55 protein-coding genes and 1 pseudogene (1 of these 56 only partly in view) are annotated in these 55,404 nt (G+C 72.6%); 17 read left to right on the forward strand and 39 right to left on the reverse strand.

What is annotated here, in order from left to right; genetic code table 11:
- Window positions 1–137: 137 nt before the first annotated feature.
- A complete protein-coding gene (locus tag AB0472_RS36495) occupies window positions 138–1,049 on the reverse strand; it encodes a class I SAM-dependent methyltransferase (RefSeq protein WP_366363109.1) in 912 nt (303 codons plus the stop codon).
- An 87-nt stretch (window positions 1,050–1,136) separates the two neighbouring features.
- On the opposite strand from AB0472_RS36495, the gene AB0472_RS36500 reads away from it, so the two are divergent.
- Window positions 1,137–1,949, forward strand: a complete 813-nt coding sequence (locus tag AB0472_RS36500; RefSeq protein WP_366363110.1) for a phytanoyl-CoA dioxygenase family protein — start codon at window positions 1,137–1,139, stop codon at window positions 1,947–1,949.
- 120 nt (window positions 1,950–2,069) lie between these two features.
- On the opposite strand, the gene AB0472_RS36505 is transcribed toward AB0472_RS36500, so the two are convergent.
- Window positions 2,070–3,803 carry a glycoside hydrolase family 6 protein gene (locus AB0472_RS36505; protein ID WP_366363112.1) on the reverse strand — a complete coding sequence of 578 codons (1,734 nt, stop codon included), beginning with the start codon at window positions 3,801–3,803 and terminating at the stop codon, window positions 2,070–2,072.
- Between the two features lie 67 nt (window positions 3,804–3,870).
- On the reverse strand, window positions 3,871–5,346 hold the full coding sequence (locus tag AB0472_RS36510; RefSeq protein ID WP_366363114.1) for a cellulose binding domain-containing protein: 1,476 nt from the start codon (window positions 5,344–5,346) through the stop codon (window positions 3,871–3,873).
- A 261-nt stretch (window positions 5,347–5,607) separates the two neighbouring features.
- On the opposite strand from AB0472_RS36510, the gene AB0472_RS36515 reads away from it, so the two are divergent.
- The 3 genes from AB0472_RS36515 to AB0472_RS36525 all read left to right on the forward strand — a co-directional run bounded on the left by AB0472_RS36515 (window position 5,608) and on the right by AB0472_RS36525 (window position 10,146).
- Window positions 5,608–8,544 carry a glycoside hydrolase family 48 protein gene (locus AB0472_RS36515; protein ID WP_366363116.1) on the forward strand — a complete coding sequence of 979 codons (2,937 nt, stop codon included), beginning with the start codon at window positions 5,608–5,610 and terminating at the stop codon, window positions 8,542–8,544.
- A gap of 295 nt (window positions 8,545–8,839) precedes the next feature.
- Window positions 8,840–9,535: an HIT domain-containing protein gene (locus AB0472_RS36520; protein ID WP_366363118.1), complete on the forward strand. Its 696-nt coding sequence runs from the start codon at window positions 8,840–8,842 to the stop codon at window positions 9,533–9,535.
- A complete protein-coding gene (locus AB0472_RS36525; protein WP_366363120.1) occupies window positions 9,532–10,146 on the forward strand; it encodes a hypothetical protein in 615 nt (204 codons plus the stop codon). Before AB0472_RS36520 ends, AB0472_RS36525 begins: the two co-directional genes overlap by 4 nt.
- A 102-nt stretch (window positions 10,147–10,248) precedes the next feature.
- On the opposite strand, the gene AB0472_RS36530 is transcribed toward AB0472_RS36525, so the two are convergent.
- Window positions 10,249–10,554, reverse strand: a complete 306-nt coding sequence (locus AB0472_RS36530; protein ID WP_366363122.1) for a 4a-hydroxytetrahydrobiopterin dehydratase — start codon at window positions 10,552–10,554, stop codon at window positions 10,249–10,251.
- A 136-nt stretch (window positions 10,555–10,690) separates the two neighbouring features.
- Between AB0472_RS36530 and AB0472_RS36535 the strand changes: the two genes are divergently transcribed.
- The 5 genes and pseudogenes from AB0472_RS36535 to narJ all read left to right on the forward strand — a co-directional run bounded on the left by AB0472_RS36535 (window position 10,691) and on the right by narJ (window position 14,363).
- Window positions 10,691–11,542, forward strand: coding sequence for a helix-turn-helix transcriptional regulator (locus tag AB0472_RS36535; protein ID WP_366363123.1), 852 nt, complete (start codon window positions 10,691–10,693; stop codon window positions 11,540–11,542).
- An 86-nt stretch (window positions 11,543–11,628) separates the two neighbouring features.
- Window positions 11,629–12,489 carry a helix-turn-helix transcriptional regulator gene (locus tag AB0472_RS36540; protein ID WP_366363125.1) on the forward strand — a complete coding sequence of 287 codons (861 nt, stop codon included), beginning with the start codon at window positions 11,629–11,631 and terminating at the stop codon, window positions 12,487–12,489.
- A gap of 42 nt (window positions 12,490–12,531) precedes the next feature.
- Window positions 12,532–13,347 (forward strand): SAM-dependent methyltransferase, encoded by an 816-nt coding sequence (locus AB0472_RS36545; protein WP_366363127.1) that lies wholly within the window; start codon window positions 12,532–12,534, stop codon window positions 13,345–13,347.
- Between the two features lie 78 nt (window positions 13,348–13,425).
- Window positions 13,426–13,659: pseudogene (locus AB0472_RS36550) on the forward strand (hypothetical protein); the annotation flags it as partial.
- 209 nt (window positions 13,660–13,868) lie between these two features.
- Entirely contained in the window at window positions 13,869–14,363 is a 495-nt protein-coding gene (gene narJ / locus AB0472_RS36555; protein ID WP_366363129.1) for a nitrate reductase molybdenum cofactor assembly chaperone, read from the forward strand.
- Window positions 14,364–14,538: 175 nt separating this feature from the next.
- Here the strand turns inward: narJ and dnaK are convergent, their stop codons facing one another.
- The 6 genes from dnaK to AB0472_RS36585 all read right to left on the reverse strand — a co-directional run bounded on the left by dnaK (window position 14,539) and on the right by AB0472_RS36585 (window position 22,845).
- Window positions 14,539–16,398, reverse strand: a complete 1,860-nt coding sequence (gene dnaK, locus AB0472_RS36560; RefSeq protein ID WP_366363131.1) for a molecular chaperone DnaK — start codon at window positions 16,396–16,398, stop codon at window positions 14,539–14,541.
- A 141-nt stretch (window positions 16,399–16,539) separates the two neighbouring features.
- A complete protein-coding gene (locus AB0472_RS36565; protein ID WP_366363133.1) occupies window positions 16,540–16,965 on the reverse strand; it encodes an OsmC family protein in 426 nt (141 codons plus the stop codon).
- Window positions 16,966–17,032: 67 nt separating this feature from the next.
- Window positions 17,033–18,832: a hypothetical protein gene (locus tag AB0472_RS36570; RefSeq protein WP_366363135.1), complete on the reverse strand. Its 1,800-nt coding sequence runs from the start codon at window positions 18,830–18,832 to the stop codon at window positions 17,033–17,035.
- A complete protein-coding gene (locus AB0472_RS36575; RefSeq protein WP_366363137.1) occupies window positions 18,829–19,890 on the reverse strand; it encodes a MoxR family ATPase in 1,062 nt (353 codons plus the stop codon). Before AB0472_RS36575 ends, AB0472_RS36570 begins: the two co-directional genes overlap by 4 nt.
- Window positions 19,891–20,075: 185 nt before the next feature.
- Window positions 20,076–22,091 carry a phage holin family protein gene (locus AB0472_RS36580; protein ID WP_366363238.1) on the reverse strand — a complete coding sequence of 672 codons (2,016 nt, stop codon included), beginning with the start codon at window positions 22,089–22,091 and terminating at the stop codon, window positions 20,076–20,078.
- A gap of 322 nt (window positions 22,092–22,413) precedes the next feature.
- Complete coding sequence (locus AB0472_RS36585) at window positions 22,414–22,845, reverse strand: hypothetical protein (protein ID WP_366363138.1); 432 nt, start codon at window positions 22,843–22,845, stop codon at window positions 22,414–22,416.
- Window positions 22,846–22,928: 83 nt separating this feature from the next.
- On the opposite strand from AB0472_RS36585, the gene AB0472_RS36590 reads away from it, so the two are divergent.
- Both AB0472_RS36590 and AB0472_RS36595 read left to right on the forward strand, forming a co-directional pair.
- A complete protein-coding gene (locus tag AB0472_RS36590) occupies window positions 22,929–23,702 on the forward strand; it encodes an MBL fold metallo-hydrolase (RefSeq protein ID WP_366363140.1) in 774 nt (257 codons plus the stop codon).
- Window positions 23,703–23,716: 14 nt separating this feature from the next.
- Complete coding sequence (locus tag AB0472_RS36595; RefSeq protein WP_366363240.1) at window positions 23,717–24,343, forward strand: VTT domain-containing protein; 627 nt, start codon at window positions 23,717–23,719, stop codon at window positions 24,341–24,343.
- 79 nt (window positions 24,344–24,422) lie between these two features.
- Here the strand turns inward: AB0472_RS36595 and AB0472_RS36600 are convergent, their stop codons facing one another.
- The 3 genes from AB0472_RS36600 to AB0472_RS36610 form a co-directional block, all read right to left on the reverse strand.
- Window positions 24,423–25,505: an MBL fold metallo-hydrolase gene (locus tag AB0472_RS36600; protein ID WP_366363142.1), complete on the reverse strand. Its 1,083-nt coding sequence runs from the start codon at window positions 25,503–25,505 to the stop codon at window positions 24,423–24,425.
- Window positions 25,502–26,806, reverse strand: coding sequence for an aminotransferase class I/II-fold pyridoxal phosphate-dependent enzyme (locus tag AB0472_RS36605; protein WP_366363144.1), 1,305 nt, complete (start codon window positions 26,804–26,806; stop codon window positions 25,502–25,504). The genes AB0472_RS36600 and AB0472_RS36605 overlap by 4 nt, the downstream gene beginning before the upstream one ends.
- A 98-nt stretch (window positions 26,807–26,904) precedes the next feature.
- On the reverse strand, window positions 26,905–27,906 hold the full coding sequence (locus AB0472_RS36610; protein ID WP_366363146.1) for a hypothetical protein: 1,002 nt from the start codon (window positions 27,904–27,906) through the stop codon (window positions 26,905–26,907).
- A gap of 237 nt (window positions 27,907–28,143) precedes the next feature.
- Here AB0472_RS36610 and AB0472_RS36615 point away from each other — a divergent pair, with 237 nt between their 5' ends.
- A complete protein-coding gene (locus tag AB0472_RS36615; protein WP_366363148.1) occupies window positions 28,144–28,539 on the forward strand; it encodes a hypothetical protein in 396 nt (131 codons plus the stop codon).
- An 82-nt stretch (window positions 28,540–28,621) separates the two neighbouring features.
- Entirely contained in the window at window positions 28,622–29,155 is a 534-nt protein-coding gene (locus tag AB0472_RS36620; RefSeq protein ID WP_366363150.1) for a type 1 glutamine amidotransferase domain-containing protein, read from the forward strand.
- A 36-nt stretch (window positions 29,156–29,191) separates the two neighbouring features.
- On the opposite strand, the gene AB0472_RS36625 is transcribed toward AB0472_RS36620, so the two are convergent.
- The 3 genes from AB0472_RS36625 to AB0472_RS36635 form a co-directional block, all read right to left on the reverse strand.
- Window positions 29,192–29,449 carry a DUF6158 family protein gene (locus tag AB0472_RS36625; protein WP_366363152.1) on the reverse strand — a complete coding sequence of 86 codons (258 nt, stop codon included), beginning with the start codon at window positions 29,447–29,449 and terminating at the stop codon, window positions 29,192–29,194.
- A 108-nt stretch (window positions 29,450–29,557) separates the two neighbouring features.
- Window positions 29,558–31,177: an ATP-binding cassette domain-containing protein gene (locus AB0472_RS36630; protein ID WP_366363154.1), complete on the reverse strand. Its 1,620-nt coding sequence runs from the start codon at window positions 31,175–31,177 to the stop codon at window positions 29,558–29,560.
- A 214-nt stretch (window positions 31,178–31,391) separates the two neighbouring features.
- Window positions 31,392–32,039: a histidine phosphatase family protein gene (locus AB0472_RS36635; protein ID WP_366363156.1), complete on the reverse strand. Its 648-nt coding sequence runs from the start codon at window positions 32,037–32,039 to the stop codon at window positions 31,392–31,394.
- A gap of 79 nt (window positions 32,040–32,118) precedes the next feature.
- Here AB0472_RS36635 and AB0472_RS36640 point away from each other — a divergent pair, with 79 nt between their 5' ends.
- The 3 genes from AB0472_RS36640 (at window position 32,119) to AB0472_RS36650 (ending at window position 34,784) form a co-directional block, all read left to right on the forward strand.
- On the forward strand, window positions 32,119–33,606 hold the full coding sequence (locus AB0472_RS36640; RefSeq protein ID WP_366363158.1) for a phosphatase PAP2 family protein: 1,488 nt from the start codon (window positions 32,119–32,121) through the stop codon (window positions 33,604–33,606).
- A gap of 143 nt (window positions 33,607–33,749) precedes the next feature.
- Complete coding sequence (locus AB0472_RS36645; protein WP_366363161.1) at window positions 33,750–34,565, forward strand: class I SAM-dependent methyltransferase; 816 nt, start codon at window positions 33,750–33,752, stop codon at window positions 34,563–34,565.
- A gap of 48 nt (window positions 34,566–34,613) precedes the next feature.
- A complete protein-coding gene (locus AB0472_RS36650; RefSeq protein WP_366363162.1) occupies window positions 34,614–34,784 on the forward strand; it encodes a hydrophobic protein in 171 nt (56 codons plus the stop codon).
- Between the two features lie 24 nt (window positions 34,785–34,808).
- Here the strand turns inward: AB0472_RS36650 and AB0472_RS36655 are convergent, their stop codons facing one another.
- The 14 genes from AB0472_RS36655 to AB0472_RS36720 form a co-directional block, all read right to left on the reverse strand.
- On the reverse strand, window positions 34,809–35,093 hold the full coding sequence (locus AB0472_RS36655) for a gas vesicle protein K (RefSeq protein ID WP_366363164.1): 285 nt from the start codon (window positions 35,091–35,093) through the stop codon (window positions 34,809–34,811).
- Window positions 35,090–35,278 carry a gas vesicle protein gene (locus AB0472_RS36660; RefSeq protein WP_366363166.1) on the reverse strand — a complete coding sequence of 63 codons (189 nt, stop codon included), beginning with the start codon at window positions 35,276–35,278 and terminating at the stop codon, window positions 35,090–35,092. Before AB0472_RS36660 ends, AB0472_RS36655 begins: the two co-directional genes overlap by 4 nt.
- Window positions 35,275–36,051, reverse strand: coding sequence for a GvpL/GvpF family gas vesicle protein (locus tag AB0472_RS36665; protein WP_366363168.1), 777 nt, complete (start codon window positions 36,049–36,051; stop codon window positions 35,275–35,277). Before AB0472_RS36665 ends, AB0472_RS36660 begins: the two co-directional genes overlap by 4 nt.
- Window positions 36,048–36,392 carry a gas vesicle protein gene (locus AB0472_RS36670; RefSeq protein ID WP_351959904.1) on the reverse strand — a complete coding sequence of 115 codons (345 nt, stop codon included), beginning with the start codon at window positions 36,390–36,392 and terminating at the stop codon, window positions 36,048–36,050. Before AB0472_RS36670 ends, AB0472_RS36665 begins: the two co-directional genes overlap by 4 nt.
- The gene (locus AB0472_RS36675) at window positions 36,389–37,504 is read right to left on the reverse strand and encodes an SRPBCC family protein (protein WP_366363170.1); all 1,116 of its coding nucleotides are present in this window, start codon (window positions 37,502–37,504) and stop codon (window positions 36,389–36,391) included. The genes AB0472_RS36670 and AB0472_RS36675 overlap by 4 nt, the downstream gene beginning before the upstream one ends.
- Complete coding sequence (locus AB0472_RS36680) at window positions 37,501–38,139, reverse strand: DNA primase (RefSeq protein ID WP_366363172.1); 639 nt, start codon at window positions 38,137–38,139, stop codon at window positions 37,501–37,503. The genes AB0472_RS36675 and AB0472_RS36680 overlap by 4 nt, the downstream gene beginning before the upstream one ends.
- Window positions 38,136–38,399 carry a gas vesicle protein GvpG gene (locus AB0472_RS36685; RefSeq protein WP_366363174.1) on the reverse strand — a complete coding sequence of 88 codons (264 nt, stop codon included), beginning with the start codon at window positions 38,397–38,399 and terminating at the stop codon, window positions 38,136–38,138. Before AB0472_RS36685 ends, AB0472_RS36680 begins: the two co-directional genes overlap by 4 nt.
- A gap of 35 nt (window positions 38,400–38,434) precedes the next feature.
- Complete coding sequence (locus AB0472_RS36690; RefSeq protein ID WP_366363176.1) at window positions 38,435–39,199, reverse strand: GvpL/GvpF family gas vesicle protein; 765 nt, start codon at window positions 39,197–39,199, stop codon at window positions 38,435–38,437.
- Window positions 39,196–39,636: a gas vesicle structural protein GvpA gene (locus tag AB0472_RS36695; RefSeq protein WP_366363178.1), complete on the reverse strand. Its 441-nt coding sequence runs from the start codon at window positions 39,634–39,636 to the stop codon at window positions 39,196–39,198. Before AB0472_RS36695 ends, AB0472_RS36690 begins: the two co-directional genes overlap by 4 nt.
- 52 nt (window positions 39,637–39,688) lie before the next feature.
- Complete coding sequence (locus AB0472_RS36700) at window positions 39,689–40,045, reverse strand: gas vesicle protein (RefSeq protein WP_366363179.1); 357 nt, start codon at window positions 40,043–40,045, stop codon at window positions 39,689–39,691.
- Between the two features lie 71 nt (window positions 40,046–40,116).
- Window positions 40,117–41,076 (reverse strand): ATP-dependent DNA ligase, encoded by a 960-nt coding sequence (locus AB0472_RS36705; RefSeq protein ID WP_366363181.1) that lies wholly within the window; start codon window positions 41,074–41,076, stop codon window positions 40,117–40,119.
- A complete protein-coding gene (locus tag AB0472_RS36710; RefSeq protein ID WP_366363182.1) occupies window positions 41,073–42,920 on the reverse strand; it encodes a transketolase in 1,848 nt (615 codons plus the stop codon). The genes AB0472_RS36705 and AB0472_RS36710 overlap by 4 nt, the downstream gene beginning before the upstream one ends.
- Window positions 42,917–44,260 (reverse strand): NAD(P)/FAD-dependent oxidoreductase, encoded by a 1,344-nt coding sequence (locus AB0472_RS36715; RefSeq protein ID WP_366363184.1) that lies wholly within the window; start codon window positions 44,258–44,260, stop codon window positions 42,917–42,919. Before AB0472_RS36715 ends, AB0472_RS36710 begins: the two co-directional genes overlap by 4 nt.
- Before the next feature lie 192 nt (window positions 44,261–44,452).
- Complete coding sequence (locus tag AB0472_RS36720) at window positions 44,453–44,896, reverse strand: phage holin family protein (RefSeq protein WP_366363186.1); 444 nt, start codon at window positions 44,894–44,896, stop codon at window positions 44,453–44,455.
- Between the two features lie 88 nt (window positions 44,897–44,984).
- Here AB0472_RS36720 and AB0472_RS36725 point away from each other — a divergent pair, with 88 nt between their 5' ends.
- Window positions 44,985–45,335 (forward strand): VOC family protein, encoded by a 351-nt coding sequence (locus AB0472_RS36725; protein ID WP_366363188.1) that lies wholly within the window; start codon window positions 44,985–44,987, stop codon window positions 45,333–45,335.
- Window positions 45,336–45,346: 11 nt separating this feature from the next.
- Here the strand turns inward: AB0472_RS36725 and AB0472_RS36730 are convergent, their stop codons facing one another.
- From AB0472_RS36730 to AB0472_RS36770, 9 genes are all read right to left on the reverse strand, one after another.
- On the reverse strand, window positions 45,347–47,284 hold the full coding sequence (locus AB0472_RS36730) for a DUF5107 domain-containing protein (RefSeq protein ID WP_366363190.1): 1,938 nt from the start codon (window positions 47,282–47,284) through the stop codon (window positions 45,347–45,349).
- A 57-nt stretch (window positions 47,285–47,341) separates the two neighbouring features.
- Entirely contained in the window at window positions 47,342–47,905 is a 564-nt protein-coding gene (locus tag AB0472_RS36735) for a GNAT family protein (RefSeq protein WP_366363192.1), read from the reverse strand.
- Window positions 47,906–47,924: 19 nt separating this feature from the next.
- Window positions 47,925–48,119, reverse strand: a complete 195-nt coding sequence (locus AB0472_RS36740; protein ID WP_366363193.1) for a hypothetical protein — start codon at window positions 48,117–48,119, stop codon at window positions 47,925–47,927.
- 112 nt (window positions 48,120–48,231) lie between these two features.
- Entirely contained in the window at window positions 48,232–49,155 is a 924-nt protein-coding gene (locus tag AB0472_RS36745; RefSeq protein WP_366363242.1) for an LD-carboxypeptidase, read from the reverse strand.
- A gap of 14 nt (window positions 49,156–49,169) precedes the next feature.
- Complete coding sequence (locus AB0472_RS36750) at window positions 49,170–51,104, reverse strand: prolyl oligopeptidase family serine peptidase (RefSeq protein WP_366363195.1); 1,935 nt, start codon at window positions 51,102–51,104, stop codon at window positions 49,170–49,172.
- A gap of 16 nt (window positions 51,105–51,120) precedes the next feature.
- Entirely contained in the window at window positions 51,121–52,425 is a 1,305-nt protein-coding gene (locus AB0472_RS36755) for a M20/M25/M40 family metallo-hydrolase (RefSeq protein ID WP_366363197.1), read from the reverse strand.
- A complete protein-coding gene (locus tag AB0472_RS36760) occupies window positions 52,418–53,251 on the reverse strand; it encodes a M55 family metallopeptidase (RefSeq protein WP_366363199.1) in 834 nt (277 codons plus the stop codon). The genes AB0472_RS36755 and AB0472_RS36760 overlap by 8 nt, the downstream gene beginning before the upstream one ends.
- Before the next feature lie 77 nt (window positions 53,252–53,328).
- Window positions 53,329–54,054, reverse strand: coding sequence for a class I SAM-dependent methyltransferase (locus AB0472_RS36765; RefSeq protein ID WP_366363200.1), 726 nt, complete (start codon window positions 54,052–54,054; stop codon window positions 53,329–53,331).
- A 152-nt stretch (window positions 54,055–54,206) separates the two neighbouring features.
- A protein-coding gene (locus AB0472_RS36770) for a SpoIIE family protein phosphatase (protein WP_366363202.1) crosses the window boundary here: on the reverse strand, window positions 54,207–55,404 show its 3' portion. 1,250 nt of this gene lie beyond the right edge of the window; only the last 1,198 of its 2,448 coding nucleotides appear in the window; its start codon lies off the right edge, out of view — the gene reads right to left on this strand; its stop codon occupies window positions 54,207–54,209.

The following is a 55,404-nucleotide window of genomic DNA, read 5'->3' on the forward strand; positions in this document are numbered from 1 at the left end:
CTCGACGGCGTCGGCGTACCGGGCCTCGGAGCCGTGCCGGGTCGGGGTTGGTCGAACTGCCCGCGTCCGGGCGGCCGCGGAGCGCGCCTTCCTCCGCGACCGCAGCGGCCCCCGAACCCGGCCGGGCCGCCCGGGTCTCAGACGGGCCGTACCGCCGTGTGCACCGTGCGGGCGCCGAGGACGAACAGGTCGGGCCTGCGCTGCAGGCCGGCCGGGTCGGCCGGGTCGAGGAGGCGGTCCAGGGTGGCGCGGTCCTCGGTGTGGAGGTCGTCGGTGAGGGTGTCGCGGAAGCGGGAGAAGATCTCGACGGCGTAGGCGCGGGCCCGGTCGGAGGCGGGCGCCGGCAGGTCGATCAGGAAGCTGCGGGTACGCGCGTACTTGAGGCCGACGGAGGAGAGCAGGGTCGGCCAGTCCTCGGTCTCGGCGACGGAGCCGGGCAGTTCGGCGCGCATCTGCGCGAACCACTCCTCCTGCAGCGCGTCCAGGCGGGCCTGGAGCCCGGGGCGGCCGATGCCGATGTCGCGGGGCAGGAAGCGGCTGGGCAGGCCGCCTTCGAGAACGGCCAGCGTGCCGCCCGGTGCCAGCCGCCCGGCGAAGGCGGCGAGCGCGGCCCGCTGGTCGCCGAGGTGGTGCAGGCTGTGCCCGGCCCACAGCAGGTCGGCCGGGTAGTCCAGCTCCTCCAGCGCACCCGGGAGTTCACCGGCGAGCACGCCGAAGCGGTCGGCCACGCCCAGCCGCTCGGCGCGGGCACGGGCCCGGTCGAGCAGCGGCTCGCTGCCGTCCACGGCCAGCACCCGCGCGCCCGGGAACACCTCGGCGAACAGACACGACACCACCCCCGGCCCGCTGCCGACGTCGACGATCAGCCCCGGCTCGGTGACCTCCTTGCCGAGCCAGCTCAGCGCGCTCTCGTACAGGGGCGCGAAGAGCTCCGCCTGCGACTCCAGGTGATCGACCATCCCGGCCCAGTCGATGTCGGTGCCGGAGTGGGCGTGGTCGTGGGAACGGGCGTGCTTGTGGGTGTCCGTGGGGTGGTGGTCGTGCGCCATGGGGTCAGCCTCTCGTCCGGGTGCCGCCAGGGTGCGACGGCGCACCGCCCGGAGGCCAGTCCTGTTGCCGGTGCGGCAAAAAACCGGATGCGGACGGCAAGGCGCACGGTCCAGGATGGCCGGGTGGACGACGAGCTGGTGGACCGCTTCCTGACCGAGGGTTTCGTGAAGATCGAGGGCGCGTTCCCGCCGCGCGTCGCCGAGGACTGCGCCCGGCTGCTGTGGCGCGAGACGGGGTACGACCCGCAGGCGCCCGACAGCTGGCAGGACCCCGTGGTGTGGGTGGGGGGCATGGCCCAGGGCCCGTTCGCGGCGGCCGCCAACTCCGTGGCACTGCACCGGGCGTTCGATCTGCTGGTGGGCGAGGCCCGCTGGCTCCCCCGGTACTCGCTGGGGAGCTTTCCCCTCCGGTTCCCGCACCCGGAGGAGCCCGACGACGCGGGCTGGCACATAGAGGGCAGCTACCTCCCGGACGGCGTCGAGACCCGCTGGTACCACACGAACCTGCGCTCCCGCGACCGTGCGCTGCTGATGCTGTTCCTCTTCTCCGAGGTGACCGAGCAGGACGCGCCCACCCGGATCCGCCTCGGCTCGCATTTCGACATCCCGCCGGTCCTGGAGCCGTACGGCGAGGCGGGCGTCTCGATGCTGGACATCGCCCCCGAGGTCGTCGAGGCCTCCGCGCACCGTCCCATCGCGTACGCCACCGGCCACCCCGGTGACGTCTACCTCTGCCACCCCTTCCTGGTCCACGCGGCCCAGCCGCACCACGGCACCCGCCCCCGCTTCATGGCCCAGCCGCCGTTGCTGCCGGCCGTCCCCTACGAGCTGGACCGCCCCGACGGCGACTACTCGGCGGTGGAGCACGCGATCCGCCTCGGCCTCTCCCCCGCCGGCTGACCCCGGCGACCCCCAGCGCCCCGAAGGAGCGCTGGGGGTCCCCCGGTCGAAGGCCGGGGGGAGGAACTGCGCGGCCGGCCACACCCGGCCCCGCCGTGTCGATCGCGGCTCAGCCGATCGTCACGACAACGGCGGGTACGCGTTCGCCATCAGCTGCTGGAACTGGGCGGAGAACCAGTGCCCCGACAGCGGCGCGTTCGGCAGTGCGCCGGACATGCTGTTGCCGTTGCGCGCATTGCCCGTGTACGTCGGGTCGCACATCCGGTCGAAGCCCTTGCCCTCGTCGTTCGCGATGGCGGTGCTGGAGCCGTCGGACTCACCCGGAGGCTTCATCCAGACGTAGGCGTCGATCCCGGTGGCCGGGGCGGCCTGCGGGCGCTCGCCGAGGCCGGCTCCCGCCTGGTTGCACCAGTTGCCGATGTGGATCCGGCGGTCGTAGCGGCCGCCGTCGACGTACGCGTCCACGCTGGTCGTCGGGCCGGGGCCGGCCGGCCGTGCGCTGCCGCCCCAGCCGTTGCGGGAGGTGTCGATCAGCATGCCGATGCCGGAGTTGAAGCCGACCGAGACCAGTTCCGTGCGGAAGGCCTGGGCGAAGGACAGCTCGTCGACGTAGCGGTTCCAGTCGACCCACTTGGACTGGCGGACGGAGGTGCCGTTCACCGTGTCGTCGACGGTGAAGTTGTTCTCCTTCAGGGCGCTGTAGTTGGCCGTGTTGGTGATGAAGCCCTGCACGTCGTCGACGGTCGCGCCCTCGCTGGTGGCCGCCTGCTTGAAGATGCCGGCCGAGGGGGCGAAGTTGTCGTCCCAGCCGAGCCAGCCGTGGTGGCCGGCGTCGAGGTAGTTGTAGACGTTGGGGATCGCGCCGAGCTTGGCGAGGGCGTAGCCGACGCCCTTCACGTAGTTGCCGTTGGCCAGCATGGTGTCGCAGTTGGCGGTGGCGGTGGCCCGGCTGCCGGTGTTGGTGACCAGGTTGGGCAGCGAGTCGATCTCGATGGTGGTGACGATCCGCAGCGAGGCGTACTTGGAGTCGGAGAGGATCGCCGCGATCGGGTCGATGAACTGCGTCTTGTACTTGTCGATCTCCGTCGGGCCGAGCTCGCCGTTCGACGCGAGGGCCGAGCAGTCACGTCCGGGCAGGTCGTAGACGACCAGCTGGACGACTTCCTCGCCGCTGCCCTTCTGCGCGAGGGCCGCGTCCAGATGGTCACGCAGACCCATGCCGCCATTGACGCCGTTGATCGCGGCGATGCGGTCGAGCCAGACCCCCGTCGGCTGGTTGGAGACCCGGGTGCCGCCCGGTTCCGCGGCGGCCTTCGCGGACCACTCGGGGTTCACGTACACCTTGGCGCCGGAGTACGGGTTGTCGACGCGGGTACCGGAGCCGCCGCCGTTGCCGCCCCCGCCGCCTCCGCCACCACCGCTGCCGGTGCCGTCGTCGACGTTGCAGGTGACGCCGTCGAGGGTGAAGGCGGCCGGGATCGCGTTGCTGCCGGTGTACGTCCCGTTGAAGCCGAAGCTGACCGAACCGCCGGTCGCCAGCGTGCCGTTGTAGGTCTCGTTGTTGGCGGTGACGGCGGTACCGCTCTGGGTGAGGCTGGTGTTCCAGGCGCTGCTCACCTGCTGGTTTCCGGCGTATGACCACTTCACCGACCAACTCGAGCGCGCAGCGGCGTTGTTGGTGACCGTGACCGCGGCGGTGAAGCCGGATCCCCAGTCGTTCTGGATCTTGTAGTCGACGGTGCAGGGAATCGCGGAGATCGCCGCCTGGGCGGCGGGGGTCACGGCGACCGCCGGACCCGATACCCCGGCGACGAGCGCCAGGGCGGCGAAGACCGCTGTTCTGGTACGACTCATGAGTGCGGGTTCCTTCTTCTCGGGCGCACGTGCTTCTTGGCAGCACGTGCTTCTTCGATGGGCGCGGTTACGGGTTGACGGCCCGCAGGTGGTCGCGCAGTCCGGCGCCGTACGCCGTGGGCGTACCGCTGTAGTCGGAGATCAGGGACGGGCCGGCGGAGCAGTCCCAGGTGTTCCAGGTCCAGCCCAGGTAGGACAGGCCGCGGTCGTCGAACCACTTCATGACCTGGTCGACGAACGCGTGCGAGCAGGTGTTCTCGCCGATCTCCCCGGCGACCAGCGGCACCCGGGCCGCGACCGGGGCGAGCGTGGAGTTCCAGCAGCTCTCACCGGCACAGGTGTTGAAGTTGTAGCCGTGGTAGGCGGCGACGAGGTTGCCGGCCGGGTCGGTGGGCTCGTACGTCAGCCACTGGCCGAGGTCGTTCGAGTACGCGAGGCCGCCGACCATGATCACGTTCCGGGCCCCGGCGCCCCGGACGCTGTCCACCAGGTCCTGCATCCCGGCGACCTCGTAGCCGATGCCCGGGCAGGTGCCGCCGTCGCGCCAGCACTGCCAGGCCTGGGTGGCCGTCGAGGTCGCCCGGTCCGGGTAGGGCTCGTTGAACAGGTCGAAGACGACCGCCTGGTCGTCCTTGAAGGTGCCGGCCACCGAGGACCAGAAGGACGGGCTGTACTGGGCGTCCGGCATCGGCTTCTGGCAGGTGGCGTGCACGTCGGAGCAGCCGGCCGAGTTCCCGGTGTACTGCCCGTAGGTCCAGTGGAGGTCGAGGACCGGGGTCAGGCCGTACGACTCGACCCGGGTCACCAGTTCCTTCACCGCCTCGATGTAGTGGACGCCCGCGTACTCGGGCTTGACATTGGAAAGGCCCAGCCAGCACTCCTCGTTGAGGGGGATGCGGACGGCATTGGCCTTCCAGTCGGCGATCGCCCTGATCGCCGCGTCGTCCACCGGTCCGTCCCAGATGCCGTAGCCCTGCACGCACATGAACTCGCCGCCGGAGCGGTTCACGCCGAGCAGGCGGCGGGCCGTGCCGTTCGCGTCCACGAGTCTGGTGCCGGAGACGTGCAGGGCCGGTGCCGTCCCGCCGGCGGGCGGCCCGGTCGGCGTGGGGGTGGGCGTGGGCTGTGAATCGACGTTGCACGTGGTGCCGTTGAGCCGGAACGCCGTCGGGACCGGGTTGCTCCCCGACCAGGTCCCGAGGAACCCGGCGCCGACGCTCGCGCCGGTCGCGAGGGAGCCGTTCCAGCTCTCGTTGGCGGCGGTGACCGTCGTACCGGACTGGGACCACTTGGCGTTCCAGCCCTGGGTGACCTCCTGACCGTCCGCGAGGTCGAAGACCAGGCTCCAACTGCTCAGGGCGGCCATGTTGTTGGTGACGGTCACGGAGCCCTGGAACCCGGTGTCCCACTGGCTGGTGACCGCGTACTCCACCGTGCAGGCGGGCGTCGCGCCGGACGCCGACACCACCGGCACCAGCGCGGCGCCGACTACGGCGGCCGCACCGGTGACGGCTAAAAGAACCGAACGCGGGGGGTGTCGCATGAGCGACTCCTTGCAGCTCGGGCGCGTCGTGACGGACGCGTCGACCGAATGGAACCGCTCCCACTGGTGCGAAGGAAGGTAGCGCCAAGTGCGAGCAAAGAACAGAGGAGTTGCTCGGCTTTTCCTCAATGACCTCGGTCGAATCTTTTCGACTCTTCAACGGCCTTGACCGCGCCATGCCATGTCTTCACTATGGGAGCGCTCCCACTGGTTCAAGCCTTGACTTCTCCTCGAGCCGCAAGCGCAAGGAGGAACCAGCACATGCGACCCGGACATGCCTTACACCCCGGGCGGAGGGGCAGAGCCGAGCGACGGTTGTGGACGGCCGTCGTCGCGGCCCTCGCCCTGCCGCTGTCCATGCTCGCGACCGGTGCGACCCCCGCTCGGGCTGCGACCGTCCAGTGCAGCGTGGACTACAGGACGAACGACTGGGGCACCGGCTTCACCGCCGACCTCACCCTCACCAACCGCGGGACCGACGCGATCAACGGCTGGACGCTGACCTACGCGTACACCGGCGACCAGAAGCTGGTCAGCGGCTGGAACGGCACCTGGTCCCAGTCCGGCACCTCGGTCACCGTGCAGAACGCGTCGTACAACGGCACGATCGCGGCCGGCGCGGCCGTGTCGACGGGCGCCCAGTTCTCGTACACGGGCAGCAACGCGGCCCCGGCGGGCTTCGCGGTCAACGGCACGACCTGCGCCGGCGCCCACCAGCCGCCCATCACCGTGTTGACCAGCCCGAGCGCGGGCGCGGTCTACACCCAGGGCGACGCGGTGCCGCTGGCGGCGACCGCGGCGGCGGCCGACGGCGCGACGATCGGCAAGGTGGAGTTCTACGACGACACCACGCTGCTGGGCGCCGACACGTCGGCGCCGTACACGCTGTCGACCTCCAGTCTGACCGTGGGCAGTCATTCACTGGTGGCGAAGGCGTACGACAGCCTGGGCGCGACCGCGTCCTCGACGCCGGTCGGCATCACGGTCGCCGCGGGCCCCGCGGTGGTGGCCTCGCCGGCTCAGCTGGGCATCCAGCAGGGCGCGACGGGCAGCTTCGGGGTGAGTCTGTCGAAGCAGCCCAGCGCCAACGTCACGGTGTCCGTGGCCCGCACGGCCGGCAACACCGGCCTCTCGGTGAGCGCCGGTTCCTCGCTGACGTTCACGCCGGCCAACTGGAGCACCGCGCAGAACGTGACGGTGGCCGCGGACTCCGCGGGCACCGGCACCGCGACCTTCACGGCGTCGGCGACCGGCTACACCGCCGCCACGGTCACCGTGACCGAACTGGCCGCGTCAAGCGCGTACGACGCGCGGTTCCTGGACCTGTACGGCAGGATCACCAACCCGGCGAACGGCTACTTCTCCCCCGAGGGCATCCCCTACCACTCGGTCGAGACGCTGATCGTGGAGGCCCCGGACCAGGGCCACGAGACCACGTCGGAGGCGTACAGCTATCTTCTCTGGCTGCAGGCCATGTACGGCAAGGTGACGGGTGACTGGTCCAAGTTCAACGGCGCGTGGGCCCTCATGGAGAAGTACATGATCCCGACCCACGCCGACCAACCGACCGGTTCCTTCTACAACGCGTCCAAACCGGCCACCTACGCACCGGAGTTGGACACCCCGAACGAGTACCCGGCGAGGCTGGACACCTCGGTGCCGGTGGGCTCGGACCCGATCGCGGGTGAGCTGAAGTCCGCGTACGGCACGGACGACGTGTACGGCATGCACTGGCTGGAGGACGTCGACAACGTCTACGGCTACGGCGACACCCCCGGCGGCGGCTGCGAGGCGGGTCCGGGCGCGGACGGGCCGTCGTACATCAACACCTTCCAGCGCGGACCGCAGGAGTCGGTGTGGGAGACGGTTCCGCAGCCGACCTGCGACGCCTTCAAGTACGGTGGGACGAACGGCTACTTGGACCTCTTCACCGGCGACTCGTCCTACGCCAGGCAGTGGAAGTACACGGACGCCCCGGATGCCGACGCGCGCGCGGTGCAGGCCGCGTACTGGGCCGACGTGTGGGCGAAGGAGCAGGGCAAGGGCAGCGACGTCTCCGCCACCGTGGGCAAGGCGGCGAAGATGGGCGACTACCTGCGCTACGCGATGTACGACAAGTACTTCAAGAAGATCGGCAACTGCGTGGGCCCGACGACCTGCCCGGCCGGCACCGGCAAGGACGCCTCGGACTACCTGCTCTCCTGGTACTACGCGTGGGGCGGGGCCACCGACAGCAGCGCCGGATGGGCCTGGCGGATCGGCTCCAGCCATGTGCACGGCGGCTACCAGAACCCGCTGGCCGCCTACGCGCTCAGCTCGTACGCCGACCTGAAGCCCAAGTCGGCGACGGGGGCGTCGGACTGGGGCACGTCCCTCACCCGGCAGCTGGAGTTCTACCGCTGGCTGCAGTCGTCCGAGGGTGCCATCGCGGGCGGCGCCACCAACAGCTGGCAGGGGCGGTACGCGAGCCCGCCGTCCGGTACGTCGACGTTCTACGGCATGTACTACGACTGGGAGCCGGTGTACCACGACCCGCCGTCCAACCAGTGGTTCGGCTTCCAGGCCTGGTCGATGGAGCGGGTCGCCGAGTATTACCAGCAGACCGGCAACGCCACGGCGAAGACGATCCTCGACAAGTGGGTGGCGTGGGCGCTGTCCAGGACCACGATCAACCCGGACGGCACGTATCTCATCCCGTCGACGCTCCAGTGGTCGGGCCAGCCCGACACCTGGAACGCGTCGAGTCCCGGGGCGAACAGCGGACTTCACGTCACGGTCTCCGACTACACGAACGACGTGGGCGTCGCCGCCGCGTACGCGAAGACGCTGACGTACTACGCCGCCAGGTCCGGTGACGCGACGGCGAAGTCGACGGCCAAGGCGCTGCTCGACGGCATGTGGGCCAACTACCAGGACAGCCTGGGGATCGCGGTGCCGGAGACGCGGGCCGACTACAACCGCTTCGACGACAGCGTGTACGTGCCGAGCGGGTGGAGCGGGAAGATGCCGAACGGCGACGCGATCAACTCGTCGTCGACGTTCGCCTCGCTGCGGTCCTTCTACCGGAACGACCCGGCGTGGTCGAAAATCCAGAGCTATCTGGCGGGCGGGGCCGCGCCTGTCTTCACGTATCACCGGTTCTGGGCCCAGGCGGACATCGCGCTCGCCATGGGGTCGTACGCGGAGCTGCTGGAGTAGTCCGGCCGGGGGTACCCCCAGCGCCCCTTACGGGGCGCCGTGCCCGACGCACGCTTCGACAGAACCGCCTGTCGGGCCGTCCTCACCCGCACCGGGGACGGCCCGGCAACGGTCTGCCAGGCGGCGGTGGCAACCCGTGATACGCGATCACCAGTCGATCAACCTCCCTCTGAAGACGCGAGGGCAGGTACGGCAGAACCCACCGCGTCACAGACCCCAAACCGCCCTTGGCCTCCGTGATCACTGCCGAGCCGCGGTTTCCCGCACACCTTCGGCGGGTAGGGCAGGAGCTGACATGCAGGGGGATTCCGCCAGAGTCGCCGGGGGGGCCATGGATTGCCCGTTCTGTCATGAATTCAATGACGTAGACGACAGCGAATTCCGCAGTCTGTTTCCGGCTGACGAGCTCTTGAATCGCACGGTCGCCCAGGATGACCTCTTCACGGTTGTGGCGGGTATCGGCGCCATAAACCCGGGGTACGTCCTTCTCCTGCCTCGCCGTCACACGCGCTGCTTCGCCAATCTGACGGACGACGAGGCCGCCGGCGCAGATATGTGGTTTCGAAAAATTCGGGACACGCTGTCGAAAGTGTACACGGATCCATTTATCTTCGAGCACGGTAGCCGCTCCATCAGAGCCAAGTCCGGTTCATGCATCGATCATGCGCACCTGCACTTCGTACCGACGGAGGTAGATCCCTGCAATCACTTGAAGCGGTCGATGCGTTATTCCAAAATAGACTCCCTCGGTGATCTGATTGGCAAATTTGGCGAAGACGAGCCCTACTTGCTGGGAAGTAAACGGGGAGAGGTGTTCACTTTCTCTCCGGACCCCCTCTCGCCACCTCCCTCACAGTTCCTCCGCCGCTTACTGTGTCAACTCGAAGGCAGACCGGACGAATGGGACTGGGCAGTGTTTCCCGAGAAGGAGAACATGAGATCAACCGTACTCCGGCTAACAGGCAGCACTGAACTCTGGAGGGTGGAGTGACCGCCGATCATCCCGACCCGGCCGGGTCGGGGCGAGATTTCTCTCTTCAGTACCTGGGGACTCTGGCCACGGAGAAGCAGACCTCCATCGGCGAATTGCAGAACGCGACGACGTGGGGATTGACAGCCGCCACCACGGGGATCGTTTTCATAGTCGGCCGATCCGGCTTCCCCGACCAGCCGAGCCTCCTCGGAATTGCCAGCCTGCTGATTTTTGTAGCACACTTCATGGTGCGCGCCATGAAAGGCTACATCAACGTGATGCGCTGGTCCCTGCTGCAACGCATCCTGATCAACGAAATCCAGAGTGGAGAGGTTTCGCCCAGCCCGGAGACGAGTTCGGCAATACGCGAATACCATACCGGCTGGAAACTCCCGGTCAAGAGAACCACAGTCATTTGGAAAGGAGTTTTTGAGCTGGCTTTCGGATACCTCTTAATTGCTCTGCTGGGAATTATGGCCTACACCCTGGATGAGACCCACTGGACGTGGTTGACTCTCCCAACGGTCTCCATCTCCCTTCTTGCTTCCGCCTCAGAGTTCTATCTCTTTCTTCGATCTCCCTATATGAGGGTCGTCCAGCCCCATGACGATGCTCAACGGATGCGGTAACGCTTCCGCAAAGTGAGGCAACGACAGGCAGAAGGGGAGTTCTCACAACAGGACGAGCGCGCCGGGTAATGCGGCGGCGCGGCGCCAGGTCGAGCACACGGCTCAGTGTGTGCCGTGGCCTGGGGCGATGTCCTCAACCCTGTGAGCGAGTTCGAAGTCCTTGGCGGTGACGGCGCCGCCCACGCTGTGGGTGTTCACGGTGAGGGTGACGGTGTTGTAGCCGAGGGTGAGGTCGGAATGGTGGTCGAGTTCGTCCTGGATGTGGGCGATGTGCACGACCAGGGCGACGGCGGCGAAGTGCGAGTCGAGGCGGTAGGCGCGGGCGAGCCGGTCGCCGTCCAGCGACCAGCCGGGCAGCTCGGCCAGCCGGTCCTCGGTCTCCTGCTGCGACAGCGGTGCGACGGCCATGGTGCGGCTTCCTTCCCGGGGACCTGCAAGTGACGTGGGCGTGGCTGCGTTCAGCCTGCCACGGACGGGCCGTCCGAGCCGTGCGCACGCGAGCGTGTCCGGTCACCGGCCACGGTCCTCGGCTACCGTCGTCGGCATGACCCTTGTCGCCTCCGGCCCCGCTCCCTCCCGCCCCACCGTCCCCGGCGACCAGGGCGTCGGCCCGCTGCTGCGCGCCTGGCGGGAGCGGCGGCGGGTGAGCCAGCTGGAGCTGGCACTGCGTGCCGACTCCTCGGCCCGGCACATCAGCTTCGTCGAGACGGGCCGGTCGCGGCCGAGCGAGGAGATGGTGCTGCGCCTGGCCGAGCACCTGGACGTACCGGTACGCGAGCGCAACGCGCTGCTGCTGGCGGCCGGTTACGCCCCGCACTACCCGGAGACACCGCTGGACGACCCGGCGCTGGAGGCGCTGCGCGACGGCATGGAGCGGCTGATCCGGGGCTACGAGCCGTATCCGGCGCTGGTCGTGGACGCCACGTACACGGTGGTCGCCGCCAACCGGGGCATCGCCATGCTCCTGGAGGGCGTCCCGGAGTCACTGCTCGCGCCCGCACCGAACGCGATGCGGCTGACCCTGCACCCGGAGGGGCTGGCGCCGCGCATCCGCAACCTGCGGGAGTGGCGCGGGCATCTCCTGGAACAGATGGCGCGGCAGATCGCGCTGCACCGCTCCGACGTGCTGCGGGAGCTGTACGAGGAGGTCGCCGCCTACCCGCTGCCGGCCGATGCGGAGGCCGGGGAACCCGCCGAACCCGCCGAACCCGCGGCGGCCGTCGCGTACTTCGCGCTGCCGCTGCGGATCGAGCACGCGGGGCGGGTGCTGTCGTTCGTGTCGTCGATCTCGACGTTCAACACGCCGATGGACGTGACGGTCGCCGAGCTGGCCATCGAGACGTTCCTGCCCGCGGACCCGGCCACCGCCAAGTACCTGAACTCGTTGGTAAGTTGACGGAAGCAGTTCCCTCGACCAGGTGTGCGACGCGGCATCGCGTGACACACTGCTCCCCGTACTTGGGCACGTTGGGGAGGCGTGGCGTGAGTGAACGGCGTGCTGCGCCCACAGTGGGGCAGGTCGTGCTCGGCAAGCGGCTGCAGGAGCTGCGCGAGGCGGCCGGCCTGGGCCGCGACGAGGCGGCGCGGGTCCTGCGGGTGGCCCAGGCGACCGTACGGCGGATGGAGATGGCCGAGGTCGCGCTGAAGATCCCGTACATCCAGGTGCTGCTGGAGACGTACGGGGTGGCCGAGGAGGAGCAGGCCGCGTTCGTGCGGCTGGCCGAGGAGGCCAACCAGCCGGGCTGGTGGCAGCGGTTCCACGACGTGCTGCCGGACTGGTTCAGCCTGTACGTGAGCCTGGAGGGCGCCGCCCGGGTCATCCGCTCCTACGAGCCGCACTTCCTTCCCGGCCTGTTGCAGACCGAGGCGTACGCGCGGGCCGTGATGGAGTCCGGGACGATCGGCCACAGTGATCCCGCGGCCGTGGAGCGGCACGTGGCGCTGCGCATGACCCGGCAGCGGCTGCTGGAGCAGGACGATCCGCCCCACCTGTGGGTGATCATGGACGAGACGGTGCTGCGGCGCCCGGCCGGCGACGCCGAGGTGATGCGCGACCAGGTCGACAAGCTCCTCGCCTACCTCGAACGGGACCGGATCACCCTGCAGCTGGCCGAGTTCGCGAGCGGCCCGCACCCGGGGACGTACGCGCCGTTCACGCTGTTCCGGTTCGCCGAGCCCGAGCTGCCCGACATGGTCTTCACCGAGTACCTGACCGGCGCCCTGTACCTGGACTCCCGCGACGAGGTCGGGGCGCACCTGGAGGTCCTGGACCACATGACGGCCCGCGCGGCCTCGGCACAGCGGACCGAGGGCCTGCTGCGGGAGTACCGCGACAAGCTCTGAGCGGGCGTACCGCGTCAGACCCTGACCGGAGGAGCACAGGCTGTGAGCGCACCCGAGCCCGCCCCGACCTCGATCGACACGAGCCGGCCGCATCCGGCGCGGGTGTACGACTGGTGGCTGGGCGGCAAGGACAACTACCCGGTGGACGAGGAGCTGGCCCGGCGGATCCTCGCCGTGGACGGTACGGTGCTGCGCGGGGCGCGCGCCAACCGCCGCTTCATGCAGCGGGCCGTGCGGACCGTCGCCGCGTCCGGCACCCGGCAGTTCCTGGACATCGGCACGGGCATCCCGACCGAGCCCAACCTGCACCAGGTGGCGCAGGGCGTGGCGGCGGCGTCGAGGGTGGTGTACGCGGACAACGACCCGATCGTGCTGCGTCACGCGGAGGCACTGCTGCGCGGCGCAAAGGAGGGCAGTACCGCGTACGTGCACGCGGACGTCCGGGACGTCGACACCCTGCTGGCCCGGGCCGCCGAGACCCTGGACTTCGCGGAGCCCGTGTCGCTGTCGCTGGTGGCGCTGACCCACTACCTCGACGACGACCCGGACGGCGACGACGTGTACGGCCTGCTGCGCAGGTACGTCGGGGCGCTCGCCCCCGGCAGCCATCTGATCCTCTCCCAGGTCACCCCGGACCTCAGCCCGGAGGCGGTCGAGCAGGCGGCCGCGAACTTCCGGCGCAGCGGTACGCCCTTCCACCCGCGCTCGCTGCCCGCGTTCCGGCGCTTCTTCGAGGGGCTGGAGCTGCTCGGCCCCGGGGTGATCCCGGTCTCCGGCTGGCGCCCGGAGCCGGAGGACGTGGCCGTCCAGGCGGAGGGCATCGTGCCGGTGTACGGCGGGGTCGCCCGCAAGGTCTGACCCGTCCGGCTGCCCTGAACAGGTGCGTTCCCCGGCCCGCCCCTAGCGTCGAAGCGACGGGTGAGCGAGGGAGCGGACGTGACCGACACGCGGACACCGCCGAAGGAGCCGGGCGCGGCGCTGCTGAGCGCCGCCCGGTTCTTCCGGCCGGGCACGCCCGCGCCCGACCTGCACAGCGCGGCCCTGACCGGCGGCCGGGAGGCGGACGCCTTCCACCGGGACCGACGGAGCCACGACAGGGTGGTCCGCTCCACCCACGGGGTGAACCGCACCGGCTCGTGCCGCTGGAAGGGGTACGTCAAGGACGGGATCAGCCGTGCCGGAGTCGGGCGACCGGCGGGACGCGGCCCCTGCGATGATGCGGGGCTCGAACGCCCCGACGGCAGCCCCGGCATGGGCGGCGACGGCCGCTTCGGCCGGGACTCGGGGCGGAAACTGCTCCCTGTGGTGTCGGTGCGGAACCTCCACGGTCTGCGCAGACGGCAGACCGCCGGCACCCCCGACGAGGCGAAGGAGGACTGATGCCCTCGGACGCGGTGTTCTACCAGGCGGCGGCGCTCTGTCTGACCTACCCGGACGACGACTTCGTCGCCCGGTTGCCGCTGCTGCGCGAAGCCGCCCCGCAACTGCGGGAGTTCACCGACCATGCGACGGTGACCCCACCGCAGGAGCTGGCCGCGCACTACGTGCAGGTCTTCGACTTCAAGAACCGGCACAGCCTCTACCTCAGCTGGTGGCGGGACGGCGACACCCACCGCCGGGGCATGTCCCTGGTCCGCTTCCAGGACATCTACAAGGCCTACGGCATGGAGTTCACCGGCGAGGAACTGCCGGACTTCCTCCCCGCCGTCCTGGAGTTCACGGCCCGCACCGGCAACACCGACCTGCTGACCGAGCACCGCGACTGCCTGTCGCAACTCCGCGCCAGACTGGCCGACTTCGGCACCCCGTACGCGTGCGTCCTGGACGCGGTCTGCGCCGCCCTGCCGACCCCGCCCGGCGGAGTCCGCCCATGACCACCCTCCCGCGGGGCGCCCTGCGCTACGTGGTCCTCGCGCCGCCGGCCGCCGGCGTCGTCCGGCGCCACCACTACGACAGGTACGGCTGGACCAGCAGCCGGGCCCCCGCCCGCAACCAGACGTCCTTCCGCCGCAACGGGGCTCAGCCACGACGGCGCAGCCCGGCGGTGCCTCACCCGGCCGCGCCCCGGTCCCTCTCGTCGTCCACGATCTCGGCGTCCACCACCCCCTCCTCCTCGGCGGCCTCGGGCGCCCGCTGTTCCTCGGCCGAACCGCCGGAGGCAGCCGCCGCGTACATGGCCTGCCCCATCTGCTGACTCACGCTCGCCAGTCTCTCCACCCCCTGCCGCAGCTCCCCGGTGTCGGCGTCCCGCTCCAGCAGCGCCTTCAGCTCGGTGATCGCGGCCTCGACCTCGGACTTCGTGCCGCCCGGCACCCGCTCCTCGTTCTCCCGGAGGAAATTCTCGGTCTGGTAGACGAGTTGCTCGGCCTGGTTCCGGGTCTCCGCGGCCTCTCGCCGCTTGCGGTCCTCCTCGGCGTACTGCTCGGCCTCCCGCATCATGCGGTCGATGTCGTCCTTGGGGAGGGCGGAGCCGCCGGTCACGGTCATCTTCTGCTCGCGGCCGGTCGCCAGGTCCTTCGCCGAGACGTGCATGATCCCGTTGGCGTCGATGTCGAAGGCCACCTCGATCTGCGGCACCCCGCGCGGTGCGGGCGGCAGACCGGTGAGGTCGAAGACGCCCAGCTTCTTGTTGTACGCGGCGATTTCGCGTTCGCCCTGGTAGACCTGGATGCCCACGGAGGGCTGGTTGTCGGCCGCGGTCGTGAAGATCTCCGAACGCCGGGTCGGGATGGTGGTGTTGCGCTCGATCAGCCTGGTCATGATGCCGCCCTTGGTCTCGATGCCCAGGGACAGCGGGGTGACGTCGAGCAGCAGCACGTCCTTCACGTCGCCGCGGATGACTCCCGCCTGGAGGGCCGCGCCGACCGCGACCACCTCGTCCGGGTTGACGCCCTTGTGCGGGTCCTTGCCGGTGAGTTCACGGACCAGGTCGGTGACGGCGGGCATCCGGGTGGACCCACCGACCAGGATGACGTGGTCGATCGCCGACACCTGCACGCCCGCGTCCTTGACGGCCTGGTGGAAGGGCTTCTTGCAGCGGTCCAGCAGGTCGGCCGTGAGCTCCTGGAACTGGGCCCGCGTCAGCTTCTCCTCCAGATGCAGCGGCCCCTGGGCGGAGGCGGTGACGTACGGCAGGTTGACCGATGTCTCCGTCGACGACGACAGCTCGATCTTCGCCTTCTCGGCACCCTCGCGCAGCCGCTGCACGGCCATCTTGTCGTTGCTCAGGTCGACGCCGTACTGCCCCTTGAACCGCTTCACGAGGTGCTCGACGATGCGCTGGTCCCAGTCGTCGCCGCCCAGGTGCGTGTCGCCGTTGGTGGCCTTGACCTCGATCACGCCGTCGCCGATCTCCAGGAGCGACACGTCGAAGGTGCCGCCCCCGAGGTCGAAGACGAGGACCGTCTGCTCCTCGCCCCGGTCCAGGCCGTAGGCCAGCGCCGCGGCCGTCGGCTCGTTGATGATCCGCAGCACCTTCAGGCCGGCGATCTCCCCGGCCTCCTTGGTGGCCTGCCGCTGCGCGTCGTCGAAGTACGCGGGCACGGTGATCACCGCGTCGGTGACGTCCTCACCGAGATAGGCCTCGGTGTCCCGCTTGAGTTTCTGCAGCACCCGCGCCGACAGCTCCTGGGCCCGGAACCGGGTGCCGTCGACACTCCCGCTCTCCGGGAACCGCCAGGCCGCGTCGCCCATGTGCCGCTTGACCGAGCGCGCGGTGCGGTCCACGTTGGTCACCGCCTGCCGCTTGGCGACCTCGCCGACCAGCACGTCGCCGTTCTTCGCGAAGGCCACGACCGACGGGGTGGTGCGCGCCCCTTCGGCGTTGGCGACGACGGTGGGCTCACCGCCCTCCAGCAGGGCCACCACCGAGTTCGTCGTACCGAGGTCGATACCGACCGCACGTGCCATGTCCGTCCCCTTTCCGCCCGGGCGCTTCCCCGACTCCAGCACAAAACTTGAGCGAGCCGTTGTCAATGCCGGGTACCCGGGAACGACGCTGCCGCGCACCCCTCGGAAAAGGGGTGCGCGGCAGCGCGGCGGGCGGGACGGTCAGGCGAGCTTCGCGTCCAGGGTGATGGTGGTGCCGGCCAGGGCCTGGCTGACCGGGCAGTTCTTCTTGGCGTCCTCGGCGGCGGCGGCGAAGCCCTCCGCGTCCAGGCCGGGGACGGTGCCCTCGACGGTCAGGTGGATGCCGGTGATGCCGGTGCCCGGCTGGAAGGTGACGTCGGCGTTGGTGACGAGCCTGGTGGGCGGGGTGCCGGCGCCGGTCAGGGCGTGCGACAGCGCCATGGAGAAGCAGCTGGAGTGGGCGGCCGCGATCAGCTCCTCCGGGCTGGTCCTGCCGTTCGCCTCCTGGGAGCGCGAGGCCCACGTGACGGGCTGCTCGCCGATACCGGAGGAGTCGAAGGTGATGACACCGTTGCCCTCGGTCAGGCTGCCTTCCCAGACGGTGTGTGCGGTGCGCGTGGTAGCCACGGTTGTTCCTTTCGGCGATGAAGGCGAATGAACCGGTTCGCTCGCCCCCATCCGATCACATCGGGGCTCACCGCACCCGGAAGACCGGCCCACGGGGGGTGAACGGCAGGCGACGTCCGTCCGGGATCAGATAGGCGTGCTCGCGGCGGACCCGCAGGACGTCGCACCAACCGTCGGTGATCACCAGGACCGGCGCGGCGGGCGGGAAGTCGTCCGCGCGCTGGAGCAGGTCGACGCCGGGCTGCAGGACCGTCCCGCCGCGGCCGTGCACCCGGACCCGGCCGGCGATCTCGGTGGTCGGCAGATAGCCGGCGTCGTGCGGGGCCGCGTCGCAGAAGACGACGCGTGCGGCGGGTACGTCACGGGCCTCGGCATAGGAGGCGATCGCGCCGAGGGCCTTGCCGAGCAGGGTGCGGTCCATGGAGCTGGAGGTGTCGAGGACCACGCCGAAGGTGCAGCGGGCGACCTCCTCGGGCGGGAAGTACCGGCCGGCGCGCGGGATGTCCGGGGTGGACGACTGCCGGCGCGAGGGGCGGGCGTACGACCGCACTGCCTCCGGGCGCGGCACGAACTCGTCGAACCAGCGGGCGAGCCGGGCGTCCCAGGGCAGCGGCGGATGGTTGAGCGCGCGGATCTCCTCCACCAGGCCGCCGGGCAGCAGGCCCCGGTCCTGGGCCTGGTGCAGGTCGAGCCCCTGGCAGAGGCCACGCCGGTAGAACTCGTCGAGGTCGACGTACGCGCCGGGCGGCCCGAGCGGTGCGCCCAGCACGTCACCACGCCCCTTGCCGCGCAGCGTGGCCAGCCGCCGCATCCTCCTCAGGTCGCCGGCGATCCGGTCGTACACCTCCTCGGCCGACAGCCCCGTCAGCGCGGTGTCGTGGAGCAGCCCTTCGGGCATGGTGCCGACGCGCATCTCGACCAGCCAGCCGTTGATGACGTAGTCGCAGGCGACGTTGAAGAGGTAGGGGTCGCGGGCGCCGAGACGGTCGCCGTGGCGCAGGGCGGCGTGCAGCATCTCGTGGGCGAGGACGAACCGCCACTCCTCGTCGTCCATGGTCCGCAGCGGGTTGACGTAGATCTCGCCGGCCTCGGGGTTGACGGCGGCGACGGAGATGTCGTGGGCGCGGGCCAGTTCGGCGTCGGCGACCAGTTTGATGCCGGCCGCGATGCCGCCGAGCAGCGGGTAGGAGGAGACGAACCAGCTCAGCGCCTTCTCCCAGGGGCGCCGCGGGGTGGGCGGTCCTGACATGGTGGTGCGGCGGCCGCCGGCCAGGTCCATCGCCCGGGACATGGTGCGGGTCAGCGCGTGCGCGAACCCCACCTGCCAGTCGGGCACTTGCCCGGCCCACTTGCTCCAGGACAGGAGGAGCTGGTCGGGTTCGCCGCCGTTCGTCCCCCCGCGCTCGTAGGCGGCCGGGACGCCGCCGGTCCGGCGCCAGCCGGCCGCGAGCCGCTCCTCGTCGCCCTCCGGGTAGGAGGCGGGCAGGTGGTCGGGGGCCTGGCCGATCGGGAAGGTCTCCAGGAAGCGGTTGACGACGGTGCAGCGGGCGGCGAGGTCGTAGCGGTCGGGCTGGTCACGCGGCCCGGTGGCGGCCGGCAGGTGCCCGAAGCCGAGATGGATGGTGCAGTGCGCCAACGCCCAGGCCCACTGGGCTGGTTCGGCACGCCGGGTGGCGTGCGCGTGCAGCACTCCGTCCGAGTCGGCGCGCACCAGTCCGTCCTGGGGGGCGAGATCACACGTCTCGTGCCGGCAGATCGTGAACTCCACCGCCCGCAGGGCGGGATTGGCCCGCAGCAGCTGCACACCGGCCGCGAAGTTCTCGGCGGCGGGGTCCTTCTTCCTGCGCGCCGCGGCGGCCCGGCTCATCGCCGGGCCTCCACCAGCCGGGGCATGTCCCGGGCCGCCTCGATCAGGAACCAGGCGGGCAGGACCGGGTTGCCGTCGGCGTCGGAGGCGATGACGGTCTGGGCGACCTCGACGGAGATCTCGGCCAGCTGCACCAGCAGCGACTTGGCGCGGTAGGCGGTCTGCCGGCCGTTCGCCGACATGTGCTCCCGGTCGGCGGGCAGTTCCTTGACCAGCCGGCCCCGGAAGGACTCGGCGAGGTAGTAGAGCAGGTCGCGGTCCTCGATCCGGGGCGGCCAGCCCGCGTCCCCCTTCAGGATGGCCTCGATCCCGAACCGACTGCGCACGATCTTGACGTATCCGCAGAAGGCGGTGGCGTGCGCGGGGGTCAGCGTGCCGTGCGCCAGCACCTTCAGCGTCTCCTCGTCCAGGTCGTGTCCGAAGGAGTGCAGGGCGTCGGAGAGCATGTGCCAGGAGCGCGGGGTGGAGAACGGCTCCTCGGTCTTCGGCGGCTTGGACCACAGGTGGTCGGGCCGGTCGGTGAGGTGGTCCAGGATCCACGGGTGGATGCCGCTGGCGGCGGCCCAGGCGAGCCAGTCGTGCGCGGAGGCCTCCAGGTGGACGTGGGCCAGCCGGTTGACGAGCGCGGAGGCGATGGGCCGGGCGAGGGCGTTGTCGGTGGCCCGGTTGCCGGCGCCGATCACGATCGAGCCCTTGGGCAGCTCGTAGGTCCCGATCCGCCGGTCGAGGATCAGCGAGTAGAACGCCTTCTGCACATCAGGAGTGGCCGCGTTCAGCTCATCGAGGAAGAGACAGTAGGGCTCGTCCCGGGCGATCGCCTCGGGCGGACAGAAGACGGATCGTCCGTCCCGGATCTGCGGGACGCCGATGAGATCCTCCGGGGCGAGCTGGGTCCCGAGCAGACTCACACACTCCAGCCCGAGCGACTCGGCGAACTCCCGCACCAGCGAGGACTTCCCGATCCCGGGAGCACCCCAGATGAAGACGGGCCGCACGGTGGCGAGTCCGAGCAGGAGTTCGGGGATACGGGAGGGCGTGACGGTCACGGCTGCCTGCAAGAGGCTTCTCCTCGGGGGCGTTCGAGAGGTTTACGACTCGAACAGTGTGAGCCGGAGCCCAAAGGAACGCAGCCGATTTATCCGAGGCCCGGCAGGGGCGCCCCCTTGGGGGCGCTGGGGTACCCCCGGCCGAAGGCTGGGGGAGGAACCGCGCGGCCGGCCCCCACCGGCCCGCGCCCGACGAACTACGCGGCCCTCTCCCCCTCCGCGGGCAGGGGAACCTGCGGCCCGTCCGCCTCCCGAAGCCACCGCCGCAGCACCTGATGCACAGCCTCAGCCCCGACGAGATCCTGGCCACTCTCCACCGGCGCAGAAATGTCGACCGGCGACAACAGGAACGGCCGCCCCTGGGCGCCCCCCAACCCCCCGTGCGACCCGATCTGCTCCTCGAACGCGAGGACTTCCCCGCTCTCCGGGTCATACCACGAGTTGACCATGATGTCGGCGGTGTGCGGAAAGGAGTGCGTGCGCCGCACGGCGTCGGCCGCGCCCGCCCCGAACACGGCCAGCGGCCCGGCAGGGCCGTCCAGCCGGTCGAGCGGGATCTGCGCACCGTACGCGCCGAGTACCACCCCGCCGTGCTCCTCGCTGCGCACCAGCAGGAACCCGACCCCGGGATGGTTGGCGAGCGTCGGCAGCAGCGCGGGGTGGCGCGCGTCGATCTCCTCCTTGGTCATGCGGTGCGGCACGTCCGGGAAGGAGACCAGGCCGAGGTTGCCGGAGGCGAGCACCACCGGCTCCGATCGCCGGGTGGGCCGGTGCTTCTCGCCGCCCTCCTCGACCGGCCTGCGCAGCGCCGCGCGGACGGCGGCCCGCGCCTCCGTGCCGCTGTGGGTGCGCTCCGCCCTGCGCGGCACGTGCAGTCCGCAGCCGGCCCGGACCAGGTCGCCGAGGCCGAGGCCGTAGCGGGTGTGGAAGGTCTCGCCGGGGCTCTGGCCGTGGTCGGAGAGGACGACGATCCGGTACTGCCGGGGGGCGTGCTCGGCGGCCTTCTCGATCAGGGCGAGGGCGCGGTCCAGGCGTTGCAGTACCTTCCCGGCGTCCCGGCTGTGCGGGCCGGAGTGGTGGGCCACCTCGTCGTAGGCGACCAGGTCGGCGTAGACGGCGGTGCGGCCGACGAGCAGGTCTCCCATGACCGCGGCGACGACGACGTCCCGCTCGACGACGGTCGCGAAGGCGCGGACGAAGGGGTAGAGGCCGCCGCGCTTGACGCGCGGGCGCTGCTCGCGGAGCCGGGCCGCGGTGGACTGGCCGACCTCGCGGCCGACCTCGGCGAAGAAGGAGAGCGCGGTGCGGACGGCGTTGGCGGGGTCGGCGAAGTACGCGAAGTAACCGGCGCGGGAACGGTTCTCCCGGCCGCGGCGGCGGGTGGCTATGGACAGGACGAGGGCCTGTTCGTCGGCGCCGCCGCCGAAGAGGTTGCCGCGGCTGGCGCCGTCCAGGGAGAGCAGCCCCCCGTCGGCGGTGCGCTCGACCGCCCGGCGCTGGAGTTCGGCGGCGCTGGTCGGCCGGTTGCAGACCATCACCTCACGGCTGTCCTTCTCGTACCAGCGGAAGGCGGGTACGTCGAAGGTGGAGCCGTGCAGGATGCCGAGCTGGCTGGCGCCGGTCTGGCTGGACCAGTCGGTACGCCAGGGGGTGAGCCGGTGGGTGGACGGTGTCCCGCCCGCGCCCAGCCATCCGGCGACGGTCGGCATCAGGCCCTTGGCCACGGCGGCGGTCAGCACGTCGTGGCCGACGCCGTCGAGCTGCAGGAAGACGGTGCCGGGGGTGGCCCGGCAGGGCGGGTGGGATCTGCGGCGGCGGGTGGCGAGCCGGGAGAGCCGGCGGCGGTAGGCGTCGTCGTCGCGGACGGCGAGGGCACCGCCGGTGGCGGAGGCGACGGCGGACATCACGGCGGCCACGATCACGGCGGTCTCCGGCGCGGCCTCGCTCTGCCCGGAGGGGTTGATGCGCAGGGCGACGAGGAGCAGGGAGCCGTTGAGGAAGAAGACCAGCAGGCCGAGGACGAGAGCGGGGACGAGCAGCAGGAGCCGTACGAGCGGGGGCCAGACGACGGCCGAGAGCACACCGAAGACGCCGGCCCCGAGGGCGGCGGTCATGGCGATGCGGGTGGCGCTGTCACCGTCGGGCGACTGGAGCTGGAAGTCGGGCAGGAGGCCGGCGAGGACCAGCATGGTGACCGTCGACACCGCCCACACCGTGACGCTCCGCCCGACCTGACTGACGACCCGCCGCCACCGCACGCCCCACCGACCTCACGTCCGCGCCCCCCGCCGGATGCGGGTCTGCTCGCGTCAACACTGTCATACGGGGGTGGGCCGGACGGGCGGTCAGGGTGGGTTCGGCACCGCCGGACACCCCCGTGGGAGCTGCCCACCGTGGCGGCGGGTGCCGGGGAGCCGATGCGTTCGAACAGCGTGCGCGGTGCCGGCCCTTCGGATCCGGCGCAGCAGCGCTCCGACACGGCGGTGGTGTCCGGCGGTGCCGAGCCCACGTCCGCCCGGCCGGCAGGGCGCGGCCCTAGCGTCCGTCGTAGCCCGCCGTCGGCATCGAGAGCCTGCGGTGGACGCGGGCCTTCATCTGGGCGTCGTAGCACGGCTCGGCCCGGCCCACCGTCTCCACCCGGACCCCGCGTCGCGCGCACTCCGCCATGAAGTCCTCGACCGACGACAGGGCACTCTCCAGGACCCGCCTGCTCGGGGCGACGAAGACGTCCAGGCCGGGCCGGACGCCGGTCCACAGCGCGCTGTGGTCCGGGCGCAGCCCGCGGACCAGCAGCTCGCGGGCGATGACGTAGCCGTGTTCCACGGCCCAGCGCGCGCACATCGCGTGCTGGCTGCGGGAGTCGACCAGGAAGGGGTCGATCTCCAGTTCCTCCAGGGGTGTCAGACTCGCGATCGCGGTCACCCGCACCGACGCGAGCCCGCCGGAGGTACCCCGCACCTGTCCCATGGCGTCCCCCTCACCTCCGGGTTTCGCCGCCGACCCTACTCCTGCACGTAGGCTTCGGGGAGTCGCGCGAAGGAGGCAAAGAGGTGCCGGTGGAGATCACCTGGTGGGGTCACGCCACCTGCACGATCGAGGATTCGGGCATGCGCCTGCTCACCGATCCTCTGTTCGCGCGCCGGCTCGCCCACCTGCGGCGCCGCCGGGGCGCCCCGCCGCCCTCCGCGGCCCGCCGCGCGGACCTCGCGCTCGTCTCCCACCTGCACGCGGACCATCTGCACGTGCCCTCGCTCGCCGGGCTCGCCCCGGGCACGCGCCTGCTCGTGCCCCGGGGCGCACCACGGTCGGTCCCCGCACTCCGCCGCCTCCGTCAGCTGCGGATCACCGAGGTGGACGTCGGCGACGAGATACGCGTCGGCCCGCTCGTGGTCCGGGCCGTGCCCGCGCTGCACGACGGCCGCCGGCTGCCGGTCGGACCCCACCGCTCGCCCGCCCTCGGGTACGTCGTCGAGGGCGCGGCGCGCACGTACTTCGCCGGGGACACCGGGCTGTTCGACGAGATGGCCGGTGCGGTCGGACCGGTGGACGTGGCGCTGCTGCCGGTCGGTGGATGGGGCCCGTACCTCGGGGAGGGCCATCTGGACGCCGGGCGGGCGGCACGGGCGCTGGCGCGGCTGGCGCCGAGCAGCGCGGTGCCGGTGCACTACGGGACGTACTGGCCGATCGGCATGGACGGGGTGCGCCCGCACGAGTTCCACGCGCCCGGCGACGAGTTCGTGCGCCTCGCGGCCGAGTACGCGCCGCAGGTGGCGGTGCACCGGCTCGGCCACGGGGAGAGCGTGCGGCCGGAGGTCGCGCGGTGAGACCGCTGGTGCTCATGGCCCTCGCCGCCGGCTCCACCGCGGCGACCTCGTCGTCGACCGAGTCGGCACAGCAGGCGATCGGGTATCCGACGTTGTTCCTGCTGGTGCTGATCGGGGCGTTGCTGCCGGTGGTGCCGACGGGGGCGCTGGTGAGTTCGGCGGCGGTGGTGGCGTTCCATCAGACGGCGCCGTTCGCGCTGGCGCTGGTGTTCCTGACGGCGTCGCTGGCGGCCTTCCTGGGGGATGCGACGCTGTACTGGCTGGGACGGCGGGGGCTGCGGTCGAGGAACGGGTCGCGGTGGCTGGAGGCGATACGGTCGCGGGCACCGGAGGAACGGCTGGAGCAGGCGCAGGAGAAGCTGGCCGAGCACGGGGTCGCCGTGCTGGTGCTGTCCCGGCTGGTGCCGGCCGGCCGGATACCCGTGATGCTGGCGTGTCTGCTGGCGGAGTGGCCGTTGCGGCGGTTCGCGCGGGGGAACGTGGCGGCGTGCCTGGCGTGGGCGGTGACGTATCAGGTGATCGGGATTCTGGGTGGGTCGCTGTTTCCGGAGCCGTGGGAAGGGGTGGTGGCGGCGGTGGGGCTGACCGTTGCCATCAGTGTGGTGCCCAGTGTGTGGCGGCGGGTCCGGGCTGCCGGGTGACGTTGCGCGTGGCGGGTGCGTCGTGGTCGCGCGCGCGGTTCCTCACCCAGCCCGGGGCCGGGGATACCCCCGGCGCTCCTTACGGCGCGCTCCACTCCAGTGTCTTCGAAGCTCCCACCGGCAGGTCCCACAGGTCCTCCCGGGCCAGCTCCGCCTTCTCCCAGGCCGCCCGCACCCGCGTCAGCGGTTCCAGGACCGGCTCTGCCGAGAGGATGAAGGTGCCCCAGTGCATGGGGGCCATCCGCCTCGCCCCCAGGTCCTGCGTCGCCCGTACCGCCTCCTCCGGGTCGAGGTGGACGTCGCTGAGCCACCAGCGCGGGTCGTAGGCGCCGATGGGCATGAGGGCGAGGTCGATGCCGGGGTAGCGGCTGCCGATGCGGGAGAACCAGTGGCCGTAGCCGGTGTCGCCGGCGAAGTAGACGCGACCGCCGTCGGGGGCGGTGAGGACCCAGCCGCCCCAGAGGCTGTGGCAGGTGTCGGTGAGGGTGCGCTTGGACCAGTGGTGGGCGGGGACGAAGTCGAAGCGGACCCCGGACAGTTCGGCCGCCTCCCACCAGTCCAGCTCGGTGACGGTGGTGAAGCGGCGGCGCCGGAACCAGCGGCCGAGCCCGGCCGGCACGAACACAGGTGTGTCGCGCGGGAGACGGCGCAGGGTGGGGGCGTCCAGGTGGTCGTAGTGGTTGTGGCTGATGACGACCGCGTCGACGCGCGGCAACGTCTCCCAGGGGACTCCGACCGGGGTGACGCGGGCGGGGGTGCCGAGGATGCGACGGGACCAGACCGGGTCGGTGAGGACGGTCAGACCGCCGATCCGCAGGACCCAACTGGCGTGTCCGGCCCAGGTGACGGCGACGGTGTCGGTGTCCGTGCGGGGCAGCGGGCCCGGTTCGCAGGGCAGTCGGCCGACGTCGGCGAGGCCCTCGCGGCCGGGGCGGACGGAGCCCTCGCGGGCGAACCGGGCCATGGCCTTGAGGCCGGGCAGCGGCGCGGTCAGGCGGTCGTGGAAGGTCCGCGGCCAGACGCGGAGTTCGCCCAGCGGGCGGGGGTCGGCGAGCGGCGGGAACGGCGGCGTGCGCAGAGCGGTGTCGGCTTCACCGATCGTCGTGGCGGGCGTCGTGGGGGCAGTCGTCGTGGACCCTGGCTCATGCGTCTGCTGCGTCATCGAGGAGGCTCCCATCGCTGAGCGTCGTCGCGGAGATCGTCGAGTACCGACTCCAAGGACATCAACGCGCGTTGCACGTGTGGCAGTTCCAACGGTGCGGGTGACGTGAGGCATTCCAGGCGTTCCGCGTCGGTGCCGCCGAGCAGCGGGCCGGTGGCGAGCCGGACCCGCAGCGCGCCGAGGTCGTCGCCGAAGCGGTGGCCGCCGGGCGCGGGCATGCCGAGACGGACGGTGAGGAAGTCCTCCAACTCCTGCGCGTCGCCGACCCCGTGGGCACCGAGCGCGGCGCGCAGCGGCTCCAGGTCGGCGTACAGGTGCCGGCCGGCCTGCGGGGGCCGGGCCAGCGCGCCGCCGGCGACGACCGCGGCGTGCGCGGCGGCGGCCACGCGCGCGTGCAGCCGTACGACGGCCTCCCGGCGCGCGGTCACGGGTCCGGGCTCCTCCAGCGCGTACCGCGCGGCGACCGCCACCGGTCCGGCGAGGCGGGCGCCCAGCGCCGTGAGGATGTCGAGCACACGTGCGTGCAGGGCCGTACCGGTGGCACCCTCCGGGAACCGGGCGACGGCGGCGGGCCAGCCGGCCGGCAGCAGGGCGCCGGCCAGGTCGGTGACGACGGTGACCCGGTCCGGGAGCATCTCGGCGGGGCTGAGCAGCACCGTGACGTCCGGGGCGTGCAGGGTGTCGCGCCAGGTCTCGTCGCTGACCAGGTGCAGTCCCGCGGCGGTCGCGGCCTCCACGGTCTCGTGCAGCAGTTCGGGCGGGGCGACGGTGGCGGTGGGGTCGTCGGCGACGGAGAGCACGAGCAGCCGGGGGTCGCCGCCCTCGTCCCGGACCCGGCGCACGGTCTCCAGCAGCGCGTACGGGTCGGGGGCGCCGCCGGACTCGGCCGGGGTGGCCACGTGGAAGACGGGCCTGCCGAGGAGCCGGGCGTACGGCGCCCACCAGGCGGCGCAGGGACGCGGCACCAGGACGTCGCCGCCGAGCGCGGCGGTGAGCGCGAGGAGCAGGGCGGGGGCGCCGGGTCCCGCGGCCAGCCGGCCGGGCGGGGCGAACAGCCCGCGGCGTTCCCAGTGGCCGCGGGCCGCGTCCAGCAGCGCAGGTCCGCCGCCGACGGGTTCCTCCGCGCCCAGGTTCGCGGCGGCGGCCAGGACGGCGGCGAGCTCGGGCAGGACGGGCAGCCCGTCGTCGGGCAGCGGCGGGCCGTAGCGGACGGGTCCGTGGCCCTCGGGGGACGCCGGTCCGCGCTCCTGCGTGGCGCCGCCGTCCGCCGGTCGGTGGGCCCCGGGATCCGTCCGCCGCATGTCCGCCTCCGCGCAGTCCGTGGTGCCGTGTGCTGTCCGGTCCGGGTGGTGCGTAAGGTGCCGGAGCGGTCGCTCCGGGTTACCCGGCGGCGGCCCGGTCAGCCGTCCGCGCCGGACCTCCCGGCCCACGGGCGGTACACCCGCCCGCCCCACAGCCGGTACGCGGCGCCGCAGCAGGCCGCGGCGATCAGCATCGCGCCCGCCACCAGCGCCGGTACGGACGTGTTGTAGGCGCCCCCGTCCCCGGCCGCCACGCCGTGCTGCACACCCGTCGCGGCGCAGGAGCCGTCACCGCCCCGGGCCGCGCCGCACTCCTGCGCGCCGACGCCCCCGCCGTCGCACGACTGCTGCCCTCCGGAACACGGCCGTTCGCCGTTCCCGTGCGGGACGTCACCGTCCTCTCCTCGGGGGTCCGCGGCACCGGCGTCACCGCGGGCGGCCGCGTCGCCGTCACCACGGTCGCCGCGGAGGGCCGTGCCGTCGTCGCCGCGGTCACCGGGAGAGGCCGTACCGACGTCCCCGCGGACGCCGCTGCCCTCGTCGCCGCGGGCCGTCACGCCGTCGTCGGCGCGTGCGGCCGTTCCGCCGTCCCCGCCGGTGAGGGTCCCGCCGTCCACCGGGGCCACCGCGCCCTCGTCGATCCGCGGCACGCCCCCTCCCCCGGTCTCCGGCACGACCCCACCGCCGGCCTCCGGCACGACCCCACCACCGACCTCCGGCACAGCCCCACCACCGACCTCCGGCGGGGCCCCGCCGCCGCCCTGGAGGAAGGTGCCGCCGCCCGGGGCAGCCGTAGCGCCGTCGTCCGGTGTGACGGCCGGCCGCGCGTACCAGGTCCGTTCCTGCTGCCCGCCCGGCGCCGCGCAGTTCCCGTCGGCGGGCAGGGTGCCGTCCGGCGCGGCGCCCGCCGCGTCCCCCTCCGTGTAGGTCGCCGGCCGGCCGTCGGCGGCCGTCGCGCAGGTCACCGGGACGGTGACGACGGCGCCGGGCCGGGCGCTGCCGGGGCCGATCTCCGCGGCGGCCGCGGCGGCCGTGCCGGTGGCGCCGAACGCGGCACCCGCCAGGACGGCGACGGACAGGGTGCGAACGGTGCGGCGCATGCGGGGAGCTCCTTGCACGGACGACTCGGAGGCACGGGGCCCGTACCCCCGCAGCCATCACAGCCCGGCCCACGCCGGGCCGCGCGCGGCCGGACCCATTCGCGGGACACCCGTCCCCTTTCGGGTGACGTCACGGCCGTGCCGCGGCGGGTCGGGAACGGCCGGGGGGGATCCCCGTGTCGGTCACCTGTCGCCGGGTACGCGGTCCGCACCCCGTGACGTACCTGGAGGGAGAACATGCAGCGAGCCGGTGACCGGCCGAACGTGCACCGGGACGACGTGCACCGGGACGACGAGATGAAGCACGAGCTCCAGGGCCTGCTCAGGTCCGGGCATCCGACCCGTACCGAGGACTGGAACCACCCCGGACCACCGGCCGAGGACGATCCGGAGGTGTACCGCGGTGCGCTGGTGCCGGGGACCGGTGAGCGGCCGGCGCCGGAGAGCGTACGTCTGGAGTTGTGCCGGTCCCTGACCCGGCACGACTTCCCGGCGGCGGCGCGGGAGCCGGCCGGCGTGCTGGGGCGCAGGAACGCCCCCGACACCCTGGTCGAGCGGGTCTCCCGGCTGCCGCGCTCGGCTCGCTACGGCAGTCTGCCGGTCCCCGACGAGGCGGTGACCGGCGGGGAGTGAGCGGGGCTCGGGGACCGAAGGGACGAAGGTGCGCGCCGGCGGGCTCCCGCCCGTCGGCGCGCCTCGGAAGGGAGTGAGCATCATGCGTGTCGCTTTTCTGTCCGCGCCCGAGGGCGTCGAGCAGGTGGAGCTGACCGAGCCGTGGAAGGCGGTCGCCGGCGCCGGGCACGAGCCGGTGCTGGTGTCGACGGAGCCGGGGCGGATCCAGGCCTTCGACCACCTGGACAAGGCGGAGACGTTTCCGGTGGACGAGGTGGTCGGCGAGGCGTCGGCGGACTCGTTCGGGGCGCTCGTACTGCCCGGCGGGGTGGCGAACCCGGACTTCCTGCGCACGGACGACAGGGCCGTGGCGTTCGTGAAGGGCTTCTTCGACGGCGGCCGGCCGGTCGCGGCGATCTGCCACGCGCCGTGGACGCTGATCGAGGCGGACGTGCTGAGCGGCCGGACGCTGACTTCCTGGCCGAGTCTGCGGACCGACATCCGCAACGCGGGCGGCACCTGGGTCGACGAGCAGGTCGAGGTCTGCGACAGCGGCCCGAACAAGCTGGTCACCAGCCGTAGGCCGGACGATCTCAAGGCGTTCTGCGAGGCCTTCCTCGACGTGCTCGCCGAGTAGTCCGCGACCGGGCGGCCGGCACCGGAGCGCGTGGCCTCAGCCGGCGGCGGCGCCCGGCCTGGCCGTCTCGGCGCAGTTCCGCTCCCGGGCGCCCTCGCGCGTCCGGCCTGCGGCGACGACACGGCGCGGGTTGCGCCGCAGGTACTCGCCCTCCAGCTGGGCCATGCGCTCGTTGTGGGCGCGCAGCGCGTCGTTCGAGCCGTACAGCAGGGTGTCGTGGCGCGTCCGGTGGATGGTCTCCAGCTCCTTCATGAGCTGCTGGTCGTCCAGCCGGCTGGGGTCGACTCCGGTCATGGTGGTACCCCGCTCGTCGTGTGGGTCCCGGCGGTCCGGATTCCTGCCTCCACTGTACGAACATCCGGGGGCGCGGGCCTCCCTGGGGCGCCGGCCCGCCGCCCGGCCCTACCGCGCCCGCTCCACCCGGCGTTCGTCCCACACCGGCTCCGCGGTCTCGCGGACCCGGCCGTCGCTGCCGAAGACCAGGTAGCGGTCGAAGGAGCGGGCGAACCAGCGGTCGTGGGTGACGGCGAGCACCGTGCCGTCGAAGGCCTCCAGACCTTCCTGGAGGGCCTCGGCGGACTCCAGGTCCAGGTTGTCGGTCGGCTCGTCCAGGAGTAGTGCCGTCACCCCCTGCAGCTCCAGCAACAGGATCTGGAACCGGGCCTGCTGGCCGCCCGACAGCCGTTCGAAGCTCTGTTCGGCCTGCTGGGTGAGTTCGTAGCGGCGCAGCCGGGACATCGCAGCGCCGCGGTCCTGGGAGTGCTCCGTCCACAGGATGTCCAGCAGGGTCCGGCCCTCCAGCTCGGGGTGCGCGTGCGTCTGCGCGAAGTGCCCGGGCACCACGCGCGCGCCCAGCTTCCACTGCCCCTCGTGCGCCACCTCCTCGCCGGCCAGCAGCCGCAGGAAGTGCGACTTGCCGGAGCCGTTGGAGCCGAGGACGGCGACCCGTTCGCCGTAGAAGACCTCCAGGTCGAAGGGTTTCATCAGGCCGGTGAGTTCGAGCTGTGCGCAGGTCACGGCCCGTACGCCGGTACGGCCGCCCTTGATGCGCATCCTGATGTCCTGCTCACGCGGCGGCTCGGGCGGCGGCCCGGCCTCCTCGAACTTGCGCAGCCGGGTCTGGGCCGCCGCGTACCGGGACGCCAACTCGTGCGAGATGGAGGCGGCCTGACGCAGGCTCAGCACCAGCTTCTTCAGCTGGGCGTGCTTCTCGTCCCAGCGGCGGCGCAACTCCTCGAAGCGGGCGAAGCGCTCGCGACGGGCCTCGTGGTAGGTGGCGAAGCCGCCGCCGTGCACCCAGGCGTCGGCACCGGTCGGCGAGGGCTCCACGGAGACGATCTTCTCGGCGGCGCGGGCGAGGAGTTCCCGGTCGTGGGAGACGAACAGGACCGTCTTGCGGGTCTCCTTCAGCTGCTGCTCCAGCCAGCGCTTGCCGGGGACGTCGAGGTAGTTGTCCGGCTCGTCGAGCAGCAGCACCGCGTCGGTGCCCCGGAACAGCGCCTCCAGCACCAGCCGCTTCTGCTCGCCGCCGGAGAGGGTGCGCACCTGCCGCCACTGGGCCTTCTCGTACGGCACCCCGAGGGCGGCGGTCGTGCACATGTCCCAGAGGGTCTCGTGCTCGTAGCCGCGCACCTCGGCCCAGTCGGCGAGGGCCTGCGCGTACTTCAGCTGGGCCGCCTCGTCGTCGACGGTCATGAGGGCGTGCTCGGCCGTGTCGACGGCCTGCGCGGCCGTGCGGATGCCGGGCGGCGCGACGGAGACGAGGAGATCGCGTACGGTCGTCTCGTCCCGTACGGAGCCGACGAACTGGCGCATCACGCCGAGGCCGCCGCTGACGGTGACGGTGCCGCCGTGCGGCTTCAGCTCGCCGGAGATCAGCCGCAGCAGGGTGGTCTTGCCGGCGCCGTTCGGCCCGACGAGGGCGACGGCGGCGCCCTCGCCGACCCGGAAGGACACGTCGCCGAGCAGGGCCCTCCCGTCGGGGAGGTAGTACTCGAGGTGCGCGGCTTCCAGGTGTCCCATGGTCAGCGATTCTGCGGGGAACCCGCGGCCGGGGGCAAACCGTTATCGGGCCGACACTTCGGCTGCGGGCCCGGTGGGGGCGGGTCGGCAGCTCCCCGCGCCAGCCCCTGACGGGGCGCTGCAGCGAGGGGCGCCCCGGACGCGCCCCGAAGGGGCGCGGGGAACTGCGCGAGCAACCACGACGCACCCGCGCCCGAAAGTCCTCGGCGGCCGCCTACTCCACCGGCTCCCCCGCGGGCCCGCTCGCCCCCGTGGGCCCGACTACGGCGCCCTCCCAGGACAGGGCCTTCCAGCCGTCGGACGGGGAGCCCTCCAGGATCACCACGCCCGTGTTGCCGAGCGGGCGGGAGGCGGCGTAGGGCACGTCGACGTTGTCGGCGCGGGCGGCGGTCCACAGGCGGATCACGGCGCCGTGGCTGACCATGGCGACCGTCCCGGCGCCACTCGCGGTGGCCTCGGCGACCACCGCGTCGTAGCGGCCCAGGACCTCGTCCCCGGTCTCCCCGCCGGGCATGCGCGGCGCGGTGTCCCCGGCCGCCCAGGCGAACACGGTCCGCATGTACTTCTCGCCCCCCTCGGAGTGGCCGGGCAACATCTCCAGGTCGCCGGCGAAGACCTCGCGGATGCCGTCGCGGACGACCGGGTCGAGACCCCGGGCCGCGGCCAGCGGGGCGGCGGTGAGCTGGGTGCGGGTGAGGGTGGAGACGTAGAGGGCCTCGATGTCCTCGCCGGCGAGGGCTCCGGGCAGGGCAGCCGCCTGCTGCTCGCCGAGGGCGGTCAGACCGGGACCCGGTACCGCGGTGTCGAGGAGGAAACCGACGTTGGTCGGGGTCTGCCCGTGACGTATGAGGAGCAGGCGCATCCAGGGGGTCCTCTCACTCGGCTCACTCGTCCGCACCGCGGCCGGCAGGAAAGTGCCACTTCAGGGTAACCGGACCGGCATGAGCCCAGACGTCGACCTCACCGTCCCGAAGCCCGGCCGGCACGCGCTGCGCGACCGGCTGCTCGCCCTCGACAGCCGGCTGTTCGAGATCGCCGCCGAGCGGAACTGGCCGTTCGCCGAACCGGTGCTGCCCCGGCTGAGCCGGAGCGCCAACCACGGAGTGCTGTGGTTCGCGACGGCCGCCGCGGTGGCCGCGACCCGCACGCCCCGGGCCCGCCGGGCCGCCGCCCGCGGCCTGGCCTCGCTCGCCCTGGCCTCCCTGACCATCAACACCCTCGGCAAGCGCTCGGTGCGCCGACCGCGCCCGCTCCTGGACCCGGTGCCCGCGGTGCGGCACCTGAAGCGGCAGCCGATCACCACCTCGTTCCCGTCCGGGCACGCCGCGTCGGCGGCGGCCTTCGCGGCCGGGGTCGCCCTGGAGTCGCCGGCGTGGGGCGCGGCGGTGGCGCCGGTGGCGTTCTCCGTCGCCATGTCCCGGGTGTACACGGGCGTGCACTTCCCGAGCGACGTGCTCGCGGGAGCGGCGCTGGGGGCCGGTGCCGCGTTCGCCGTGCGGGCGCTGGTGCCGACCCGGGCGCAGACCGGTCCGCCGCCCCGGCCGCGCGCCGCGGCCCCGGCGCTGCCCGGCGGGGAGGGGCTGGTGGTGGTGGCCAACCGGGCCTCCGGCAGCGCCGACCGGATGCGGGTGCTGCACCGCGAGCTGCCGGAGGCGGAGCTGGTGGAGTGCGAACCGGGCGAGGTGAAGGACGAGTTGGCCAAGGCGGCGCTGCGGGCGCGGGCGCTCGGGGTGTGCGGCGGCGACGGCACCGTGAACGCGGCGGCCGAGATCGCCCTGCGCCACGGGCTGCCGCTCGCCGTGCTGCCCGGCGGCACCCTCAACCACTTCGCCCACGACCTGAGCGTGGAGGACGGCCGGAGCATCGGCCGGGCCGTGCGCGAGGGCGAGGCGGTCCGGGTGGACGTCGGCCGCTTCACCTCCGGTGGCCTGACCGGGATCTTCCTGAACACGCTGAGCCTGGGCGTCTATCCGGAGCTGGTCCGGGAGCGGGAACGCTGGGCGCACCGGATCGGCGCCTGGCCCGCCGAGGTGCTGGCCGTGCTGCGGGTGCTGCGCACGGACCGGCAGCCGCTCCAGGTGGAACTGCGGGGCGAGACCCACCCGTTGTGGCTGCTGTTCGTCGGCAACTGTCTCTACCACCGGCTGGCCCTGACCCCGGGCCGCCGTACCGACCTGGCGGACGGGCAGCTCGACGTACGCGTGGTGCACGGCGGCCGGCATCCCGCGCTCCGCCTGCTCTCCGCCGCCCTCGCGGGCCCGCTCACCCGGTCCCCCGCCCACGCCGAGGCCCGGGTGAGCCGGCTGCGCCTGACCGGCATCGCGGCCGGCACACCGCTCGCGTACGACGGGGAAGTCACCGACGTGACGGGCGAGATGACCGTGGAGAAGCTGCCGGAGGCGCTGACCGTGTACCGGCCGCTGCCCTGACCCGCCCAGCCGTTCATGACGAACCGTCAGTCCACATCGTAAAACACGGATCTCATCATTCGGCGTGTGAGCGTAGCGTTGCGGATACCGCGGGACGGGGCCGTCCGGCCCCGTCCGCCGGTGTGACGCGAAGGGGTCGAGCCATGTCGAAGCCACAGGAGACCGCCGTCTACACGCACGGTCACCACGAGTCGGTGCTGCGTTCCCACACCTGGCGCACCGCCGCCAACTCCGCCGCCTACCTGCTCGGTTCGCTCAAGCCCCACATGCAGATCCTGGACATCGGCTGCGGACCGGGGACGATCACCGCCGACCTGGCGGAGCTGGTCCCCGACGGCCATGTGACCGGCGTCGACCACGCGCCGGGCATCCTGGAGCAGGCCCGCGCGACGGCCGCCGGACGCGGCCTGACCAACGTGGACTTCGCGGTCGCCGACGTGCACGCGCTGGACTACCCGGACGACACCTTCTGCGTGGTCCACGCCCACCAGGTGCTCCAGCACGTGGGCGACCCGGTACAGGCGCTGCGCGAGATGCGCCGGGTCACCAAGCCGGGCGGTTTCATCGCCGTACGCGACTCCGACTACGCGGCGATGACCTGGTACCCGGCGGTGCCCGGCCTCGACGACTGGTCGGAGCTGTACCGGCGGGTGGCCCGCGCCAACGGGGGCGAGCCGGACGCGGGGCGGCGGCTGCGGTCCTGGGCGCTGGCGGCGGGGCTGACCGACATCACGGCCACCTCCGGGACCTGGACGTACAGCACGGACGAGGAGCGGGCCTGGTGGGGCGGGCTGTGGGCGGACCGTACGGTCGCCTCCGCCTATGCCGAGCGGGCCACGGAGGGCGGTCACGCGACCACGGAGCAGCTGGCGGCGGTCTCGGCGGCCTGGCGGGACTGGGCGGGACGGGAGGACGGCTGGTTCGCCGTACTGCACGGAGAACTTCTGTGCCGTAAGTGAGCCTGTTTCGCGGGTTTCGGGAAACCCGCTTTGCAGGAGGTTCACACAATGGTTCCCATCCTGCTGGTACTGCTTCTGGTCCTGATTCTCTTCGGTGCCGGATTCGCGGTGAAAATACTCTGGTGGATCGCGCTCGCCGTACTGGTGATATGGCTGCTCGGATTCCTGGTCCGGGGCACCACCGGGGGCGGCGGCAGGGGTCGCTGGTACAGGTGGTGACGGCACCCGCCGGTGGCGGCGGAGTCAGTCGCGCGGCAGCAGCGGTCCCAGCGGCCCGAGGTCCAGGTTCAGGTCCTCGGGCCGCAGTCCGTAGCGGTCGCGCAGCTCGGCCATGCGGTCCTCCAGCAGCATCAGCGTGAGCCCGATGCGCTCCTCCTGCTGTTCGGTGAGGTCCCCGGTGTCGAAGCGGCGCAGCGCCTGCCGTTCCATCAGCTGGCGCAGCAGCTCCACCACGGTCAGCACGAGTTTCACCAGATCGCGCTCCACCGTGTCCGGGTCGAGGTCCAGCCGGTTGCGGTGCTCGTTCACGTCTGCTCCCCCCAGGGTGCGGGAACCCGGGCGCCGACCGAGCTGATCAACGCGTTGAGATCGATGCGGACGAGGTCGACGTCCGCGATGCGCAGGGTGACGTCGCCGGTGATGACGACCCCGCCGGCCAGCAGCCGGTCGAGCAGGTCCACCAGGGCGACCTCACGGCGTTCGACGACGGTCACCGCCGCTCCCCCGCTTCCACCGGCTCGGTGAAGGAGTAGGCCGCCCACGGACCGGTGAGTTCCACCCGGATGTCCGGCGCCTCGTCCTTCGTACGGTCGACCAGTTCCACGAATTCCTCGGAATCGGCGCGGGAAACCAGATAAGCGGCATTGAGCAGGTTCTGTCCGGACACCCCGGAAAGGACCGCGTTCTGCGGGGGGTGCAGCCGGGAATCCTCGGCGCGCCGGGAAAGCCGCTCGTGCAGCGCACGCGCGAATTCCTCGGCGGCCCGCCACTTCTCCTCGTGTGCGTGGGTGTCGGTCCGCCGCTGCCGCAGGTAGTCCCGCCCGCTGGCGGGCCGGCCGGCCGGCCGGGGCGGCTGCTCGGGCGGGTCGGCGTAGAGCTTCACGCCCCACTCGACCCGCCCTTCCAGCCGGTCGAGGACGTGCAGGAAGTCGGCCTCGCGGGCCTCCATCATGGTCCGTACGCCGCTGTCGTCCCGGAAGACCGTGGCCAGCCGGAGCGGCAGCGGCGTGGTGACCGTGGTGAGTGCGTCGATCACGCCCTGGTGGGCCCGGGCGGTCGCGGCCAGCCAGTCCAGGTCCTCCAGGTGGTCCCGCAGCGGCCCCTCGGCGAAGTCGCCCTCCGGGACCGTACTCACGACGGCGACCAGCCCGTGGTGCCTGAGCAGCCCCGGCGGGGTCCCGCCCACACCGCTGAGCTGTGCCTGGAGCGCCGCCTCGAACGGACGGCAGACGGCGTACACGTACCGGAGCCCGCCCTGTGCGGTCATCTGTCCTCCTCCTGGCGCTGCCCGCGGCCGGCCTCCAGTGCCTCCAGGGCGGCCAGCCGCTCCCGCAGCTCGTGGTTCTCCCGGGTGAGCTGGTCGCGCCGGGCGCGGGTGGACAGCTCCGGGTCGTGCTCCCACCAGTCGATGCCCATCTCCTTCGCCCGGTCGACGGAGGCGACGACCAGACGGAGCTTGATGGTGACCAGTTCGATGTCGAGCAGGTTGATCCTGATGTCCCCGGCGATCACGATGCCCTTGTCCAGGACGCGCTCCAGGATGTCGGCGAGGTTGGCGCCCCCGCCGTCACGTCCGTAGGGCTCGGGCAGCCGGCCGGCCATCGTCATCGACGGCTCCGGGAACCGGCGTAAGCTTCCTCGTCCTCCGGCTCTTCCTCGTCCTCGGTCTCCTCGGTGTCGGTGTCCTCGTACTCGCCCTCGGGCTCCTCCTCGCCCTCGGCCTCGTACTCCTCATCCTCCCCCTGCTCGGCGTCCTCCGCCTGGTCGTAGGGCTCCTCGTCCTCGCCCTCGTACGACTCCTCGTCCTCGTACGACTCCTCGTCCGCCGCCTCGTCCTCGGGCGCGTTCTCGTCCTCGTTCTGCTCCTCGGCCTCGTTCTCCTCCTCCTCGGCCACCGCGTCCTCGTGGCTCTGGACGACCTCGCCGTCGCGGATCTCGCCGCGCCAGCCGTCGTCGACCTCTCCCTTGATGGAGATGTGCCGGGCGTAGTGCTTGAGGTCGAGACGGGCCCGGCGGCCCGAGGCGCGCCACACGTTGGCGGTCTTCTCGAAGAAACCGCTCGGGTAGTACTCGATCACCAGGAGCACCCGGGTGAGGTTGTCGTCGAGCCGGTGGAAGGTGACGACGCCCTTGTGGCTGCCCTTGGCTCCCTGCGCCGACCACTGGATGCGGTAGTCCGGGACCTGTTCGACCGTCTTGCCCTTCCAGCTCCGGCTGGACCACCAGATCTTGCCCTGCCAGTCCGACGAGGTGTCGTCGGCACGGCTGGCGCTCTTCACGCCCTTGGCGAAGGTGCTGAAGTCCTGGTAGCGGGTCCACTGGTCGTAGGCGGTGCGCACCGGCACGCCGACGTCGACCGACTCGATGATGACGGTCGGCTTCTGCCCGCTGCCCTTGCCCTTGCCCTTGCCCTTGCCGCCCCCCAGGCCCTTCACCTTGTCCATGACGGTGTCCTTGGCGTGGGTCAGGCCGAGCTCCAGTGCGGAGCGCACCGGACCCTTGCCTTCCGCGACCTTGCGGCCTGCGTCGAGTGCGAGCTTGCCGAAGCCGGGGCTGTTGCCCTCGGCGATGTCGTTGAGCTTGCCCGTGGCGTCGCCGAGCTTGCGCCCGGCGCCCGCCAGCAGGCGTTCGGTCTGGGCGGCGAGGTACTCCTGCACCTCCGCCTTCAGGCGTTCCGCGGCCTCGGAGTGGGCCGCGTCCGTGAGCGGTCCGCTGTTCATCGGTCACCGCCTCCCTTCGACCGGGCCCGGCCGGCCGTCTTCTTGACAGGCGCCCGGCCCTGCGCCGCCTTCTTCGCCGGCGCCTTCCTGGCAGGCGACTTGGCGGACGCCTTCTTCGCCGGTGGTTTCTCGGGGGCCTTCTTCGCGGGGGCCTTGCGGGCCGGCGCCTTCCGGTCGGACCGCTCCTCGCGGTCGTCCTCGGCCGTGTCGCCTCCTGCCTTGTCGCTCCCGGCCCTCTCCTCCGGCTCCTGGTCCTCCTCCGGCTCCTGATCCTCCTCCGGCTCCTCGTCGTCCCGGCCGCCGCCGGCGTCGGGCACGACGCCCGCCAACTGGTCACGCACCTCGGCGGTACGGCCGTGCAGCCGGTCGGCGAGCGAGCCGAGCTGCCGATCGACCATGGCGCCGGAGGCGGCCTTGCCGACCCCGCGCAGATCCTGGCGCAGCTGGTCGCCGATCTCCTTGAACTGCGGATTGTCGCGCAGTTGCTGGTTGGCCAGGTCGAGCACCCCCTTCGGGGTCAGGTTCAGCTTCTTACCGGCCACCAACGACCCGACGGCGAGAGCCAGTTTCAGCTTCTTGGTGCGGCCCAGCAGGTATCCGGCCCCGATCGCGAGGCCCAGTCCCATGCGGTTCATGTATGCGTCCCATTGCCATGCCCCGCGTCGTTGCGCAGGGCGATCTCCAGCCGGTCGAGGAGTTCGTCCTCGGCTTGGTCGAACTCCTCCTCGTCGATCTCGCCGGCTACCAACCGCTCTTCCAGCCGGGCCAGTTCGGCCCGGATCGTGGCGGGGTCGTAGTAGATACGCTCCGCCTCCTGCACCACCTGCCCGATGGCCCAGGCGCTGCCGCGCACCGGCGCGAAGGGCAGTAGCAGCAGCTCCTTCACCAGTCCCATGGGTGCCTGCTCCTTCTGGTTCCCGTCCCCGCCGGCTACGTCTCGGCCCGGCCGGCGGCGCTGACCGCCGGCTCGGCGGGCCCCGGTTCGACGAAGCTGTACGGCGGGAGCGGCCCGTTGACGCTCAGGTCGAGGTGCGGGTGGCTCTTGCGCAACCGCTCGACCCCGGCCAGGAAGGTCTCGGCGGAGTGCCGGTCCACCAGGAAGGACACGTTGACGAGCCATCCGGTGGAGTCGGGCCCCACGCCGACGGCGGCGGCCTCGGGTTCGAGCGCCTGCCGCACCTCGGCCGCGTCCTCGGCCTCGCGGGCCTGTACGGCGCCCACCACGAGCTCGCCGAGGCGCAGCCTGCTCTCGTAACTCCCCCCGCCCGCCTTCCGGTTGGCCTCGGCCAGGGCGCGCAGCTCGGGGTTCTCGGACATCACGCGGTGCAGCACGGCCTCTTCGACGTGACTGGCCTTGACGTTGTACTCGACCTTGCCGTCGAGGGTGCGCAGCCGCTCCCGGTAGTGGTCGGCGCGTTCGGCGAGGACGCCGGTGACGGCGTCGTCGTCCGGGGCCACGCTGCCGAACCGCATGGGCAGCACGCAGCCGCCGCCCCCGGCCTCCGCCAGCACGTTCTGGTGGGCGAGCAGGTCCCGGCGCTTGGGCCGGAGCCCTTCGGGGGCGTCGCTGACCACGGCGGCCAGGTCACCTTCCGTGAGCACCCGCACCCGCAGGGGTGGGTCGCCCACCCCGTCCATGCCCTCGGGCAGGGTGGGATGACCGGCGCTCGTGATGCCGTAGACGTAGGTACTCACTCCTGCTCCTCCCTCTCCTTGCGGCGGGCCGGGGCCTTGCGGGCGCGCGGCCGGGACTCGGTGTCACCCGAGCCCGAGTGCTCGTCGCGGGCCTGCTGGAAGGCGTCCGAGATCGTCTGGGCGGCGCCGGAGAGCGCGCCCTTCGACTTGCCCCGGGCACCGGACTCGGTGACCTCGCCGACGATGTCGGGCAGGCCGGGGTCCTTGTGCGGGCCCGACTCCAGGTCGAGCCGGTTGCAGGCCTCCGCGAAGCGGAGATAGGTGTCGACGCTGGCGACGACGACCCGTATGTCGATCTTCAGGATCTCGATGCCTACCAGGGAGACCCGCACGAACGCGTCGATGACGAGGCCCCTGTCGAGGACGAGTTCGAGCACGTCGTAGAGGCCGCTGCTGCCTCCGCCGCCGCCGGTCTGCTGTGCCGGTACAACCGTCATGCCTGTCCAACCTCCTTGGCGTGGTGCGGGTCCGAGGGCGCCGCCCGGCGGCCTAACGGCCGCCGGACCTGTGTGGGTCGGCGCGCCCGCGTTCGTAGCGGCTCACGCGCCGGTAGCCGGTGAGCTGTCCCTGCGGGTCGAGTTCGACCTGGTAGCTCGCCATCAGGCTCATGGTGTCGGGCACCCTGGACAGCTCCAGGACTTCGATCTCCAGCGCCCAGCCGTCCTCGGTCTGTTCGAAGGACGACACGGACTCGGCGGCCATACCGGTGAGCTCCGCGAGCTGGGCGCGCGCCTGGCGCAACACCTCCATGGGGCTCGCCCGGTGCGGTGCCGAGTCGGGTCCGTCGTCGCGCTTGCGTTCTTTGCGTGAATCCTGCGTCTGGGACGTGTCGTTTGTGTTCGTCATGGCCACCTCTGCGTCCGAGTGGCCGCAGGCTCCCCGGTCAAACCTTCACAACCGGACGTCACACGGCGGAGTCAGCCGGTTCCGCTGCGCAGTGCGTCGAGGCGTCGGCGGGCCGGACCAAGCGACCGGCCCCGGGCGGGGATGTCCGCCCAGGGTGTGCTCCGGTCCTGGTCGACGGCGTCGGCGACGGTCCAGCGCCGGGCGTCCAGGGCGGGGTCGGCGAGCTGGTCCCAGGTGATCGGCACCGCGACGGGGGCGCCGGGCCTGGCCCGTACGGTGTAGGGGGCCACCGCGGTCTGGGCGTAGGCGTGGCGCCCCGTGTCGAGGAAGAGCCGGTCGCCGCGCTCGTCCTTGCGGACGGCGGTGGTGAGCCGGCCGGGGTGCTCGGCGGCGAGCAGGTCGGCCAGGTCCCGGGCGAAGGCGTGGACCTCGTCGACGCCGTGGCGGCCGTTCAGCGCCACGACCAGGTGCAGGGCCCGGGACCCGGTGGTCATGGGCGCCGTCGGCAGCCCGAGCCGGTCGAGCAGGTCACCGGCCCAGCGGGCGGCCTCCCGCACCGGGGCGAAGTCCGTGCCGGGAGGGCCCAGGTCGATGACCAGCCGGTCGGGACGGTCCGGGGCGGTGGTGCGGGAGAGCCGCCGGTGCAGGGTGAGGCAGGCCTGGTCGGCGAGGTACACGAGGGTGGCGGTGTCACCGCAAACCACGTGGGTGACGGTCCCGTCCTCCTTGGCCACCTCGGCCCGCTCGATCCAGTCCGGGTAGTGGTCCGGGGTGTTCTTCTGCATGAACCGGGGGCCGCCCAGACCGTCGGGGTGGCGCTCCAGCATCAGCGGCCGCCCGCGCAGGAGCGGCAGCAGGTACGGCGCGACGGACCTGGAGCACGCGACGGACCTGTAGCAGTCGACGAGGTCGGCCTCGGTGTACTCCTTCGCGGCGCCGTCGCCGTCGCCGGGGAAGAGCACCTTGTCGGGCCGGTGCGTCCGCACCGTGCGGCGGCCCGCGCGTACCGGCCCTACCCCGTCCGGGGTCATCCCACGACCGCCTCCTCGACCAGCAGCCGGCCGGCCGCCGCGATGGCGTCGGCGTCGATCCCGGCGGCGTGCAGCTGCTGGTCGGGGGCGGCCGAGCCCGGCATGGTGCGGACGGCGAGCCGCACCAGCCGCGGTACCGGCCTGCCGTCCGCGAACGCCTCCGCGACCGCGTCGCCGAGTCCGCCCTCCTCATGGTGGTCCTCGACGGTGAGCAGACAGCCGGTCTCCTCGGCGGCGGCGCGCAGCGTCGGCCGGTCGACGGGCTTCACGGAGTACAGGTCGACGACCCGGATCCGGATGCCGTCCTCGGCGAGCGCGTCGGCGGCCTTCAGCGCCTCGTGCAGGGTGACCCCGGCGGCCACCACGGTCAGCCGGTCCTCCTCCGAGGAGCGCAGCACCTTGCTGCCGCCGACCGGGAACTCCTCGTCCGGGCCGTAGATCACCGGGCTCGCCCCGCGCGAGGTGCGCAGGTAGCGGATGCCGTCGAGCCCGGCCATGGTGGCGACGAGCTTGGCGGTCTGGTTGGCGTCGCACGGGTAGAGCACGGTCGAGCCGTACACCGAGCGGAACATCGCCAGGTCCTCCAGGCCCATCTGGGAGGGCCCGTCCTGCCCGATGGCCACGCCCGCGTGCGAGCCGACCAGGTTGATCCCGCTGCCGCTGACCGAGGCCATCCGCACGAAGTCGTAGGCCCTGCTCAGGAAGGCGGCGAAGGTGGAGGCGTACGGCACCCAGCCGCGGGTCGCCATGCCGACGGCACCGGCGACGAGTTGCTGTTCCGCGATGTAGAACTCGAAGTAGCGGTCGGGGTGTTCCTTGCCGAAGAGCTCGGTGCGGGTGGAGTCGCCGACCTCGCCGTCCAGCGCGACGACGTCGGCGCGGGCGTGGCCCAGGGCGACCAGCGCCTTGCCGAAGGCGTCCCGGGTGGCGACCTCTTCTCCCTTGTCGTAGCGGGGGAGTTCGAGCGCGCCCGTGGGCACCGAGTGCAGCGCGCGGGCGGCCGGCGGCTCCTGCACGTGGACCCGGGCGTCGCGGAGCCCGCCCAGTTCGGCGATGGCCTCCTCGGCATCCGGCAGCGGCTTGCCGTGCATGCCCTCGCGGTCCTCCACGGCGGCGACACCGCGTCCCTTGCGGGTGCGGGCCAGGATCACGGTGGGCTGTCCGGCGGTGGCCGCGGCCTCGCCGTACGCCCGGTCGACGGCGTCCACGTCATGGCCGTCGATCTCCACGGTGTGCCAGCCGAAGGCCTGGAAGCGGCGGGCGTAGGCGTCGAGGTCGTGGCCGTGGCGGGTGGGTCCGCGCTGGCCCAGCCGGTTGACGTCCACGATCGCGGTGAGGTTGTCGAGGTGCTCGTACCCGGCGTGCTCGGCGGCCTCCCACACGGAGCCCTCCGCCAGCTCGCTGTCCCCGCACAGCACCCAGACCCGGTAGCGGCCGTGTTCGAGGCGTTTCCCGGACAGCGCGATGCCGACCCCGACCGGCAGGCCCTGGCCGAGGGAGCCGGTGGCGGTCTCCACCCACGGCAGCCGGCGCGGGGTGGGGTGTCCCTCCAGGTGGCTGCCGAGCTTGCGGAAGGTGAGCAGTTCGGCGTCGTCGATGGCACTGGCCGCCTTGTAGGCGGCGTACAGCAGCGGCGAGGCGTGGCCCTTGGAGAGGACGAAGCGGTCGTTGCCGGGGTGGTCGGGACGCTCGAAGTCGTAGCGCAGGTGGTGGGCGAGCAGGACCGCCATCAGGTCGGCGGCGGACATCGACGAGGTCGGATGCCCGGACTCGGCCGCGGCGGCCGCCCGCACGCTGTCCACGCGCAACTGCTGGGCGAGTTCCACGAGTTCGGCGGTGTTCATGAGGCTCCTTCCGGAGGACGGTCGGTGACGTGTTCGGGGGCCTTCGGCAGCTCGGGCGAGGCCGTGTCCAGCGGCACCGACCAGGACCGCACGAGGCCCAACTGGACGCCCTGGCGCGGCAGTGCGGCATCGAGCAGCCAGTCGGCGGCGATCCGGGCCCGGCCCCCGGGCATGGCCGCCAGGTGGTAGCCGCGGGTCACCAGTGCGGCGGGCGGTCCGGACAGGGGCACCCCGAGCGGGTCGGCGGCGGCCTGCACACCGCCGAGATCGACGACGAACCCCAGGTCGCGATGGCGGTAGGGGCGCCGGCGCCGTCCGACACCGAGTGCGGCGGCCATGTTCTCGGCGGCCACCCGGCCCTGCCGCCAGGCGTGCTGCGCGGTCATCGGCGTGAACGCGCCGGGACGCGCGAGGTCGGGTACCGCGGCCGCGTCCCCGCAGGCGAACACGTCGGCACGGCCGGGCACCTGGAGGTAGGGATCGACGATCAGCCGCCCCTTCTCCAGAGGTTGCCCGGTGCCCTCCACGAGCGGGTCGGGCCGTACGCCCACGCACCACACCAGGGTCCGAGACGCCACGAACTCCCCGTCGGAGAGCAGCACCCCGTCCCGGGTGGCCTCCCGCACGGAGGTCCCCGTCCGCACCTCGACCCCCCGCCGGCGCAGCACCCGGTCGGCGGTGCGGGACAGCTTCTCGTCCATCCCGGGCAGCACCCGGGGCGCCACGTCCAGCAGCAGCCAGCGCGGCCGCACCCCGTACGGCAGCCGGTTGCGGCGGGCCAGCTCGACGGTGAGCATCCGCATCTGGGCCGCGACCTCGGTCCCGGTGTACCCGGCACCGACCACGACGAAGGTGCACCGCGCGGCGGCGAGGCCGGCGTCGGGGGCGACGGCGGCCAGTTCGATCTGCCGGATCACGTGGTCCCGGAGGTAGAGCGCCTCGGGCAGCCCGCGAAAGCCGTGCGCGTGCTCGGCCACGCCGGGGACGGGCAACAGCTTGTTGACACTGCCGACGGTCAGCAGCAGCCGCTCGTAGCCGAGGCTGCCCGTGGCGCCCTCGGGGTCGGTGTAGTGCACGGTCCGCCCGTCGAGGTCGATCCGGCCCGCCTCGCCCAGCACGGTCCGCACCCCGCGGAGGGCACCGGCCAGCGGGAGGGCGATCCGGCGGGGATCGAGGATCCCGGCGGCGACCTGGGGCAGCAGCGGCAGATACAGGAAGTAGTCGGTGGGGTTCAGCAGGGTGATCTCGGCACGGCCCCTGGCCGACCGCGCAAACGTACGGGCCGCGCGGTACCCGGCGAACCCGGCGCCGACGATCACGATCCGGGGTCGACGACTCACGGTGCGCCTCCGGGGATACGACGAGGTCCAAGGCCACCCACGTAACCGTAGGCGGGGCCCTCGAACTCCGCTCGCCGAAGCGCGCCCCCAAGGGGCGCCGGCGTCCCCCCGGGCGAAGGCTGAGGGAGGAACTGCGCGAGCGACCGCGCACGGCCCGCAGCCGACCGCTCGCCGCCGCGGCGGCGTTCTCCGTCAGCTCCGGTGATGAGGCGACTCCGGATCCACGTCCGGCCGGCCCGGCATCCCCGGCGGCTCCGCCGGGATCGGCGGATACGGCAGCCCCGTCCCGCCGGGCGGCGTCCCGGGCGCCGTCCCCCCGATCACCCGGTGCGGCGCGTGCGGCCTCTTCGGCCGCCCCGCCTCCCGCAGCGCGTAGGCCACCGCGCCCAGGATCACCGCGGTGACCAGCGCCGCGGCCCACGCCGGCAGCACGATGGCCCACGCCAGCCCCACGGCCAGCGCCACGGCGGCCCCGGCATACAGGGCGACCGCGCCGGACGCGCCGTACAGCATGGCGGCCCGCCGCCGCTTGCGGCCCTGTTCGCGCAGTTCGTCCCGTACCGTCTCGCGCGCGACCTGTGCCAGCTCGTCGACGAGATCCTTGTCCAGATGTTCGAGATGATCCAGGTGTTCCATGGCGTGCGGGTACCCGGTCCGGAATTGCCGTAACAGGAGATCACCGGAGGTGACACCATCCCGGCCCCCGGCAACTAGGCTCGTTCCCATGGAGATTCTGGGCGCCTCCCTGCGCATCTGCGTCGACGACCTCGATACCGCGATCCCGTTCTACGAACGCCTCTCCGGCGGCAGAGCCCTCCGCTTCGAACGCGGCGGCGTCCAGGTCGCCGCGGTCGGCTCCTTCCTCCTGATGAGCGGACCGGAGGCGGAGCTGGAGGTGCTGCGCAAGGTGGCCGCGACGATCGCGGTGAAGGACGTCGACGCGGCCCGCCGGCTGCTGGACGACCTCGGCGCCCGCATCATCGCGGGACCGCTGGCCACGCCCGTCGGCCGCAATCTGATCGCGATGCACCCGGACGGCTCGGTGTTCGAGTACGTCGACCAGCACAAGGACTGAACCAGGGCTGATCACAGACCCTGCGGCCGCATCCGGAAGTCGTAGCGGTCGGGCAGCGGCTCGTCACCGAGCCGCGCCCACAGCCGGTCGAGCGCGTCCGAACCCTCCCGCAGGTCGGCCACCTCGAACCCGGCGTCGAACACGGCCCGGGCCGCGGCCGGCCGGCCCTCGGCGAGCAGCAGTTCCGCCTCCAGGAGCCGGAACCGGCCGCGCTCCCGGATCGCGGGCAGCAGTGCCTCCCACACGGCGCGGGCGTCCGCGGCCCGCCGTACCCGCAGCAGCGCCTCGACGGCCTCGCGGCCGAGTGCCGCGCAGGCCGCCGTCCAGGTCTCGCCGTCGTCGCGGCGCTCCCGGCACAGGTCGTCGAAGGCGTCCGCGTACCGTTCCGCGGCCCGCTCGTGCTGCCCGTGCTCCTGGTCGGCGACGGCGAGGCAGCGCAGCAGCGGCCAGAGCGACGGGGCGAGCGGGAGGGCCCGCTCCCAGCTGCGGACGGCCTGGGCGCGGTCGCCGGCGTGCCACTGGGCGACGCCCAGGTGGTACTCGGTGTGCGGGGTGGCGGGGGCGGTCTCCAGCATGTCCCGCCAGTGCGGGGCGACCAGGGTCGGGCCGGGCGGCCGTACCCGGCGGGGTTCGGGCAGGGTGCCGGTGCGCAGCAGTTCCCGCCAGGGCGCCTGTTCCTCGGTCAGGGTCGACTCGGCGAACGGGGTGCCGGGCAGCTTCCAGTCGGCGCGCAGCACCTCGAGGGCGCCCCAGCCGGAGCCGGTGGCGAGGAGTTCACCGGGTTCGGTGTCGGCGTACGGCTTCCACGCGGCGTGGGCGGCCTCCAGCCCGGCGCGCGGCAGGGCGAGTTCGAGCCGCTCCGCGGTGTTCTCCGGCGTCGCCGCCGACAGCGGGCCGTACGCCTCCAGCCAGGACACCTCGCTCTCCGCGTCGAGGCGTACGTGCTCCAGCTGGGTGCGGGCCAGTCCGGCCTGGATCTCGCGGTAGCCGCCGGTGCCGGGGCCGCCGAGCCACTCCTGCCAGCGCCGGCCACCGGGCCCGGCCCCCCACACGAACTGTTTCCGGCCGCGCAGTTCGTCGGTGGAGGTCTGCACCAGGCCGTCGCCGTCGGCGTCCAGCGCGGCGATCCAGCGACGCCGCCCGTCCGGGATGTCGTAGAACCAGTCGACAGAGTAGGGGGGTCGGGTGGAGTGATCCGGAACGGGCCCCCGGTGCAGTCGGCGTTCCGGCCCGAACTCCCAGGCCTCCTCGGCCGGGACGACGATCCGACGGTCCTGCGGTACGGCCGTGTTGGACCACCAGTAGCCGGGCACCGGGTGTTCGTGCGGGTTGCGGACGCGGACGCCGGCGTACAGGAAGTCGGAGCCGTCCGGCAGCCAGAGGTCGACCTGGAAGGGCAGGTCGCGCAGCCGCTCCCACTCCCACAGGCGGAGCATCTCGCCGCCGTCGGGGGCGGGGACGCGGGCCGCGTGCAGGGGGGCGCAGGAGAGGGTGGTGTGGCCGCCGGCGCCGATGTTCCACTCGATGCCACCGGCGTACCAGGCGCCGTTGAGGGCGAGGTTGGCGGGCTGGAACACCGGGTTGCGGTACAGGAGTTCGCGGCCGGTGGGCAGGTGGACGAGGGAGACGACGCGGCCGCCGAGGCCGGGCAGGACGGTGGCGCGCAGCCGGTCGTTCTCGATCACCAGGGCGTCGAACTCGCGAGGCGTGCGGGTTCTGCCGTAGCCGTCGCGGATCCGTACCGGGAGGAGGCTGCGCAGCGGTTCGTGGCCGAGCCCGCGGACCATGTCCCGCGGCAGGGCCTCCCGGTCACGCTCCCCCACTGCCAGATGGGCGTGGGCGGCGCCCGCGTCGTCGAGGAGGCGGAGCGCCGGCAGCGGGTTGTCCGGGCCGAGCTCCGCCGCGGGCAGGGTCAGTACCTCACGTCGGATCCTCGTCACGATCACCATGGAACCCGGCGCCGGGTGAGCTGACCAGGGGAGCTGCCGGTCAGGATTGCGCAAAGGTCAGCGGCCGGCCCGCATCTCCGTCGTGATCGCCCAGCGTTCGTGGTCCCGCCAGGCCCCGTCGATGTAGATCATGTTCGGCGAGAAGCCCTCCAGCCGGAACCCGGCACCGCGGGCGAGCGCGATGGACGCGGCGTTCTCGGGCTGCACGTTGATCTCCAGCCGGTGCAGCCGCATCGGCCCGAAGGCGTGGTCCACGACCAGGCCCATCGCCTCCCGCATCAGGCCGCGCCCGGCCGCGTGCGCGAACACGCCGTAGCCGAGCGCTCCGCACTGGAAGCCGCCCTCGACGATGTTGTTGATGTTGATGAACCCGGCGATCGCCTCGTCGCGCTCCCCCGCCGCCTTCTCGCACACCAGGAAACCCGCCTTGCTGCGGTCCTCGATCAGGCGTCCCGCGTAGCCGGCGTAGGCCGCGTCGGTGGTGGGCGGGAACAGCCAGGGCTGGTGGAGGTCCTTGCTCTCCCGGGCGCGGGCGATGAACTCGGCACCGTCCTCGTAGGTGTACGGACGGATCCCCACCCGGGGGCTCTCGGCGAGATAGCGGGAAGCGGTGTGCGGCATCCCGACACCCTACGCGGAGCTACCTCCGGCGTTTCATGAAATACGCCCCGCAGAGTGCGCCGGTGATCCCGGTGGCGAGCGGGGCGATCCACAGGGGCGTGGTGACCACGGGCACCAGGAACCGGATCTCGGTGGCCCGGGTGTCCTCGAAGACGAAGACCAGGCCGAGGACGCCGAGCAGCAGGACGGCGATCCTGCCGGGGGCAAGCAGCACGCCGCGCCGGCCGCCGGTCCGCGCCCCGCTCTCCGGGACTTCGGGCTCATGCGGCCTGCGTGGTCCGCAGGGCCCCGCCCCGGCCGCCGGGCGCGGCCCTCCGGGTGACCTCTCAACGCAGGGCCGGCTCCCGCAGGGTCAGCGTGCCCGTGTCGGCGTCGAGCTCGGCGCTCACTCCGAGCGGGATGGTCAGGGCCGCCTCGCAGTGCCCGAACCCGAACTCCTCCAGCACCGGCACGCCCAGGCCGCCGAGCCGGTCCAGGAGCATGGGCCGGACCCGCTCGTAGGGCCCGCACCGGTCCCAGGAGCCGAGAAGGATCCCGGCGACGCCGTCGAGCAGGCCGGCCCGCAGCAGCTGCGTGATGCTGCGGTCGAGGCTGTACGGCGCCTCGCCGATGTCCTCCAGCAGGAGCAGGCCGCCCCGCGTGCCGGTGTGGGTGTGCGGGGTGCCGACGCCGGTGGCGAGCAGTCGCAGGCAGCCGCCGACGGTGACGCCCGTGGCCCGCCCGCCCACCAGCGCAGTGCCCCGGGAGGGGATGGTGCGGACCGTCTCCGGGGCGAAGAGGGTGGCCCGCAGGTGTTCCTGTGCCTCGGTGCTCTTGACGAAGTCGGCGCCGGCGGCCACCGGCCCGTACAGGGTGGCCAGGCCGAGCCGGGTCGCGAACGCCTCGTGCAGCACGGTCGCGTCGCTGAAGCCGACGAACACCTTCGGGCCGGCCGCGCGCATCGCGTCCCAGTCGAGCAGGTCGACGAGTCGCTGGGCGCCGTAGCCGCCGCGCGCGCACAGGACCGCGGAGACGGACGGGTCGCACCAGGCCCGCTGGAGGTCGGCCGCGCGCTCGGCGTCGGAGCCCGCGAGGTACCCCAGCTCGCCGTCCGTGGCGAGCACGTGGGGTGCCGCCACCGGGTCGAGGTCCCAGCCGCGCAGGATGTCGAGGCCCGCCTGGAGCCGGTCCTCCAGCACCGGCCCGCTCGGCGCCACGACGGCGACGCGGGCTCCGGCCCGGAGCCTGGCGGGCCTCGTCAGTTCGGTCACTTCGGCCGCTTCGGTCACTTCACCAGCTCCAGCTCGGGGATTCCGGGCACGTCCAGCCCGAACACCTGAGCGTAGAGGGCGAGTTCCGCCTCCAGCGCGCGGACCAGGGTCTCCGCGCGCCGGAAGCCGTGGCCCTCGCCCGCGAAGGTGAGGTAGGCGTGCGGCACCGGGCGGCCGTCGAGCCGGGCGAGGAAGCGTTCGCACTGCGCGGGCGGGCAGATCACGTCGTCCAGCCCCTGGAGCAGCAGGAAGGGCGCGGTGAGCCGGTCGGCGTGCTCGCTGGGCGACCGCTCGGCGTACCGCCCCGGCACCTCGGCGAGCGGGCCGATCAGGGATTCCAGGTACTGGGACTCGAAGTCGTGGGTCTCCCCCGCGCCCCAGCTGGTGAGGTCGAGGACAGGGTAGGAGATGGTGCCGCAGGCGTAGACGTCGGTGCCGGTCAGGGAGGCGGCGGTGGTCCAGCCGCCGGCGCTGCCGCCGCGGATCGCGAGCCGGGCGCGGTCGGCGGTGCCCTCCTCGGCGAGGGCGAGCGCGACGGCCGCGCAGTCCTCGACGTCGACCACGCCCCACTGCTCGCGCAGCCGCTCCCGGTAGGCCCGCCCGTATCCGGTGGAGCCGCCGTAGTTGACCTCTGCGACCCCGATGCCCCGGGTGGTGAAGTAGGCGATCGCGAGGTCGAGGACGAGCGGTGTCCTGCTGGTGGGGCCGCCGTGCGCCCAGACGACGAAGGGCGGCAGCTCGCCCTCGGGGGCCCGGTGGCCGGGGTGGTGGGGCGGGTGGATGTGGGCGTGCACCTCGCGGCCGCCGGGACCGGCGAAGGTGCGGACCTGCGGGTCGGGGTAGTAGGCGGGGTCGACCGCGTCCCGGTGCGGGGTGCCGACGACCCTGGTGTGGCCGGAGGCGGTGTCGAGTCCGACGACCTCGTGGGCGGTGCGCGGGCCGGCGCCGACCGCGAGCACGCGGGTGCCGTGCACGGCGAGGGTGGCGGAGAACTCGGTCCACGGCCCGGCCGCGTCGGCGATCTCGCCGGTCTCCGGGTCGAGTATCCCGAGGGTCATCGCCCCGCGGCCGTGCAGGACGGCGATCATCCCGTTGTCCAGCGGTGCGAACCAGTTCTGGCCGAGCCGCCACAGCGGCCCCGCGAACTCCTCCTCGCGCGGGCACAGCGGCTCGTCGTCGCGGTAGAGGTTCCACCAGCCGCTGCGGTCGCTGGTGTACAGCAGCCGGTCGTCCGCGGACCACTCCACCTGGGCGACGGCCTCGGTGGGGCCGCCGGCCGCGGTCCGGACGGAGTGCAGGACGCCGTCGTCGCCGACCTCGCCGACCAGCAGTTCCGTGCCGTCCCACGGCATCCGCGGATGGTCCCAGGCGAGCCAGGCGGCCCGGCGTCCGTCGTGGGTGAGGCGCGGCCCGGTGACGAACCGGTGCCGTCCGTCCGTCAGTTCGCGTACCGCGGCCCGGTCGTCGGCGGCTGAGCCGTCCAGCGGTACGGCGGCGAGCACCCGGCGCACGTCGGTGGGCGCGTCCCCGGTGAACTCCTCCAGCACGCACCAGACTTCGTCCCGGTCGAGCAGCAACTGCGGGTCGGCGAAGCGGGGTCCGGGCGGGGTCAGCGGCCGGGGCGCCTCGCCGGGCCGGTACAGGTACAGCCGCTGGTCGTCGAAGTGGACGAAGACCAGCAGCGGTTCGCCGCCGCCGTCGGGTACGGCGCCGGCCCAGGGCAGTCCGCCGTACTCGATGACCCGGCTGCGCACGTTCCACGGCGCGGGCAGCACGGACTCGCCGGTGGAGCCGCGGACCAGGGTCCGGCGGCCGCCCTCCGCCGGCCGGGGCTCGATCCACCAGGGCTCGTCACCGACGAAGCCCACCCAATCGGCGAAGCCGTCGTGCGCGGCCGCCCGGGCCGCGTCGACGGGTGAGGGCCACGAGCCGTACGCCTTCGTCTCCACGTTCTCTCCTCAACTCCTATGCCGTGCGCAGGAAGCGGTCCAGGACCCGGACGCCGAAGTGCAGGGCCTCGACGGGGACGCGTTCGTCGACGCCGTGGAACAGGGCCTGGTAGTCCAGGTCCTCGGGGAGCTTGAGCGGGGCGAAGCCGTAGCCGGTGATGCCGAGCCGGGAGAACTGCTTTGCGTCGGTGCCGCCCGACATGCAGTACGGCACCACGTGCCCGTCGGGGGCGAACTCCTCGACGGCGGCTCGCATCCGGGCGTACGTCGGCGAGTCCAGCGGCGCCTGCAGGGCGACCTCGCGGTGGTGGAACTCCCAGTCGACGTCGGGGCCGGTGAGGTGGTCGAGGGTGGCGCGGAACTCGTCCTCGGTGCCGTACAGGTAGCGCCCGTCGACGAAGGCGACGGCCTCGCCGGGGATGACGTTGACCTTGTAACCGGCGTTCAGCATGGTCGGGTTGGCGCTGTTGCGGACGGTGGCCTCGACCAGCCGGGCGGCCGGCCCGAGCTTGTCGAGGAGCAGGTCGACCTGGGTGAGGTCGGGCTGGATGCCGTAGAGCGCGGCGAGTTCGGTGAGGGCGGCGGAGACCGTCGGGGTGAGCCGGAGCGGCCATCGGTGCTCGCCGATGCGGGTGACGGCGGCGGCGAGGCGGGTGACCGCGTTCTCCGTGTTCACCTTGGAGCCGTGCCCGGCCCGGCCGCGCGCGGTGAGTTTGAGCCAGGCCGTGCCGCGCTCCCCGGCGGCGACCGGATAGAGGTGGCGTCCGGTGCCGTCGTGGAAGGTGAAGGCGCCGGACTCCCCGACGCCCTCGGTGCAGCCTTCGAACAGCTCGGGGTGGTGGTCGGCGAGGAACCCGGAGCCGTCCTCGGCGCTGGCCTCCTCGTCGGCGGTGAACGCGACGACGATGTCCCGCCGCGGCCGTACCCCTTCCCGCGCCCAGGCCCGGACCACGGCCAGGATCATCGCGTCCATGTTCTTCATGTCGACGGCGCCCCGCCCCCACACGACCCCGTCGCGGACCTCCCCGGAGAAGGGGTCGACGCTCCAGTCGGCGGCCTGCGCGGGGACGACGTCGAGGTGGCCGTGGACGAGCAGCGCGTCGGCGGCGGGGTCGGTGCCCTCGATGCGGGTGACGACGTTGGTGCGCCCCGCGGTCCGTTCCAGGAGTATCGGCTCCAGGCCGGCCTCCGTGAGCCGCTCGGCCGCGTACTCGGCGGCGGGCCGCTCCCGGCAGTCGCCGCCGCCGAAGTTGCTGGTGTCGATCCGGATCAGCTCGGAGGTGAACCGGACGACCTCGTCGAGTGCCTGCTGGTCAGCCATACTGCTCCTCCACCGCGGCCGAGACGATCGTGGTGACCGCCTTGAAGGTGCGGATGCCGTCGTACATGGTCCCCTCGGTGTACGCGACCTTCCGCTCGCCGACCTGGTCCACGCCGGGGACGACGGTGGCGGCCAGGGCGAGGTGTTCGGCGTCGAACTCCAGGGCGATGGTGAAGGGGCCGCCGGACACGGGTTCGTGGCGCACCGCGAGCGCGGTCGCGTCCTTGGCCGCGGCGCGGATGTCGGCGGCGGTCCGGGCCGGCGTCCGGCACACGGCCGCGTACCTGGACACGTGGTCCTTGACGGCGACCTTGCGGGCCTCCGGCGCATAGCCGAGGGCGTCCTCGCAGGCCAGGTCGTCCCCGGTGACGAGGACGACCGGAACCCCGTACTCGGCGACGACGTGCGCGTTGAGCAGGCCCTCGCTGGCGCGGACGTCGTTCAGCCAGACCCCGGTGACGGAGTTGGGCAGGTAGGTGTGGGCGAGGACGCCCTCCATGCCGGCGCCGGTGTGGTAGCCGATGAAGGCGACGCCGTCGACGTCACCGTGCTGGACGCCCTCGACCATGGACAGCGTCTTGTGGCGGCCGGTGATCATCTCGGCGCGTTCGTCGAGCTGCTCCAGGAGCAGGTTGCGCATGCTCCAGTGGGCCTCGTTGATGAGGACCTCGTCGGCGCCGCCGTCGTAGAACCCGAGGACGGCGGCGTTGACGTCGGAGGTGAACATCGGCCGGCACCGCTCCCACTGCGGCCCGCCGGGCAGCACGTCGCCGGGCCAGGTCACCCCGGTGGCGCCCTCCATGTCGGCGCTGATGAGGATCTTCATGGACTGTCACGTTACGCGTCGGAGGGGGCAGGGGCCACGGTGCGGACGGCGGGTCGGCCGCCGTCCGGTCCGCTCCCTCAGTTCGCGCGCCCGGCCAGCACCCACTTGGACGGCAGGACGATCGGCTCGCCGTCCGGCGTGGTCTCGGTGGTCGTCAGCGGGAGTTCGCCGCTCGCGAGGACGGTGAGGCCGGCGTTGCGCAGGTACTCCGGGACCGCGGCGTCGGAGACCTCGCCGGGGGCGATGCCGTGCCGGAAGACCGGGGCGAGCTTCGGCGGCGGTCCCGACGGGCTCTGCGCGAGGCCGCCGAGGACGGGCCGGGCGGCCTCGGCGAGCTCGACCAGGTAGGCCCTGCCGCGGCTGCCGACGAGGGTGGCGATGGTGTCGATCACCGGCTGCCGGTCGTCGGGTTCGCACTGGTGCAGGACGCCCCGCATGTAGACGTTGACGTCGCCGAGCTCCGCGTGCAGGGCCTGGGCCTCGCTCTTCTCGGCCGCGTCGAGCAGCCGGTAGCCGGCCTGTCCGTCCGGGTCGGCGTGCCGGGCGTGGTCCAGGGCGGCCTCGGATATGTCCGCGCCGAGGACGCGCGGGAAGCGGTCGGCGAGGAAGCGGGTCTGGGTGCCGTTGCCGCAGCCGAGGTCGACCAGGGGCAGGCCGGGGTCGGTGAGGTGGGGCTCGAAGAGGGCGGTGTGGACGGCGGCGGTGACGGCGGGTTCGGCGTCCCAGAACACCGCCCCCGGTTCTTCGGACGCCTCACGCCAGAAACCCTCCCAGGCACTGCGGTACCGACTCGTCACGCTCATGGCCCAACTCCCCAGGATTCAGCCGTATATGACTTGCCGTAAGACACGGGCCAGTACGGTTTACCTTGCGCGGGTTTCGGCCACAAGCGCCCGGAGCGTTCCTTCACTCCGCGTTCGACGTACGTGCGCCCCCTGGTCGGTGCCGGCCCGGGTCAGCGGCGCGGTGCGGTGAGCTCGAACCAGACGGTCTTCCCGGCGGACGTGCGGCTGGTGCCCCACTCCCGGGCCAGTGTGGAGACCACCCGCAGTCCGCGTCCGGCCTCGGCGGCGGGGTCGACGCCGAGCAGGGTCGGCAGGGTGTGGTCATCGTCGTCGACCTCGCACAGCAGGGTCTCGCCGCGGATCAGCCGGAGCTGCACCGGGCGGCTGTGCGAGTGCCGTACGGCGTTGGTGACGAGTTCGCTGACCATGAGTTCGGCCGGGTCGGCGAGCCGGGCGAGGCCCCAGTCGTGCAGTTGCTCGCGGACGACGGCGCGGGCCCGGCGGACCTCGGCCGGGTCGAGGGCGAGCCGCCATTCGGCGACGTCCTCGGGCGCGATGCCGTTGAGCCGGGCCATCAGCAGGGCGACGTCGTCCTTGCGGCCGCCGCGGGTGTTGAGGGCGCGGATGATGGTGTCGCAGGCGTCGTCCATGGAGGCGGCCGGGTGGGCGGCCGACTCGCAGAGGGTGGCGAGGCCGACACCGATGTCCTCGCCGCGCATCTCGACCAGTCCGTCGGTGCACATGACCAGCCGGTCGCCGGGTTCCACGCGCACCCGCAGTGACTCGAAGGCGACCCCGCCGACGCCGATGGGCGCCCCGGTGGGCAGGTCGAGGAGTCCGCTGCGGCCGTCGACCGCACGGACCAGGACGGGCGGGATGTGGCCCGCGTTGGCGAGGTGCAGTTCGCTCGCGATGGGGTCGTAGACGGCGTAGAGGCAGGTGGCGAGGTATCCGTCGCCGAGGCGCTGGGCCAGGTCGTCGAGGTTGCGAAGGAGTTGGGCGGGAGGCAGGTCCAGGGCCGCCATGGTCTGTACGGCGGTCCGCAACTGGCCCATCATCGCGGCCGAGTTGAGGCCGTGGCCCATCACGTCGCCGACGACCAGGGCGGTGCGGGCGCCGGGGAGTTTCACGGAGTCGAACCAGTCGCCGCCGACGCGCCCGAGCAGGGTGCCCGGGAGGTACCGGGTGGCGATGTCGCAGCCCGCCATACGCGGCGGGATGTGCGGCAGCATGCTGTCCTGGAGGGTCTCGGCGACGCTCTCCTGGTAGGTGTACATGCGCGCGTTGTCGAGCACGAGCCCGGCGCGGGCGGCGAGTTCGGCACCGGTGACCCGGTCCATGTCGTTGAACATCTCGCGCTCGGGGTGG

It is taken from the genome of Streptomyces sp. NPDC086777, assembly GCF_040702065.1.
Taxonomy (GTDB): Bacteria; Actinomycetota; Actinomycetes; order Streptomycetales; family Streptomycetaceae; genus Streptomyces.

Coding starts and splice junctions, on each gene's coding strand:
- AB0472_RS36735 (WP_366363192.1), bottom strand. CDS start 47,905: ATGCCGCACACCGCTTCCCGCTATCTCGCCGAGAGCCCCCGGGTGGGG.
- dnaK (WP_366363131.1), bottom strand. CDS start 16,398: ATGGCACGTGCGGTCGGTATCGACCTCGGTACGACGAACTCGGTGGTG.
- AB0472_RS36705 (WP_366363181.1), bottom strand. CDS start 41,076: ATGACCCCGGACGGGGTAGGGCCGGTACGCGCGGGCCGCCGCACGGTG.
- AB0472_RS36665 (WP_366363168.1), bottom strand. CDS start 36,051: ATGACCGCACAGGGCGGGCTCCGGTACGTGTACGCCGTCTGCCGTCCG.
- AB0472_RS36500 (WP_366363110.1), top strand. CDS start 1,137: ATGCGGACGGCAAGGCGCACGGTCCAGGATGGCCGGGTGGACGACGAG.
- AB0472_RS36685 (WP_366363174.1), bottom strand. CDS start 38,399: ATGGGACTGGTGAAGGAGCTGCTGCTACTGCCCTTCGCGCCGGTGCGC.
- AB0472_RS36495 (WP_366363109.1), bottom strand. CDS start 1,049: ATGGCGCACGACCACCACCCCACGGACACCCACAAGCACGCCCGTTCC.
- AB0472_RS36730 (WP_366363190.1), bottom strand. CDS start 47,284: ATGGTGATCGTGACGAGGATCCGACGTGAGGTACTGACCCTGCCCGCG.
- AB0472_RS36765 (WP_366363200.1), bottom strand. CDS start 54,054: ATGAGCGTGACGAGTCGGTACCGCAGTGCCTGGGAGGGTTTCTGGCGT.
- AB0472_RS36760 (WP_366363199.1), bottom strand. CDS start 53,251: ATGAAGATCCTCATCAGCGCCGACATGGAGGGCGCCACCGGGGTGACC.
- AB0472_RS36640 (WP_366363158.1), top strand. CDS start 32,119: ATGAGCCCAGACGTCGACCTCACCGTCCCGAAGCCCGGCCGGCACGCG.
- AB0472_RS36720 (WP_366363186.1), bottom strand. CDS start 44,896: ATGGAACACCTGGATCATCTCGAACATCTGGACAAGGATCTCGTCGAC.
- AB0472_RS36710 (WP_366363182.1), bottom strand. CDS start 42,920: ATGAACACCGCCGAACTCGTGGAACTCGCCCAGCAGTTGCGCGTGGAC.
- AB0472_RS36625 (WP_366363152.1), bottom strand. CDS start 29,449: ATGACCGGAGTCGACCCCAGCCGGCTGGACGACCAGCAGCTCATGAAG.
- AB0472_RS36700 (WP_366363179.1), bottom strand. CDS start 40,045: ATGACGAACACAAACGACACGTCCCAGACGCAGGATTCACGCAAAGAA.
- AB0472_RS36645 (WP_366363161.1), top strand. CDS start 33,750: ATGTCGAAGCCACAGGAGACCGCCGTCTACACGCACGGTCACCACGAG.
- AB0472_RS36650 (WP_366363162.1), top strand. CDS start 34,614: ATGGTTCCCATCCTGCTGGTACTGCTTCTGGTCCTGATTCTCTTCGGT.
- AB0472_RS36630 (WP_366363154.1), bottom strand. CDS start 31,177: ATGGGACACCTGGAAGCCGCGCACCTCGAGTACTACCTCCCCGACGGG.
- AB0472_RS36695 (WP_366363178.1), bottom strand. CDS start 39,636: ATGACGGTTGTACCGGCACAGCAGACCGGCGGCGGCGGAGGCAGCAGC.
- AB0472_RS36675 (WP_366363170.1), bottom strand. CDS start 37,504: ATGAACAGCGGACCGCTCACGGACGCGGCCCACTCCGAGGCCGCGGAA.
- AB0472_RS36585 (WP_366363138.1), bottom strand. CDS start 22,845: ATGGGACAGGTGCGGGGTACCTCCGGCGGGCTCGCGTCGGTGCGGGTG.
- AB0472_RS36605 (WP_366363144.1), bottom strand. CDS start 26,806: ATGCGGCGGACGGATCCCGGGGCCCACCGACCGGCGGACGGCGGCGCC.
- AB0472_RS36535 (WP_366363123.1), top strand. CDS start 10,691: ATGACCCTTGTCGCCTCCGGCCCCGCTCCCTCCCGCCCCACCGTCCCC.
- AB0472_RS36670 (WP_351959904.1), bottom strand. CDS start 36,392: ATGACGATGGCCGGCCGGCTGCCCGAGCCCTACGGACGTGACGGCGGG.
- AB0472_RS36615 (WP_366363148.1), top strand. CDS start 28,144: ATGCAGCGAGCCGGTGACCGGCCGAACGTGCACCGGGACGACGTGCAC.
- AB0472_RS36680 (WP_366363172.1), bottom strand. CDS start 38,139: ATGAACCGCATGGGACTGGGCCTCGCGATCGGGGCCGGATACCTGCTG.
- AB0472_RS36530 (WP_366363122.1), bottom strand. CDS start 10,554: ATGGCCGTCGCACCGCTGTCGCAGCAGGAGACCGAGGACCGGCTGGCC.
- AB0472_RS36600 (WP_366363142.1), bottom strand. CDS start 25,505: ATGACGCAGCAGACGCATGAGCCAGGGTCCACGACGACTGCCCCCACG.
- AB0472_RS36520 (WP_366363118.1), top strand. CDS start 8,840: ATGCAGGGGGATTCCGCCAGAGTCGCCGGGGGGGCCATGGATTGCCCG.
- AB0472_RS36505 (WP_366363112.1), bottom strand. CDS start 3,803: ATGAGTCGTACCAGAACAGCGGTCTTCGCCGCCCTGGCGCTCGTCGCC.
- AB0472_RS36570 (WP_366363135.1), bottom strand. CDS start 18,832: ATGAGCCGGGCCGCCGCGGCGCGCAGGAAGAAGGACCCCGCCGCCGAG.
- AB0472_RS36595 (WP_366363240.1), top strand. CDS start 23,717: ATGGCCCTCGCCGCCGGCTCCACCGCGGCGACCTCGTCGTCGACCGAG.
- AB0472_RS36635 (WP_366363156.1), bottom strand. CDS start 32,039: ATGCGCCTGCTCCTCATACGTCACGGGCAGACCCCGACCAACGTCGGT.
- AB0472_RS36755 (WP_366363197.1), bottom strand. CDS start 52,425: ATGGCTGACCAGCAGGCACTCGACGAGGTCGTCCGGTTCACCTCCGAG.
- AB0472_RS36725 (WP_366363188.1), top strand. CDS start 44,985: ATGGAGATTCTGGGCGCCTCCCTGCGCATCTGCGTCGACGACCTCGAT.
- narJ (WP_366363129.1), top strand. CDS start 13,869: ATGCCCTCGGACGCGGTGTTCTACCAGGCGGCGGCGCTCTGTCTGACC.
- AB0472_RS36515 (WP_366363116.1), top strand. CDS start 5,608: ATGCGACCCGGACATGCCTTACACCCCGGGCGGAGGGGCAGAGCCGAG.
- AB0472_RS36620 (WP_366363150.1), top strand. CDS start 28,622: ATGCGTGTCGCTTTTCTGTCCGCGCCCGAGGGCGTCGAGCAGGTGGAG.
- AB0472_RS36510 (WP_366363114.1), bottom strand. CDS start 5,346: ATGCGACACCCCCCGCGTTCGGTTCTTTTAGCCGTCACCGGTGCGGCC.
- AB0472_RS36610 (WP_366363146.1), bottom strand. CDS start 27,906: ATGCGCCGCACCGTTCGCACCCTGTCCGTCGCCGTCCTGGCGGGTGCC.